Here is a 56,974-nt window from a genome sequence, read left to right on the forward strand (position 1 = left end):
CACTTGCAGCCGGGGCGGGCGAAGCCATCGGGGCCGGCGAGGGACTTGCCGATGCGGCCGGCGCCGGGCTCGCGGTCTGCGCCAGAGCGCCTGACAGCCCATGCGACAAGGCCGCAGCCGGGATCAGCGCGGCCAAAGCGAGGCGACGAAAAGTGTTCATTTTATTCTCCCCGAGGCCCGCTTCGTCGGGGCCTCAATTCATCAAGGCCTTACCCACCAAGGCCTTAACCCGTCCGCGCATCCCGGTTCGCGCGAACCGCGCCGTTCTAACACGCGAGCGCCGAATTCGTCCCATGACAGATGCGTCATGGCAGGCAACTTGCCCGATGTCCCGACCCGGGTGGCAAATCACTGGCCAAGCAGCCGAGGATCGCCATATAAGGCAGGCGAAATTCGGGAATTTTCATGAGCGCGCTGGCCAACCACGCATTTGCCAAGATGAACGGCATCGGCAACGAGATCGTCGTTGTCGACTTGCGCGATTCGGCGGCCAAGGTCACGCCGGACGATGCCCGCGCCGTCGCGTCCGCGAACGGCGGCGTGGCTTACGACCAGCTCATGGTGCTGCAGAGGCCGCGGCTCGACGGCACCGAGGCCTTCATCAGCATCTACAACAATGACGGCTCGGAGGCCGGTGCCTGCGGCAACGGCATGCGCTGCGTCGTGCGCCGCATCTTCGAGAAGACCGGGCAGACCAGTGCGACCTTCGAGACGGCCGCCGGCCTGCTCAATGCCTGGCAGGGTCCGGCGCCCGACCTCTACACAGTGGATATGGGCGCGCCGAAATTCGGCTGGCAGGACATTCCGCTGGCGGAAGAGTTTCGCGACACCCGCTACATCGAATTGCAGATCGGGCCGATCGACAATCCCATTCTGCATTCGCCCTCAGTGGTGAGCATGGGCAATCCGCACGCGGTGTTCTGGGTCGACGACGTCAACGCCTACGATCTCGGCCGCTTCGGTCCGCTCTTGGAAAACCATCCGATCTTCCCCGAGCGCGCCAACATCACGCTCGCCCATATCGTCGATCGCGAGCACATCACGATCCGCACCTGGGAGCGCGGCGCCGGCCTGACCAAGGCGTGCGGGTCGGCGGCCTGTGCCACGGCGGTCGCCGCCGCGCGGCTGAAGCGCGCCGAGCGCAAGGTCGAGATCACATTGCCCGGCGGCAAGCTCGGCATCGAATGGCGCGAGCGCGACGACCACGTGCTGATGACCGGCACCGCGACCTTCGAATATGAGGGCAGCTTCGATCCGGCGCTGTTCGCGCCGGTCGCCTGATGGCCGTCGACATCGTCACCTTCGGCTGCCGCCTCAACGCCTTCGAGGCCGAGGTGATCCGCAGCAAGGCGGAAGTCGCAGGGCTTTCCGACACCATCGTCATCAACAGCTGCGCCGTCACCAACGAGGCGGTGGCGCAGGCGCGCCAGTCGATCCGCAAGTTGAAGCGCGAGCGCCCCGAGGCGCGCATCGTCGTCACCGGCTGCGCGGCGCAGACGCAGGCTGCGATGTTTGCGGGCATGGCCGAGGTCGATCGCGTCGTCGGCAATGACGACAAGATGCGCGGCGAAGCGTGGCGGGAGACGCGCCACGCTTTCGATCTTGGCGCCAGCGAGAAGATCGCCGTCAGCGACATCATGGCGGTGAAGGAGATGGCGCCGCACCTCGTCGATGGCTATGCGAGCGGCCTGCCGCGCGTCTTCGTGCAGGTGCAGAACGGCTGCGATCATCGCTGCACCTTCTGCATCATCCCGTTCGGCCGCGGCAATTCGCGCTCGGTGCCGATGGGGGCGGCGGTCGAGCAGGTGCGCGCCCTGGTCGAACGCGGCCATGCCGAGATCGTGCTGACCGGCGTCGATCTCACCAGCTATGGTGCGGACCTGCCCGGCGCGCCCAAGCTCGGCATGCTGACCAAGCAGATCCTGCGCCATGTGCCCGAGCTCAAGCGCCTGCGCATCTCCTCGATCGATTCAATCGAGGCGGATGACGACCTGCTCGATGCCATCGCGGAGGATGCGCGCCTGATGCCGCACCTGCACCTGTCGCTGCAGTCGGGCGACGACATGATCCTGAAGCGCATGAAGCGGCGGCATTCGCGGCAGGATGCGATTGGCTTCTGCGAGCAGGTGCGCCGCCTGCGCCCCGATGTCGTCTTCGGCGCCGACATCATCGCGGGCTTCCCGACCGAGACCGAGGACATGTTCTCGCGCTCGCTCGACCTCGTCGAGCAATGCGGACTGACCTTCCTGCACGTCTTCCCTTATTCGCCGCGGCCCGGCACGCCCGCCGCGCGGATGCCGCAGGTGGCGGGGCCGGTCATTAAAGAGCGTGCGAAGCGGCTGCGCGCGGTAGGAGAGGCGGCGCTGCAGCAGCGGCTGCAAGCCGAGATCGGCGCAAGGCGCGATGTGCTGATCGAGAGCGAGGGGCAGGGCCGCACGGAGCATTATCTGCCGGTGGCGATTGCGGGCGAGCGGGTGGGAAGCATCGTGCGGCTGAAGATTGCTGGCATTGATGGCGAGCGGCTCACGACGTAAGCAGCTGCTCTCTTCCTTCTCCCCTTGTGGGAGAAGGTGGCGCGAAGCGCCGGATGAGGGGTTGTATCCGCGCAATCGCATTGAGAGGTCATGCGCGGAGAGAGGCCCCTCACCCGTCTCGCCGCTCTCGCGGCGAGCCACCCTCTCCCGCAAGGGGAGAGGGAAAACTACGACGCCCTGACCTGCCAGAATCGCAGCGTGCGCTTGGCGTTCTCCGCCGTCATTCTCGCAAAATGCCCCTGTGTCCTCGCGATGTCCGCGGGCGTCATCGCGCCTGTCGCGAAACGGCATTCGAGCACGGCCATGGTGGTCTCCCAGCTGAGCTGTGCGGCCTTGCACGGCACCAGCAGGCCGTCCTCGCGGAGACTCTGCATCAGCGGTCGGATCACCTCGACCGTCGATCCCGACAACGCCGCCAGCGCCGCCACCGTCTCCTCATAGCGCCGCTGTGTGGCGAAGCCGAGCAACGTCGCCTCGTCGAGCTGGCCGGTGGCCTTGAGGCCGGCGATGGCGCGCTTGGCACCTTCGAAATCGCGCACCGCCGACATTTCGCGTTCGGCGCCGATGGCGACGGCGGCGATCGCGCTCTGGATCTCCTCGAACAGATGCGGCGGGGCGCGCGACAACAGGCGGGTGCGCACGGCGTCCGTCGCCGAGCGCAGCAATTGGCGGCGCAGCTCCAAGGGCAAGTCGACGCGGACGCCGACACTGACTGCGAGCTCCGGATCGCTTTCGGCCTGGCCGACGATGATGGCGAACCCTTTTCCGGAGACGCGCGCGCCGGGATTGGCCGCAAGCCGCCGGCTGACGCTGGGGTAGCGGCGCGCCAGCAGCGCGTCGGTGACGATCTCCTTCAGCCACCAGCGGCCGGCGACCGCGAGCAGATGCGGCTCGCCCTTAGCTGATGCGATCTTCACCAGCTCGCCGTCGTCGAGGCGCGCGGATTCCTGCAGCACGGGGCCGGCGATGCGGATCTCGTCATTGTTGGCGAGGCGGCGGATCACCGACGGCGGCGCCTGCGCGATCGGCGCCAGCTGCGCGCTGATCTCGGCCAGCGCCACGCGCGCTGCCACATCGGCGATGGCGCGCAGCTCGATGGTGCCGATCAGGCGCTCGAGCACGTCGTCGAACAGCGCGATCTGCTCGTCGTCGAAATTGCCGGCGGAGGAGAGGAACAGCTCGGTGACGCGCCGGGCCGTCGCCAGGCCCTTTTCCGGCGAGCCGATCCGCAGTGCGGATTCGACCTCGTCGATGATCGATAGCCCGGAATTGGTCATCGCGCGCGGCTCGTCCTGAGCGGTTACGGAAGCTTGTTCTAAGCAACCGTTATCATTAGAGGCGAGCGCTGAAGGTTTCGTAAACCATGGCACGGTAGCCGAGCACAGCCGCTTCTCGACCGACCACCGCTCCTCATCCCGAGGAGCCCGCGAAGCGGGCGTCTCGAAGGATGGATGCGACCGCGATGCGCCTGCGGGGCCTCTATGGTTCGAGACGGCGCTGACGCGCCTCCTCACCATGAGGGTCTAAGAGGCTACTCCCCCTTCCACCCGCAGGCCCGGAGCTTCTCGTGCATATGCGGCGGGGCCGGCGCCACCACGCGGACCGGCTCCTTGTTCCGGGAGATCGGCACCACGATCTCGCGCGAATGCAGGTGCAGGCGCGGCTCGCCGAAGCGCGGACCGTTGCCGTAAATGTTATCGCCGAAGATCGGCCAGCCGCTCGCGGCCGCATGCACCCGCAATTGATGGGTCCGGCCGGTCACCGGTTCCATGGCAAGCCAGGTGAAACCGTCGCCCCGGCCCATCACCTTCCAGTTCGTGATCGCCTTCTGCCCTTCCGGATCCGGCTTCTGCCACCAGCCGCGTTCGGCATTGAGCCGGCCGAGCGGCATGTCGATGGTGCCTTCGTCCTCGGCAGGGCCGCCTTCGACCACGGTCCAGTAGGTTTTGCCGATCTTGCCGTGCTTGAACAAAAGGCCCAGCGATGCCGTCGCCTTGCGGTGGCGGCCGAGCACGAGGCAGCCCGAGGTGTCCTTGTCCAGCCGGTGGGCCAGCACCGGCGGTCGCGGCAGGCCGAAACGCAGCGCGTCGAAGGAATCCTCCAGATTGGGGCCACCCTTGGGGCCGCGATGCACCGGCAGGCCGGCCGGCTTGTCGATGACCAGCATCAGGCCGTCGCGATGGAGCACGCGGCCTAAGATCTCATCGGCGGTCAATTGGGGAACATCGAGCAATCGCAGGACTTTCGGTCAAGGCTTTCGTTTACGGGCCGGAACGGCTAACACGCCACCATGAACGATACCACCTCCGAGACCCCCAAGCTGAGCTGGTGGCGCCGCCTGTCCAACGGGCTGAAGCGCACCTCGTCCTCGCTCGGGACCGCGGTCGCCGACCTCGTCACCAAGCGCAAGCTCGACCGCGCCATGCTTGACGACATCGAGGACGTGCTGCTGCGCGCCGACCTCGGCACGTCAGTCGCGGTGCGCATTGCCGATGCCGTCGGCACCGGCCGCTACGACAAGGCGATCTCGGCGGACGAGGTCAAGGACGTCGTCGCCACCGAGGTCGAGAAGGTGCTGTCGCCGGTGGCAAAGCCGCTCGTGATCGATGCGGCAAAAAAGCCGTTCGTCATTCTCGTGGTCGGCGTCAACGGTTCCGGCAAGACCACCACGATCGGCAAGCTGTCGCAGAAATTCGCCTCCGAAGGCCGCAAGGTGATGCTGGCCGCCGGCGACACGTTTCGCGCCGCCGCCATCGAGCAGCTCAAGGTCTGGGGCGAGCGGACGAAGACGCCCGTCATCGCAGGCGCGCAGGGCTCGGATTCCGCAAGCCTTGCCTTCAACGCGCTCACCGCGGCGAAGGAGCAGAATGTCGACGTGCTGCTGATCGACACCGCCGGCCGCCTGCAGAACAAGGCCGAGCTGATGAACGAGCTCGAGAAGGTCGTGCGCGTGATCCGCAAGGTGGATGACACTGCGCCGCATGCCGTGCTGCTGGTGCTGGATGCGACCGTCGGCCAGAATGCGCTGTCGCAGGTCGAGGCCTTCCATCGCACCGCCGGGGTCACCGGCCTCGTGATGACCAAGCTCGACGGCACCGCGCGCGGCGGCATCCTGGTGGCGCTCGCGGAGAAGTTCAAGCTGCCGGTGCACTTCATCGGCGTCGGCGAAGGCGTCGACGATCTCGCGCCCTTCACCGCGCGCGACTTCGCCCGCGCCATCGCCGGAATCGAATAGCGTCATCCTTCGAGACGCCGCTTGCGCGGCTCCTCAGGATGAGGTCGTGCCACACATGAGGTCCTCATCCTGAGGAGACCGCGAAGCGGTCGTCTCGAAGGATGGGAGATACGGAAGAGAGAATGGACAAGACCCAGCCGCATCCGCTGTTCAAGCTCGCGACCGAGCTCGGTCCGCTGCTCGTGTTTTTCTTCGTCAACGCGAAGTTCAATCTGTTCGCGGCGACCGGCGCCTTCATGGTGGCCATCGCGGTCGCGATGGCCGCCTCTTACATCGTGACGCGCCACATCCCGATCATGGCGATCGTCACGGGGGTGATCGTGCTGGTGTTCGGCACGCTGACCCTGGTGCTGCACGACGAGACCTTCATCAAGGTCAAGCCGACCATCATCTACGGCCTGTTCGCCGCGATCCTCGGCGGCGGCCTGTTGTTCGGCCGTTCCTTCATCGCCGTGATGTTCGACCAGGTGTTCAACCTGACGCCGCAGGGCTGGCGCATCCTCACCTTGCGCTGGGCGCTGTTCTTCGCCGGAATGGCGGTGCTGAACGAGATCGTCTGGCGCACCCAGAGCACGGATTTCTGGGTGAACTTCAAGGTGTTCGGCGTCACTCCGATCACGATGATCTTCGCCATCGCCCAGATGCCGCTGACCAAGCGCTATCATCTCGCGCCGGTCTCGCTGGAGAGAAGCGAGGCCGAGGCGGGGGATGTGAGCAAGGGTTAGGCGAAGGACAGGCGAAGCGTCGCTCCACATACCGCTGTCATGCCCCGGCTTGACCGGGGCATCCAGTACGCCGCAGCTTCTCCGTATACGACTGGCGTCTCTGGAATACTGGATCGCCCGATCAAGTCGGGCGATGACAGTTGAGCGTGTGGTACGAGCGCGGCATCAGCTTCCTGCCTTCAGCGCCTTCTCCAGCTCCGGCATCAGCACGGCCTTGAGATTTTGCGGCGTGATCGGCCCGACCAGCTTGTAGACGATGGTGCCCTCGCGCCCGACGACGAAGGTCTCCGGCACGCCGTAAACGCCCCATTCGATCGAGGCGCGGCCGTTGGCGTCGACGCCGACATGGCCGAACGGGTTGCCGTAGCGGCCGAGGAAGCGCCGCGCATTGTCGGCGGCGTCCTTGTAGTTGATGCCGACCAGCTGGAAGCGCTTGTCTTTTGCCATTTCGGTCAAAAGCGGCGCTTCGTCATGGCAGGGCACGCACCAGGACGCCCAGACGTTGACGAGGCTGACCTTGCCCTTGAACGCAGCCGGATCGAGTCCCGGCACCTGCGTGCCATTCTCTTGCAATCCCTGGAGCGGCGGCAGCACGGTTTGCGGTGCGGGCCGGCCGATCAGCGCGGACGGAATCCGCGAGGGATCGCCACTCCCGAGCCGGAACCAGAACAAAAGCGCTAGGCCGATGAAGACGATCAGCGGCAGCATCACCAGGAAGGTGCGGCGCTGCGGCGAAGCGGAGGCAGGCTGATCGCTCATCGCGGCTCCGTCGCGCTGCGGCCCGACCGGCGGGTGATGCCGCGCTGCTCCAGCTCGCGCAGGCGCTGCGTCTGGCTGCGATAATCGAGCATGACCCAGCCGATCAGGATCGCGACCACGAGGGCGACAGCTGCGTAAGACGCCACGATGAAAGAGGCATAAGGACCGAGCGACATCGTCATGCAGCCCCAGCTTCGTTGGACGCGTTGTCTTCACGCGAACCGGCGGCCACTTCGCTCGAAAACGCGATCCGGCTGGCCTGCATCATCTGCAGCGAGCGGACACGGCGGCGCAAAATCTCGTTGCGCATCGCGGCCAGGTGCAGCGTGACGAACAGCAGCGTGAAGGCGACCGCCATCACCAGCAGCGGAATCAGGAACGACTTGTCCAGCGCCGAGCCGCCCATGCGCATCACCGAGGCGGGCTGGTGCAGCGTGTTCCACCAATCGACCGAGAACTTGATGATCGGCAGGTTGATGGCGCCGACCAGGGTCAGCACCGCGGCGGCGCGCGCCGCACGCGAGGGATCGTCGACCGCGCGCCACAGCGCCATCAGGCCGAGATACATCAGGAACAGGATCAGCACCGAGGTCAGCCGCGCGTCCCACTCCCAATAGGTGCCCCACATCGGCCGGCCCCAGAGCGAGCCCGTGAGCAGTGCGAGGAAGGTGAAGGCGGCGCCGATCGGAGCTGCGGCCTTGGCGGCGACGTCGGCGAGCGGATGCCGCCACACCAGCGTGCCCAACGATGCGATGCTCATCACGCCCCACACGAACATCGACAGCCAGGCATTGGGCACGTGGATGAACATGATCTTGACGGTCGCGCCCTGCTGATAGTCGTCGGGCGCGAGCGCAGCTTGATAGAGACCGATCGTGAGCAGGATGATTGTCGCGGCCGCCAGCCACGGCAACACCCGCGCTGTCAGCGCGAGGAACCGCGTGGGGTTGGCGAGGTCGATCAGCGTCATGGTATCCTGATAATCACCGGGGGCCGCTCAGGCAATCAGCACGAAAGCCCGTCGCGAAAGTTGATCGGGGTCAAGGTCGGCCCGGTCCATTTCAATCGAGACCATGCCGCAGGCTCGCTGCGGCCGCGAACGGGCCGATCACGAGGCTGACCAGCGACAGCGCGCACAGGATCGAGAACGGCGCGCCGAAAGTCATCGGGCCGACGATCACCGCCTGCGAGGCCGCAACGCCGAAAATCAGCACGGGAATCGACAGCGGCAGCACCAGCACCGCCATCAACAGCCCGCCGCGATGCAGCGTCACCGCCAGCGCCGCGCCGATCATGCCGGTGAAGGTCAGCGCCGGAGTGCCCGCCAGCAGCGTCAGCGCCACCGCGGCCGTGGCGATCATGTCGAGGTTGAGCAACAGGCCGAGCACGGGGGTTGCGACAATCAGCGGCAGGCCGGCGGCGAGCCAATGCGCCAGCGCCTTGGCGGCGCAGGCGAGTTCCAGCGGCGTCCGGCTCATCGTGATCAGGTCGAGCGAGCCGTCCTCATGGTCGGCCATGAACAGCCGGTCGAGGGTCAGCAGGCTGGCTAGGAGGGCGCCGAGCCAGAGGATCGCAGGTCCCAGCCGCGACAGCAGCGCCAGATCCGGCCCGACCGCGAACGGCATCAGCACCACCACGGTCAGGAAGAACAAGACCCCGATCAGCGCTCCGCCGCCGACGCGAAGCGCAATCCTGATGTCCCGGCGGATGAGGGCGGTGAGGGCGGTCATGAGAGGCTTCCAGCTTCTGGGAACGCATCCGACAGCCACAGGCACACTGCGCTCCCTTCCCCCTTGTGGGGGGAGGGAATGAAGAGAGCCGAGCCCGGCCGCTTGGAAAACTGAGGGTGCCTGAACTTCACGCCCCACCCCCGATCCGCAGCTCCCGCGATTCGATCCCGAGCGGGGCATGCGTCGCCGCGACGATCATGCCGCCGCCGGCCAGATGCTCGCGCATCAGGCCGGCGAACATGTCCTGACCGGCGACATCAAGCGCATTGGTCGGCTCGTCCAGGAGCCAGACCGGGCGGCGGACCGTCAGCAGCCGCGCCAGCGAGAGCCGGCGGCGCTGTCCCGCGGACAGGAATCCGGCGGGCAGATGGATGGCGTGGTCGAGCCCCACCTTGGCAAGGCTCTCGACGGCATCGAAAAGCTCGCCGCCGAGAAAATCAGCCCAAAACGTCAGGTTTTCGGCCACGCTCAGCGCCGGCTTCAGGGCATCGCGATGGCCGAGATAGTGGCACTGCTCCGCCAAAGTCAGCTCACTATGGCCCCCCTCCAGCGCGATCGTCCCGCCGGCCGGAACGAGCAGGCCCGCGATCAGCCGCAGCAGCGAGGTCTTGCCCGATCCATTGCGGCCGACCACAGCCACGGCCTCGCCCGACCCGGCCGCGAAATCGAGCCCGGCGAACACCTCGCGCCCGCCCCGCACGCATCTCAGCCCGTGACCTGACAGCCGCATGTCGCCTTGGTTCAGTCCGCTCACAGCCGGGCCTCAGGAAATCTTGGGGTAGCGCATGGGAATTTTTGGCTCGCGAATTGCTGCGGCACGATAGTGGCTGTGGCGGCGCGGTTAGAAAGCTTCTATAAGCCCGGAACTACTTGATGCAGCAACTCAACCTGCCCCTGCAAGCGGCCCAGCCTGATACGCTGACGGTGTTAAAATACCCTGCCGGGTATAACTAGCAATTGGGATCTCCTACATGACCTCGCTCGACAGCTTCAAATGCAAAAAGACTCTCAAGGTCGGCGCCAAGACCTATGTCTATTACAGCCTGCCCACCGCCGAGAAGAATGGTCTGAAGGGAATTTCGAAACTTCCCTACTCGATGAAGGTCCTGCTCGAGAATTTGCTGCGCAACGAGGATGGCCGCTCGGTCAAGAAGGAAGACATCGTCGCGGTGTCGAAATGGCTGCGCAAGAAGTCGCTGGAGCATGAGATCGCCTTCCGCCCGGCGCGGGTGCTGATGCAGGACTTCACCGGCGTGCCCGCGGTGGTCGACCTCGCCGCGATGCGCAACGCGATGCAGAAGCTCGGTGGCGAGCCTGAGAAGATCAACCCCTTGGTGCCCGTCGATCTCGTCATTGACCATTCCGTGATCGTGAACTTCTTCGGCGACAACAAGGCTTTCGGCAAGAACGTCACCGAGGAATACAAGCAGAACCAGGAGCGCTACGAGTTCCTGAAGTGGGGCCAGAAGGCCTTCTCGAACTTCTCCGTCGTGCCGCCCGGCACCGGCATCTGCCACCAGGTCAATCTCGAATATCTGGCCCAGACGGTCTGGACCAAGAAGGAGAAGATGACCGTCGGCAAGAAGACCGGCACCTTCGAGGTGGCCTATCCCGATTCGCTGGTCGGCACCGATTCGCACACCACCATGGTCAACGGCCTTGCCGTGCTCGGCTGGGGCGTCGGCGGCATCGAGGCGGAAGCCTGCATGCTCGGCCAGCCGCTGTCGATGCTGCTGCCCAACGTCGTCGGCTTCAAGCTGAAGGGCGCGCTGAAGGAAGGCGTCACCGCGACCGACCTCGTGCTCACCGTGACGCAGATGCTGCGCAAGCTTGGCGTGGTCGGCAAGTTCGTCGAGTTCTTTGGCCCCGGCCTCGACCACCTCTCGGTCGCCGACAAGGCGACGATCGCCAACATGGCGCCCGAATACGGCGCGACCTGCGGCTTCTTCCCGGTCGATGCCGCCGCGCTCGATTATCTCAAGACCTCCGGCCGTGCCTCGGCCCGCGTCGCGCTGGTGCAGGCCTATGCCAAGGCGCAGGGCCTGTTCCGCACGGCCAAGTCGCCCGACCCCGTGTTCACGGAAACGCTGACCCTCGACCTCGGCGACGTCGTGCCGTCGATGGCCGGCCCGAAGCGTCCCGAAGGCCGCATCGCGCTGCCGACCGTCGCGGACGGCTTCTCGCTCGCGCTTGCCAGCGAGTACAAGAAGGCCGAGGAGCCGGCCAAGCGTTTCCCCGTCGACGGCAAGAACTTCGACATCGGCCATGGCGACGTCGTGATCGCTGCGATCACCTCCTGCACCAACACCTCGAACCCGAGCGTGCTCATCGGTGCCGGCCTGCTCGCGCGCAATGCGGCTGCGAAGGGCCTCAAGGCCAAGCCGTGGGTGAAGACCTCGCTCGCCCCGGGCAGCCAGGTGGTCGCGGAATATCTCGCCAATTCCGGTCTGCAGCCCGATCTCGACAAGGTCGGATTCAACCTGGTCGGCTTCGGCTGCACCACCTGCATCGGCAATTCCGGTCCGCTGCCTGAGGAGATCTCGAAGTCGATCAACGACAACGGCGTCGTCGCGGCCGCCGTGCTCTCCGGCAACCGCAACTTCGAAGGCCGCGTTTCGCCGGATGTGCAGGCGAACTACCTGGCCTCGCCGCCGCTGGTGGTCGCCTACGCGCTCGCGGGCAGCGTCACCAAGAACCTCGCCACCGAGCCGCTCGGCGAGGGCAAGGACGGCAAGCCGGTGTACCTGAAGGACATCTGGCCGACGACCAAGGAGATCAACGCCTTCATGAAGAAGTTCGTGACCGCGTCGATCTTCAAGAAGAAGTATGCCGACGTGTTCAAGGGCGACACCAACTGGCGCAAGATCAAGACAGTCGAGAGTGAGACCTATCGCTGGAACATGTCTTCGACCTATGTGCAGAACCCGCCCTACTTCGAAGGCATGAAGAAGGAGCCGGAGCCGGTCACCGACATCGTCGAGGCGCGCATCCTCGCCATGTTCGGCGACAAGATCACCACCGACCACATCTCGCCGGCCGGCTCGATCAAGCTCACCTCGCCCGCCGGCAAATATCTCAGCGAGCACCAGGTGCGTCCGGCCGACTTCAACCAGTACGGCACGCGTCGCGGCAACCATGAAGTGATGATGCGCGGCACCTTCGCCAACATCCGCATCAAGAACTTCATGCTGAAGGGCGCGGACGGAAACATCCCCGAGGGCGGCCTGACCAAGCACTGGCCCGACGGCGAGCAGATGTCGATCTACGACGCCGCGATGAAGTACCAGGAAGAGAAGGTGCCGCTGGTGGTGTTCGCCGGTGCCGAGTATGGCAACGGCTCCTCGCGCGACTGGGCCGCCAAGGGCACGCGCCTGCTCGGCGTGCGCGCCGTGATCTGCCAGAGCTTCGAGCGCATCCACCGCTCCAACCTGGTCGGCATGGGCGTGCTGCCGCTGACCTTCGAGGAAGGCACCTCCTGGCAGTCGCTTGGGCTAAAGGGCGACGAGAAGGTGACCATCCGCGGCCTCGTCGGCGACCTCAAGCCGCGCCAGAAGCTGACCGCGGAGATCGTCTCCGGCGACGGTTCGCTGCAGCGCGTTTCGCTGCTCTGCCGCATCGATACGCTGGACGAGCTCGACTACTACCGCAACGGCGGCATCCTGCACTACGTGCTGCGCAAGCTCGCGGCGTAAACGCGGATTTGTGAATGATGGCTCACTGCGAAGTGAGTAGAAGCCTTAACGAAGGCGGCCTATCAAAGGCCGCCTTCGCGCGTTTGCGGTACGCTTCAGATGGGCCCGCCCGGCGGAAAACCTCCCTTTGGACGGTGGCCCGGATGGATGAATGTACCGCGCCCCGTAAGACTACGGTGACCATCCGGCGATAAGATTTCCCTCTGAGAGCAACGGTGTGCGGCGTTCGACATGACGACAATGACGGCTTCCCATCTGATTCCACGTTGGTCCGGCGCCCTCTGGTCGGGAGCTCTCGGCATATGTGCGATCATCGCCGTCATTCGTCCTGCCGAAGCTGAACCCCGCGCCGTCGTCGAATTGTTCACCTCGCAGGGCTGCTCCTCCTGCCCGCCCGCCGACCAGATCATCGGCGATCTCTCCAAGGACCCCTCCGTCATCGCGCTGAGCATGCCGATCGATTATTGGGACTATCTCGGCTGGAAGGACACACTGGCGGATTCGCGCTTCTCTGCACGGCAGCGTGCCTATTCGCGCATGCGCGGCGACCGCGAGGTCTACACGCCGCAGGTCGTGGTCAACGGCTCCACCCATGTCATCGGCAGCGATCGCACCGGCATCGAGAACGCGATCGGCAAGACCGACAAGGGCACTGGCGTGATGAGCGTGCCGGTGACGATGTCGCTCTCGGGCAAGCAGATCAACGTGTCGGTGGCCGCAAGCAAGGAGCCCACGGTCTCGCGCGGAGAGGTCTGGATCTGCTCGATCGCGAAGTCGGTGCCGATCGCGATCACCCGCGGCGAGAACAAGGGGCAGCAGGTCACCTATCACAACGTGGTGCGCAGCCTGCTCAAGGTCGGCGACTGGACCGGCCGTCCGGAGAGCTGGACGGTGCCGATCGAGAACCTCACGCGCGACGGCGTCGACGGCGCGGTGGTCTACGTCCAGGACGGCAGCCGCGAGCGACCGGGCCCGATGCTGGGTGCGGCCTACACGTCGCTGCATTGAAGCAGGCAGAACGTCTCAGCAATTGATGCTCGTCATTCCGGGGCGCGCCTCTTGGCGCGAACCCGGAATCCATTTCTCAGCTTGTGTGATGGTAAATGGATTCCGGGCTCGCGCTTCGCGCGCCCGGGAATGACGGCGGACCCGGAAACATCTCGGCACAAACAAAAAAGGACCAACTTGCGTTGGCCCTCCTTGTCGTGCGTACAGACCCGATCCTGTTCGACCCCGGGGGGCTGGGGGCTGAGGAATCCGGAACCGAAAGGACCGGGTCAACGCACGTCACCCTTTTCGCAGTGCAGGGCGGCAGGCGGTTGGCAGAAAAGCGGCGATACTATGATTCCTGCTAACGATCCCGTGACGGTTTGCCGCGACGGAGTTCCACCCTTGCGTGTGCCCTGATGCGACGCCGATTCGATGGGTCGAGCCCCTTGCGATGCGGAACGGTTGGCGCAATCATGCAATTGTCACGAACGCGGTTCCGGGACGATCTTGGCGGACGCGGGTAGCCGTGCGATGAGGAGGCGCTTCCCATGAGTCTGACGTCGGAGGATGCCGATCCGAGCGAGCAGCGCGCGGCGGCGCGTCCTGCCGCGGCGCATGCGCAGCCGAACCGGGTGACGTTCAACCGGCTCGAGCTGCACCGGATTCTCAATCTCTACGGCCGCATGGTCGCCGACGGCGAATGGCGCGACTATGCCATCGACTTCCTGAAGGACCGCGCCGTGTTCTCGGTCTATCGCCGCGCCTCGGAAGTGCCGATCTATCGCATCGAGAAGGACCCGCGCCTGGCGCGCAAGCAGGGCATGTACAGCGTGATCTCGGCGACCGGCCTGATCCTGCGTCGCGGCCACGAGCTCGAGCGGGTGCTGCTGGTGATCGATCGCAAACTGGCGGTGGTTTAGCCGAACCATCGATCGTCATTCCGGGGCGCGACGAAGTCGCTAGCCCGGAATCCATCCCTCCCTCCACCGCCCCTGCCGTTCAATGGATTCCGGGTTCGATGCTGTGCATCGCCCCGGAATGACGGATGAACTACTTCCCCGGCACCGTGCTTGCGCCCTCGCCGAGGTCGCGCTGCATCATCACGGTGTCCAGCCAGCGGCCGAATTTCAGCCCGACACTGGGATGCGTGCCGATCATCTTGAAGCCGCACCTTGTGTGCACGCCGATCGACCCGGCATTGGCGGAATCGCCGATGACAGCGATCATCTGGCGAAAGCCGCGCGCTTCGCATTCGACGATCAGCCGTTCCAGCAGCATTGAGCCGACGCCGCGGCGGTGGAAGGACGGATCGAGATAGATCGAGTTCTCCACCGTGAAGCGATAGGCGGGCCGCGGCCGGTAGGCGCCGGCATAGGCATAGCCGGCCACGCGGCCGTCCAGCATGGCGACGAAATAGGGATAGCCGCCGTCGATCAGCGCGCGATAGCGGCGCGTCATTTCCGAGAGGTCGGGCGGCTCCAGCTCGAACGTCGCCGTGCCCTCGCGGACGGCCTGCTGGTAGATGGCGGTGACGGCGGGGAGGTCGGCCTCGGTGGTGGGCCTGATATCGGGTGCGGACATGGGGGAAGGATAGAGCGTTCCCTGAGGGGCCGGAAGAGGCTGCGCTGCCTCCACACCCGTCATTGCGAGCGCAGCGAAGCAATCCAGAAATGCATCTGCGGAGGGGCTCTGGATTGCGTCGTCGCATCGGCGCAAAATTGCTGCGCAATTTTGTCGCGAGCTCCTCGCAATGACGGGGAGAGGCCGTACCCTCAAAACAAAAACCCCGGCCTTTCGGCCGGGGTTCGTGTCCGTTCTCTCGTCTCAGAGCTTACTCGCGCTGGCCGAGGAGCTGCAGCAGCAGCGTGAACAGGTTGATGAAGTTCAGGTACAGCGACAGTGCGCCGGTGATGGCCGAACGCTCTGCGACGTCACCGCCGGCCGAGGCATAGCCGTAGATGTAGTCGTTCTTCAGCCGCTGGGTATCCCAGGCGGTCAGGCCCGAGAACACCAGCACGCCGACCACCGACACGATGAACTGCAGCATCGAGCTGGCCAGGAACAGGTTCACCAGGCTGGCGAGAACGATGCCGATCAGGCCCATGAACAGGAACGAGCCCATGCCGGTCAGGTCACGCTTGGTGGTGTAGCCGTAGAGGCTCAGCGCACCGAAGGTCGCCGCGGTGATGAAGAACACCCGCACGATCGAGGTGTGCGTGAACACCAGGAAGATCGACGACAGCGAGATGCCCATCAGCGCCGCGAACACCCAGAACAGGATCTGGGCGGTCGAGGGTGCCAGACGGTTGATGCCCGCCGAGATCACGAACACCATCGCGAGCGGCGCCAGGATGAACAGCCACTTCAGGGGGCTGACGAACATGGCGTAGCCGAACGGTGTCAGGAACACCTTGCCGACGCGGACGGCGTCCGCCGTCGGAACGTCGGTCACGGCGGCCATGTAGACGCCGAGCGCGGCAAGGCCGGTGATGGCCAGGCCAATGCTCATGTAGTTGTAGATGCGCAGCATATAGGCGCGCAGGCCGGCATCGACCGTCGCGGCGTCAACACGCCCGGCGGCCCTGCCGAAAGGAGAAGCGTAGTTACGGTCTAGGTCCGACATGGTCGAATTCCCGTTGGTTGGTCCGGTCCGGCACGAGGGTCGCCATGCCGCCGGTTCGTCAAATTCTATCTCGGAGACCGCTGCCAGCCGACTGAATTTTGGCTCACAATCGGGACTCCGAACCCATCCGATATGTGGGAAACTAACACATTCGCCGCAACCTTCCACGCGCGGCTGAATGTCGCCCTCGGCGTCAATCCTGACGCGAAGCTGACCGGTAGCGTGGTTAATCGCCGAAACCGGGCCGATTCCGCCCGGCACGATCTGCCGCTACATTTTGTCACAAATTTCGCAACACCGTCGCCGGCTTTTTGTTCAATGCCAGCAGCGTGCCGGCAAGCCCGAGCCCGACGGTCACGACCAGCGCGGCGGCGACCACGCCGGCGGCGCTGCCGGCCTGCCAGACGAAGCTCAGCGTCATCAGCCGCGTCACGATCAGCCAGGCCGCGATGCTGCCCGCGATCACCCCGAACACCGCGGTGGCAAGGCCGATCAGCAGGTATTCGAGGGCATAGGCGCCGAGCAGCCGCAGCCGCGTCGCGCCGAGGGTCTTGAGGATTACCGCATCATAGACGCGGTGGCGGTGGCCGGCGGCGAGCGCCCCGCCCAGCACCAGGATCGCGGAGATCAGCGTCACGGCGCTGGCGCCGCGGATCGCCAGGGCCAGATTGGTCACCACGGAGCCGACCGTCTCCATCACCTCGCGCACGCGCACGCTCGTCACCATCGGATAGGCGTCGGCGACCTCCTTGATGATCTTGCCGTCGCCCGCCGCCTTTCCGCCCGCTTCCGTCAGCGTCGCGATATGGGTGTGCGGCGCGCCCTTGAAGGCGTTGGGCGAGAACACCAGGACGAAATTGATGCCGAGACCCTGCCAGTCGATCGTGCGCAAATTGCTGATCTTGGCCGGAATGTCGCGGCCGAGCACGTTGACCACCACCTCGTCGCCGAGCTTGAGGCCGAGCCCGTCGGCGATCTTCTTCTCCATCGAGACCAGCGGCGGGCCGGAATAATCGGCGCGCCACCATTCGCCCTCGACCACCTTGGAGCCCTTCGGCAGCTCGGCGGTGTAGGTCAGGCCGCGATCGCTCTGCAGCACCCATTCGGAATCCGTGGTCGGCTTGAGCTCCTCGGCGCGCACCCCGCGCGCGGCGACGATGCGTCCGCGCAGCATCGGCACGTCCTCGATCCTGGCGCCGGGGGCGATCTGGCGCAGATACCCATCGAACTGCTCGGCCTGCGCGCTCGGAATGTCGATGAAGAAGAACGATGGCGCCTGGTCGGGGAGCGCCGCCAGGAACTGCCGGCGCAGATTGCCGTCGATCTGGGTGATGGTGACGAGCACGGCGAGCCCGAGCCCCAGCGACAGCACGACGGACGGCGTCAGCGCGCCCGGCCGGTGGATGTTGGCGATCGCAAGCCGCAGCATCGGCAGCCGCGTCCGTGGCAGCCGTCGTGCGATCGTCATCAGCAGGGCGGCGATGCCGCGCAGCAAGGCGAACACGACCACTGAGGAGGCCACGAACACCGCGGCGATGCGCCTGTCGAACGACAGGCCGATCACGACCGTGATGAGGAGTGCGATCACGACGGCCATGAACACGAGATAGCTCGCGCGTGGCCGGTGCCATTCGGAGCTGATGGTGTCGCGGAACAGCGCGGCTACCGGCACGTCGTGCACGCGCGCGAGCGGCCACAGGCCGAAGGCGAGCGCGGTGAGGAGGCCGTAGAGGAAGGACAGCGCGAGCTCGTCGGTGTGCACGGCCGGCACCACCGGCAGCGGCAACAGCTTGCCGAACAGGCCAACGATCGCAAAGGGCATCGCGGCGCCGAGCGCCAGGCCGATCACGGACCCGATCGCGGCCAGCAGGACCACTTGCGCCAGGTAGATGCCGAACACGTCCCGGCCGGTGGCCCCGACGGCCTTGAAGGCGGCGATCACCTCGAGCTTGCGGTCGATGTGACTCTTGACGGCATTGGCGACGCCGACGCCGCCGACCAGCAGCGCGGCAAGGCCGACCAGCGTCAGGAACTGCGTGAAGCGGTTGATGTTGCGCTCGAGCTGCGGCGAGGCGTTGGAGCGGCTGCGGATCTCCCAGCCGGCCTGCGGCGCGGCGCTGCGCGCATCCGCGATGAAGGCTTCGGTGGCGCGCTCGTTGTTCGCGGCCTCCGGCAGCTTGACCCGGTAGACCCAGCGCACCAGGCTGCCGGGCTGGATCAGGCCGGTGGCGCGCAAGGCCGCCTCGCTGATCAGAAAGCGCGGCCCGAAGCCGATGCCGCCGGCGAGCTTGTCCGGCTCGGCCTCGACGGTGGAGCGGATCTGGAACGTTGCGGACCCGATCGTGACGCGGTCGCCGGTCTTGAGCGAAAGCCGCGCCAGCAGCGTCGGATCGGCGGCGGCACCGAACGCGCCGTCACGCTCGGCGAGCAGATCGGCCATCGGCAGCTTTGGTGCCAGCGTCAGCTGTCCCAGCATCGGATAGGTGTTATCGACCGCCTTCATCTCGACCAGCGCCAGCTTGCCGTCAGCCGAACGCGCCATGCCGCGCAAGGTCGCAGCCGCCGACAGCGTGCCGCGCGAACGCAGGAACGCGACCTCTTCCGGCTTGGCCTCGCGCTGGAACAGCACGAAGGAGACGTCGCCGCCGAGCAGCGTGCGGCCCTCGCGTGCGAGACCGTCGCTCAGGCTCGCCGACACCGAGCCGACGCCGGCAATCGCCATCACGCCGAGCGCGATGCAGGCGATGAAGACGTAGAAGCCGCGCAGGCCGCCGCGCAATTCGCGCAAGGCGTAGCGCAGCGACAGCGCGACGGCGTTCGGCTTCGCGAACGATTCGGCCACGGCGCTCATGCGGGCGCAGACTGCGTGTCGATGCGCCCGGAGCGCAGGCGGATGACGCGATCGCAGCGATGCGCGAGCGAGGAATCGTGCGTCACCAGCACCAAGGTCATGCCGCGCTCGGCGTGCTTGCTGAACAGCAGATCGACGATCTGCTTACCGGTGGTCTCGTCGAGATTGCCGGTCGGCTCGTCAGCGACCAGGATCGCGGGATCGGGTGCCAGCGCGCGGGCGAGCGCGACGCGCTGCTGCTCGCCGCCGGAGAGCTGGGTCGGATAATGATGCAGGCGGTCACCGAGCCCGACCGATTGCAGCTCCTCTGCCGCGCGCTTGGCGGCATCGGGGTTGCCGGCGAGTTCGAGCGGCACAGCAACGTTCTCCAGCGCCGTCATGGTCGGGATCAGGTGGAAGGACTGGAAGACGATGCCGACCTGGCGGCCGCGGAAGCGCGCCAGCGCGTCCTCGTCGAGGGCATTGAAAGGCGTGCCATTCACCACCACCTCTCCGCTATCAGGACGTTCCAGCCCCGCCATCACCATCAGCAGCGTGGATTTGCCCGAGCCTGACGGGCCGATCAGGCCGATCGTCTCGCTCCGGCCGACCCGCAGGCTGATATCCTTGAGGATGTGAACGCGTGCCGCGCCCGTGCCCAATGAGAGGTTGACGTTGGAGATGGCGATGGTGTCCGCGGTAGCGGCGAGCGAAGAGGGGTCGATGCGAGTGTCCATGGTCCGGTCATATGGCAAGTCCGCACGCGGGGTCGAGAGGCGTTACGGATTGTTCATGCACATAGCCGTGTTGATGCTCGCCGTCATGACGATGGCGAATCCCGCTTGGGCGGGTGCGACAAAACCGGTCAAGCTGGTCGTCCTCGGCGATTCCTTGAGCGCGGGCCTTGGCCTTCCGGCCCAGGAGGCGTTCCCCCAACAGCTTCAAAAAGCCTTGCGGGCCAAAGGCATAGAGGTCGACATGACCAATGCCGGGGTGTCCGGCGACACCACCTCGGGCGGCCGCGACCGGCTCGATTGGTCGGTGCCCGATGGAACTGACGGTGTCATCGTCGAGCTCGGCGCCAATGACGCGTTGCGCGGCATCGATCCCGACGTGGCGCGCGCCGCGCTGACCGACATCGTCCAGCGGCTCAAGGCGCGCAAGATTGCGGTCTTGCTCTGCGGCATGCTGGCGCCGCCGAATTACGGCGCCGAATACGCCGCGCGCTTCAATTCGATTTATCCGGATCTGGCGAAGACATTCGACGTGCCGCTCTATCCGTTCTTCCTCGAAGGCGTCGCGGCGGAGGCCAAGCTCAACCAGGCCGACGGCATTCATCCGACCGCTGATGGCGTCGACATCATCGTCGGCAGGATCATGCCCATGGTGGAGGCATTCATTGGCACGATCGCTGAGCAACGGCGTTGAAAACCAGGCAGCGCTAAACCTAATTCCCAGGGTTTTACCGGGGTGAGGCGCGGTGTGCTTCGCAGAGTCACACAACTGCGATAGGAATCAGGGTACCGGTGATTCGTCGCCGGCTCTAATTTGGATATGGTTCTCGCTGTTCGAGCACCGTACCCAAGCATCGGGAGTGCGAAACGATGCCGCGTTTGTTCACGGGTCTGGAAATTCCGGCCGAAATCGGCCAGTCGCTTTCCAACTTGAGAGGTGGCCTCCCCGGCGCCCGCTGGATCGATCCCGAAAATTATCACGTCACCCTGCGCTTCATCGGCGACATTGACGGGGCTTCCGCCAACGAGATCGCTTCGATGCTGTTTCGCGTCGACCGCAAGCCGTTCGAGGTGAAGGTGCAGGGGCTCACCAGCTTCGGCGGCCGCAAGCCCCGCGCGGTGGTCGCCACGATTGCGCCGAGCAAGCCGCTGATGGAATTGCAGGCCGAGCTCGAGCGCATGATGCAGCGGATCGGCCTCGACCCGGAGGGACGCAAGTTCATCCCGCACGTCACGCTTGCGAGGCTGCACGATGCCTCCGACCGCGACGTCGCCGATTATCTCTCGCTGCGCGGCTATTTCCCGAGCAAGGCGTTCATGGCCGAACGCTTCGTGCTGTTCTCCTCGCGCGCGTCCACCGGCGGCGGCCCGTATGTGGTCGAGGATGCCTACGAGCTGTGTGAGTAATTTCTTTCTTAACCTCTCCCCGCTTGCGGGGAGAGGTCGGATCGCTCTCGCGATCCGGGTGAGGGGGGACAGGTCTTTCGATGGATCTCATACGCGGATAGAGCCCCTCACCCCGACCCTCCCAGCGCGAGCGAAGCTCGTCGCGCCCCGTAAGAACGGGGCGAGGGAGAAGAAACGCGCATACCTCTGACCCCATTTCACGGCTTGCAATTTCCGTCCGTCTCTGGCGGTAAAGAGCCATGCTCTCCACCCCAAATCCCTCATTCCGCGAGGCCTATCAGGCCGAGATCGCGTCCGGCGCGATCGAGCCGGATCCCGCGCAGGCCGAGGTCGCCGAGGCCTATGCGGCGCTGGACCTGCGGCTTTCGACCTACAAGCCCACCCGCAAGCAGGGCCTGCTCAGCCGCCTGTTCAGCTCTGGTGACAAGGACGAGGCGCCGCGCGGGCTTTACATCCACGGCGAGGTCGGCCGCGGCAAGACCATGCTGATGGACCTGTTCTTCCAGCACTCATCGGTCGAGCATAAGCGCCGCGCGCATTTCCACGAGTTCATGGCGGACGTGCACGAGCGCATCTACGATTATCGCCAGAGCATCGCGCGCGGCGAGATCGCCGACAGCGACGTCATCGCTCTGACGGCCAATGCGATCTTCGAGGAGAGCTGGCTGCTCTGCTTCGACGAATTCCACGTCACCGACATCGCGGACGCGATGATCCTGGGCCGCCTGTTCGCCAAATTGTTCGAGCTCGGCACCGTCGTGGTCGCGACCTCCAACGTCGCGCCCGACGATCTCTACAAGGGTGGCCTGAACCGCTCGCTGTTCCTGCCCTTCATCAAGCAGATCACCGACCACATGGACGTCGCGCGGCTCGATGCGCGCACCGACTTCCGCCTGGAGAAGCTGCAGGGCGTGCCGATGTGGCTGACACCGGCCGATGGCGATGCGGACGCCGCGCTCGATCGGGCCTGGAAGCGGATGACGGGCGGCGCCAAATGCCGCTCGCGTGACATTTCGATCAAGGGCCGCATTCTGCACGTGCCGTGCTCGGCCCATGGCGTGGCGCGATTCTCCTTCGCCGACCTCTGCGAGCAGCCGCTCGGTGCATCCGACTACCTCAGGCTGGCGCACGACTATCACACCCTCCTGGTCGACCATATTCCAGTGATGGACCTCTCCCAGCGCAACGCGGCCAAGCGCTTCATCACCCTGATCGATACGCTCTATGACAACGCCGTGAAGCTGATGGCCTCGGCCGACGCCAATCCGATCTCGCTCTACCTCGCGACCGATGGCGCCGAGGCCATGGAGTTCAACCGGACCGCCTCGCGCCTGATCGAAATGAGCTCGGAATCCTATCTGGCGCTGCCTCACGGCCGCAAGGATTCCACCGCCAGCGGCTCGACCAAGGGCTTGGTCGAGACTTAAGTCCTATCCCCGCCGTCATTCCGGGGCGTCGCAAAGCGACGAGCCCGGAATCCATACTCCGGATGGTGGTTATGGATTCCGGGCTCGCGCTTCGCGCGCCCCGGAATGACGGCCGGGGTATGCTGGCTGCTATCTCGGCAAGCCCGACAATTGGGCATTGGGCGACTTGAACGGGGGAGACGAAAGGGATAACCACCCGTCTCAGTTTCCCCTCCTTACGTGTCTAAAGGACAGGTTCACATGGCGCGCGACAAGATTGCTTTGATTGGCTCCGGCCAGATCGGCGGAACGCTGGCTCACCTCATCGGCCTGAAAGAACTGGGCGACGTCGTGATGTTCGACATCGCCGAGGGCGTGCCGCAGGGCAAGGCGCTCGACATCGCGCAGTCCTCGCCGGTCGACGGCTTCGACGCCCACTACACCGGCGCGAACTCCTATGAGGCGCTCGACAACGCCAAGGTCTGCATCGTCACCGCCGGCGTGCCGCGCAAGCCCGGCATGAGCCGCGACGACCTCCTCTCCATCAACCTCAAGGTCATGGAGCAGGTCGGCGCCGGCATCAAGAAGTACGCCCCCGACGCCTTCGTCATCTGCATCACCAACCCGCTCGACGCCATGGTCTGGGCGCTGCAGAAGGCTTCGGGCCTGCCGCACAAGAAGGTCGTCGGCATGGCCGGCGTGCTGGATTCGGCCCGCTTCCGCTACTTCCTCGCCGACGAGTTCAACGTCTCGGTCGAGGACGTCACCGCCTTCGTGCTCGGCGGCCACGGCGACACCATGGTGCCGCTGGTGAAGTACTCCACCGTCGCCGGCATCCCGCTGCCCGACCTCGTCAAGATGGGCTGGACCTCACAGGCGCGCCTCGACGAGATCGTCGACCGCACCCGCAATGGCGGCGCCGAGATCGTCAACCTGCTCAAGACCGGCTCGGCCTTCTACGCCCCTGCCGCCTCCGCGATCGCGATGGCCGAGAGCTATCTGAAGGACAAGAAGCGCGTGCTGCCCTGCGCCGCCTATCTCAACGGCGAGTACAGCGTGAAGGACATGTATGTCGGCGTGCCCGTCGTGATCGGCGCCAAGGGCGTCGAGCGCGTGGTCGAGATCGAACTCGCCGGCAAGGACCGCGAGGCGTTTGACAAGTCGGTCGGTGCCGTGCAGGGCTTGGTCGATGCCTGCAAGAAGATCGCACCCGATCTTCTCGGCCGCTAAGGCAAAGCAATACCCGCCGAAGATCGAAACCCGGTCTTCGGCGGTTTCACTTCCGGACCCCGGCTGACCGGGGTGGGGTTCCGGTCTCGGTAGATCTCGATTGTCAAAGAATCCGGGTTGCAGTTCCTGTGGTATATGGTATGCCAGCCACAAGACTGAGGTGGGCCCATGAGGTCACCGCCCGCGGGTTCAGGGAGCGACCATATGAATATCCATGAATATCAGGCCAAAGCGCTGCTGCATGAATTCGGCGTTCCGATTTCGCGCGGCGTAGCGGTTCTCAAGGCCTCGGACTCCGACGCCGCCGCAAGACAGCTTCCCGGCCCGGTTTGGGTGGTGAAGAGCCAGATCCATGCCGGCGGGCGCGGCAAGGGCAAGTTCAAGGAAGCATCCGCCGGCGACAAAGGCGGCGTCCGCATCGCCAAGTCGGTGGAAGAGGTCAACGAATTCGCCAAGCAGATGCTGGGCGCGACGCTGGTCACCGTGCAGACGGGACCTGCCGGCAAGCAGGTCAACCGCCTCTACATCGAGGACGGCTCCGACATCGACAAGGAATTCTACCTCTCGATCCTGGTCGACCGCGAGACCTCGCGCGTCTCCTTCGTGGTGTCGACCGAAGGCGGCGTCAACATCGAGGACGTCGCGCACAACACGCCGGAGAAGATCGTGACCTTCTCGGTCGATCCGGCGACCGGCATCATGGGCCATCACGGCCGCACGGTCGCGAAGGCGCTGAATCTGTCCGGCGACCTCGCCAAGCAGGCCGAGAAGCTCACCGCGCAGCTCTACGCGGCCTTCGTCGCCAAGGACATGTCGATGCTGGAGATCAATCCGCTGGTCGTGACCAAGCAGGGCGAGCTCCGCGTGCTCGATGCCAAGGTGTCCTTCGACGACAACGCCCTGTTCCGCCATCCCGAGATCGCGGTGTCGTTGCGCGATCTGACCGAGGAAGACGCCAAGGAAATCGAGGCGTCGAAATACGATCTCAACTACGTCACGCTCGACGGCAATATCGGCTGCATGGTCAACGGCGCCGGTCTCGCCATGGCGACGATGGACATCATCAAGCTCTACGGCATGGCGCCGGCCAACTTCCTCGACGTCGGCGGCAGCGCCAGCAAGGAGAAGGTCGCGGCCGCGTTCAAGATCATCACCGCCGATCCCAACGTGAAGGGCATCCTGGTCAACATCTTCGGCGGCATCATGAAGTGCGACGTGATCGCCGAGGGCGTCACTGCTGCGGTTCGCGAGGTCGGCCTGAGCGTGCCGCTGGTGGTCCGCCTCGAAGGCACCAATGTCGAGCTCGGCAAGAAGATCATCCGTGAATCCGGACTGAACGTGGTGCCCGCCGACAATCTCGACGACGCCGCGCAGAAGATCGTGAAGGCCGTCAAGGGAGGCTAGCGCCATGGCCCAGGACCATCTCGCCGCATCATCTCCGCTCCCCGAGCATGCGCGCCTCGCCGCGTTCGCCGGCGAATGGGATGGTGAGGAGATGGTCTTCCCGTCGCGCTGGACGGCGGGCGGGCCGGCGACCTCGCGCACCGTCGCGCGCATGGATCTCAACGGCTTTTATCTGATCCAGGACTCCGTCCAGATGCGCGACGGCAAGCAGGTCTTCGCCACCCACGGCATCTTCACCTTCGACCGCGACGACCGGACCTACAAATTGTTCTGGTACGATTCGCTCGGCTATACGCCGCCATCGCCCGCCTCGGGCGGCTGGGCCGGCAAGACCCTGACGCTGGTGCGCGGTTCGCTCCGCGGCAATGCGCGCCACGTCTACGAGATCATCAATGAGGATTCCTACTCGTTGAAGATTCAATTCTCGCCGGACGCGGAAGGCTGGTCCGACGTCCTCACCGGCGTCTACCGCCGCATCCACTGACCCACTCACTCTGTTAGTTTCGCGAAAGCAGACCTCATGTCCATCCTGATCGACAAGAACACCAAGGTCATCTGCCAGGGCTTCACCGGCAAGAACGGCACCTTCCACTCGGAGGCCGCGATTGCCTACGGCACCAAGATGGTCGGCGGCACCTCGCCGGGCAAAGGCGGCTCAACGCATCTGGGCCTGCCGGTGTTCGACACCGTGCGCGAGGCGCGTGAGAAGACCGGCGCCGACGCGTCGGTGATCTACGTGCCGCCGCCGGGCGCGGCGGACGCGATCTGCGAGGCCATCGACGCCGAGGTCCCGCTGATCGTCTGCATCACCGAGGGCATTCCTGTGATCGACATGGTTCGCGTCAAGCGCTCGCTGCTCGGCTCCAAGTCGCGCCTGATCGGGCCGAACTGCCCGGGCGTCATGACCGCCGGCGAGTGCAAGATCGGCATCATGCCCGCCAACATCTTCAAGACCGGCTCGGTCGGCATCGTCTCCCGCTCGGGCACGCTGACCTATGAAGCCGTGTTCCAGACCTCCCAGGAAGGCCTCGGCCAGACCACCGCGGTCGGCATCGGCGGCGACCCGGTCAAGGGCACCGAGTTCATCGACGTGCTGGAGATGCTGCTCGCCGACCCCAAGACCGAATCGATCATCATGATCGGCGAGATCGGCGGTTCCGCCGAGGAGGACGCCGCCCAGTTCCTCAAGGACGAGGCCAAGCGCGGCCGCAAGAAGCCGATGGTCGGCTTCATCGCCGGCGTCACCGCCCCTCCCGGCCGCCGCATGGGTCATGCCGGCGCCATCATCTCCGGCGGCAAGGGCGATGCCGGTTCCAAGACCGAGGCGATGAAATCCGCAGGAATTACAGTGTCCCCGTCGCCCGCCCGCCTCGGCCACACGCTTGCCGAAAAGTTGAAAGGCTAATTCAGTTCTTCGTGCTTTTCCGGGCGAAGTTTCGCAGCAAATAGGGTAAAGGGTGCCTGTCGCGTCGAGCCCTGTCGGGGGAGCTCGGCGCCAGCGCCGTTTGTTATGCGCGAATCGAAATCGCCAGGAACTCAAGTATGTCTCGCCAAGACGCGAACGCAGCCTTTGCCCTGTCATCCTTTTTGCAGGGCACCAACGCCACCTACATCGACGAAATCTACGCCCGCTACCAGAAGGACCCGTCCTCGGTCGATGCCGAGTGGCAGGAGTTCTTCAAGAGCCTGAACGACGCGCCGGCTGACATCAGCAAGAACGCGGAAGGCCCGTCCTGGGAGCGCGACAACTGGCCGCTGACCCCGAAGGACGATCTGACCTCCGCCCTCGACGGCAACTGGGCCGAGGTCGAGAAGACGGTCAGTGGCAAGATCGCCGCCAAGGCGCAGGCCAAGGGGGCCGACATCTCCTCCGCCGACCTGCTTCAGGCGACGCGCGATTCCGTCCGCGCCCTGATGCTGATCCGCTCCTACCGCATGCGCGGCCACTTCCACGCCAAGCTCGATCCGCTCGGCATCGAAGCCCAGCGTAACCGCGAAGAGCTCGATCCGCGCACCTACGGCTTCAGCGAAGCCGATTTCGACCGCAAGATCTTCCTCGATCACGTGCTCGGCCTCGAATACGGCACGTTGCGCGAGATCACCGCGATCTGCGAGCGCACCTACTGCCAGACGCTCGGCGTCGAGTTCATGCACATCAGCAACGCGGCGCAGAAGGCCTGGATCCAGGAGCGCATCGAGGGACCCGACAAGGAGATCTCGTTCACGCGTGAAGGCCGCAGGGCCATCCTGCAGAAGCTGATCGAAGCCGAGGGTTTCGAAAAGTTCTGCGACACCAAGTTCACCGGCACCAAGCGCTTCGGCCTCGACGGCGGTGAAGCCCTGATCCCCGCGCTCGAGCAGATCATCAAGCGCGGCGGCAATCTCGGCGTGAAGGAAATCGTGCTCGGCATGCCGCATCGCGGCCGCCTCAACGTGCTGACCCAGGTGTTGGGCAAGGCCCATCGCGCACTATTCCACGAGTTCAAGGGCGGCTCGGCCAATCCCGACGCGGTCGAAGGCTCCGGCGACGTCAAGTATCACCTCGGCGCCTCCTCGGACCGCGAGTTCGACGGCAACCGCATCCACCTGTCGCTGACCGCCAACCCCTCGCATCTCGAGATCGTCGATCCCGTCGTGCTCGGCAAGGTCCGCGCCAAGCAGGACCAGCACGGCGATCCCCCTGACATGCGCATCTCCGTGATGCCGCTCCTGATGCACGGCGACGCCGCGTTCGCCGGCCAGGGCGTGGTTGCTGAATGCTTCGGCCTGTCCGACCTGAAGGGCTACCGCACCGGCGGCTCCGTGCACTTCATCGTCAACAACCAGATCGGCTTCACCACCTATCCGCGCTACTCGCGCTCCTCGCCCTATCCGTCGGATGTGGCGAAGATGATCGATGCGCCGATCTTCCACGTCAACGGCGACGATCCGGAAGCCGTCGTGTTCGCGGCCAAGGTCGCGACCGAATTCCGGCAGAAGTTCCACAAGCCCGTCGTCATCGACATGTGGTGCTACCGCCGCTACGGCCACAATGAGGGCGATGAGCCGGCCTTCACCCAGCCGGTGATGTACAAGCGGATCGCCGCCCATCCCTCGACGCTGACGCTCTACTCCAAGCGCCTGATCGCGGAAGGCGTCGTCACCGAGGGCGAGGTCGACAAGCTGAAGGCGGATTGGCGCACCCGGCTCGATGCCGAGTTCGAGGCCGGCACCTCCTACAAGCCGAACAAGGCCGACTGGCTCGACGGCAAGTGGGCGGGCTTCAAGATCGCCGACCAGGAAGAGGATGCGCGGCGCGGCGTCACCGGCGTCGACATCGCCACGCTGAAGGACATCGGCCGCAAGATCACCAAGGTGCCGGACGGTTTCCGCGTTCACCGCACCATTCAGCGCTTCCTCGATAACCGCGCCAAGGCGATCGAGAGCGGCAACGGCATCGACTGGGCGACCGGCGAGGCGCTGGCGTTCTGCTCGCTGCTCAACGAAAACCACCACGTCCGCCTGTCCGGACAGGATTCGGAACGCGGCACCTTCTCGCAGCGCCATTCGGTCCTGATCGATCAGGAGGACGAGAGCCGCTACACGCCGTTCAACCATCTCGGCCACGAGCAGGGCCATTACGAGGTCATCAACTCGCTGCTGTCGGAAGAAGCCGTGCTCGGTTTCGAATACGGCTATTCGCTCGCCGAGCCGAACACGCTGACGCTGTGGGAAGCCCAGTTCGGCGACTTCGCCAACGGCGCGCAGGTCGTGTTCGACCAGTTCATCTCCTCGGGCGAGCGCAAATGGCTGCGCATGTCCGGTCTGGTCTGCCTGTTGCCGCACGGCTATGAGGGCCAGGGGCCGGAGCACTCCTCGGCGCGCCTCGAGCGCTACTTGCAGATGTGCGCGGAAGACAACATGCAGGTGGTCTACCCGACCACGCCGGCGAACTATTTCCACGTGCTGCGCCGGCAGCTGCATCGCGAGATCCGCAAGCCGCTGATCATGATGACGCCGAAGTCGCTGCTGCGTCACAAGCGGGCGGTGTCGCGTCTCGACGAGCTCGCGAAGGGCACCACCTTCCACCGCATCCTCTATGATGACGCCCAGATGCTGCCGAACGAGGCGATCAAGCTCGTCCCCGACGAGAAGATCCGCCGCATCGTGCTGTGCTCCGGCAAGGTCTATTACGACCTCTACGAGGAGCGCGAGAAGCGCGGCATCGACGACATCTACCTGATGCGCGTCGAGCAGCTCTATCCGGTGCCGCTGAAGGCGCTGGTGGCCGAGCTGTCGCGCTTCAAGAAGGCCGAGATGGTGTGGTGCCAGGAAGAGCCCCGCAACATGGGGGCCTGGCACTTCATCGAGCCCTATCTGGAATGGGTGCTGAATCAGGTGAACGGCGCGAGCCGGCGTCCGCGTTATGTCGGCCGCGCCGCTTCCGCCGCGACCGCCACGGGTCTGATGTCCAAGCATCAGGCTCAGCTGAAGGCGTTCCTGGACGAAGCACTGAGCTGAACTTTTGACTGCGTCATGCCCGGCCTCTTGCGCAACCAGCGCACCGGGGCGGGGCATCCAGTAGCCGCGGCGTGACTGCAAGCGCCCCGGCTCGCTGGATGGCCTGCTTTTGGCCGGCCGATGACGCCTGAATTCATGACCGCTACCTGCGATCCCTTAAGGATGAGACCATGACTGAAATTCGTGTGCCGACGCTCGGCGAATCCGTCACCGAGGCCACCATCGGCCGCTGGTTCAAGAAGGCCGGCGACCCCGTCGCCGTCGACGAGCCCCTGGTGGAGCTCGAGACCGACAAGGTCACCATCGAAGTCCCCGCGCCGACCGCCGGCACGTTGAGCGAGATCATCGCCGCCGATGGTGCGACCGTTGCCGTGGGCGCGCTGCTCGGTCAGATCACCGATGGTGCCGGCGCAGCCAAGCCCGCCGCCGCGCCGGTCAAGGCTGCGGCGCCTGCCGCTGCCGCCGCTGCTCCCGCGCCGGCTCCTGCTGCCGCGAAGGCGCCGCCGGCCGATGCGCCGCTCGCGCCGTCGGTGCGCAAGCTCTCCGCCGAGACCGGCATCGACGCCTCGACCGTTCCGGGCTCGGGCAAGGACGGCCGCGTCACCAAGGGCGACATGCTGGCCGCGATCGAGCGCGCCGCCTCCGCGCCGACGCCGGTCAACCAGCCCGCCGCCGCGGTTCAGGTCCGCGCGCCGTCGCCGGCCGATGACGCCGCCCGCGAAGAGCGCGTCAAGATGACCCGGCTGCGCCAGACCATCGCGCGCCGCCTCAAGGACGTGCAGAACACCGCGGCCATGCTCACGACCTTCAACGAGGTCGACATGACCAACGTCATGGCGCTGCGCGCGCACTACAAGGACGCGTTCGAGAAGAAGCACGGCGCCAAGCTCGGCTTCATGGGCTTCTTCACCAAGGCCGTCGTGCAGGCGCTGAAGGACATCCCGGCCGTCAACGCCGAGATCGACGGCAGCGACCTCATCTACAAGAACTACTACCACATCGGCGTCGCCGTCGGCACCGACAAGGGCCTGGTCGTGCCCGTGGTGCGCGACTGCGACCACAAGTCGATCTCCGACATCGAGAAGAGCATCGCCGATTTCGGCCGCCGCGCCCGTGACGGCCAGCTCAAGATCGACGAGATGCAGGGCGGCACCTTCACCATCACCAATGGCGGCATCTACGGCTCGCTGATGTCGACCCCGATCCTGAATGCGCCGCAGTCCGGCATTTTGGGCATGCACAAGATCCAGGAGCGGCCGATGGTCGTCGGCGGCAAGATCGAGGTCCGCCCGATGATGTATCTGGCGCTGTCCTACGATCACCGCGTCATCGACGGCAAGGAAGCCGTCACCTTCCTGGTCCGCGTCAAGGAGAGCCTGGAAGATCCGGCGCGCCTGGTGCTGGACCTCTAAGGGAGGCGACGATGGGGGAGCCGTCGCTCGCGCATGCGCTCATCTCCATGGTGCCGCTCCTGCTGACCACCCTTATCTTTTTCTTCTTTGCGATTCCGATTAGTCGCAGGAAAGGTAAGGGGGTCGGCTTCGCGGCCTTGTGCCTGATCCCGTTTCTCACGCCCTTCATTCTGTTCCATTTGATCAGCTTGACGGACAAGTCCGTGCTTGATCGCTTGGCGGCTCTTGAGGGCAGGACGTCGTAGTGCGCTCGAACTCGTGGGGATTGATGTGACGGATAAAGTCGTTGTCATCACCGGCGGCAGCCGCGGCATCGGGCGGGCGACCGCGCTTGCGGCGGCCGCGCGCGGTTTTCGCGTCGTGGTTGGCTACGCCAGCAACAAGCAGGCGGCCGACGAGGTGGTAGCTACGATCGCGGCCAGCAACGGCAAGGCCATCGCGGTGAAATGCGATGTCGCCGAGGAAAGTGACATCCTCAATCTGTTCAAGGAGGCCGACAAGTTCGGCACGCTCGGCGCGCTCGTCAACAATGGCGGCATCGTCGGCAAGAGCGGCGTGCGCGTCGACGAGATGTCGGCCGAGCGCATCCAGCGCGTGATGGCGGTGAACGTCACCGGCTCGATCCTCTGCGCGCGCGAGGCGGTGAAGCGGATGTCGACCAAGCACGGCGGCGCGGGCGGCGTCATCGTCAACCTGTCCTCGGTCGCAGCGCGGCTCGGCGCACCCAACACCTATGTCGACTATGCCGCGTCCAAGGGCGCGGTCGATTCCTTCACCGTCGGCCTCGGTTATGAGGTCGCGGGCGAGGGCATCCGCGTCGCCGCGATCCGTCCCGGCCTGATCGACACCGACATCCACGCTGCCGGCGGCGAGCCCGACCGCGCCCATCGCCTGGCCCATCTGGTGCCGATGAAGCGCGTCGGCACCGCCGATGAAATCGCCAATGCCATCGTCTGGCTGATCTCGGACGAGGCCTCCTACGTCACCTCAGCCATTCTCGATGTGTCCGGCGGACGCTGACGCGCCGCGCGGACGCTGACACATCCTCACCACGCCTAACCTTACGGGACTTTCTCTCATGGCTACCTACGATCTCGTCGTCATCGGCACCGGACCGGGCGGTTATGTCTGCGCGGTACGCGCGAGCCAGCTCGGCATGAAGGTCGCCGTGGTCGAAAAGAACGCGACCCTCGGCGGCACCTGCCTCAATGTCGGCTGCATGCCGTCGAAGGCGCTGCTGCACGCCTCCGAAATGTTCGAGGAAGCCGGCCATTCCTTCGCCAAGATGGGCGTCAGCGTTTCCGCGCCGAAGCTCGATCTGCCCGCGATGATGAACTTCAAGCAGCAGGGCATCGACGGCAACGTCAAGGGCGTCGAGTTCCTGATGAAGAAGAACAAGATCGACGTGCTCAAGGGCACCGGCAAGATCCTCGGCACCGGCAAGGTCGAGGTCTCCGCCGACGGCAAGTCGCAGGTGGTCGAGACCAAGAACATCGTGATCGCCACCGGCTCGGACATCGCGCGCCTCAAGGGCATCGAGATCGATGAGAAGCGCATCGTGTCCTCGACCGGCGCGCTGGCGCTGGACAAGGTGCCAGGCCGATTGCTGGTCATTGGCGCCGGCGTGATCGGGCTCGAACTCGGCTCGGTGTGGCGCCGGCTCGGAGCCGAAGTCATGGTGGTCGAATTCCTCGATCGCATCCTGCCCGGCATGGATGGCGAGATCGCCAAGCAATTCCAGCGCATCCTTGAAAAGCAGGGATTTGCATTCAAGCTGGGCTCGAAGGTGACCGGCGTCGAGATGAACAGCAAGGCATTGCTTGCGAAAATCGAACCGGCTTCCGGCGGTGCCGCCGAGACCATCGAAGCCGACGTCGTGCTCGTCTGCATCGGCCGCGTGCCCTACACCGACGGTCTCGGCCTCAAGGAAGCCGGTGTCGCGCTGGACGCGCGCGGCCGGGTGCAGATCGATTCGCATTTCGCCACCAGCCTGAAGGGCGTCTATGCCATCGGCGATGTCGTCGCAGGCCCCATGCTCGCGCACAAGGCCGAGGACGAGGGCGTCGCGGTCGCCGAGATCATCGCAGGCCAAGCCGGCCACGTGAATTACGATGTGATCCCCGGCGTCGTGTATACCACGCCGGAAGTGTCCTCCGTCGGCAAGACCGAGGAGGAACTCAAGCAGGCGGGCGTGGCTTACACGGTCGGAAAGTTTCCGTTCACCGCCAACGGCCGCTCCAAGGTCAACCAGACCACCGACGGCTTTGTGAAGATTCTCGCGGATGCGAAGACCGATCGCGTGCTCGGCGTGCACATTATCGGCCGCGAAGCCGGCGAAATGATCCATGAAGCGTGTGTTCTCATGGAATTCGGCGGCAGTGCGGAAGATCTCGCGCGCACCTGCCACGCCCATCCGACGCGCTCGGAGGCCGTCAAGGAAGCCGCGCTTGCGGTCGGCAAGCGAGCCATCCATATGTAACGACGCGCCCAGCGCCGAACCGGGCGGGGAACACATGCTGCGCCGCCTTCTTCAACCGGTCTGGGTCCTGCTTGCGATCGTCTTCCTGATCGAAGCCTGGCTGTGGGATCATCTCGAGCCGATCGTCGCCAGGATCGTCGCAGCCATCCCGCTGGCGCGCTTCAAGCATTGGCTGACGGAGCGCGTCGATGCGCTCTCGCCGGCCATGACGCTGCTCGTGTTTGCGGTGCCCGTCGTCCCGCTGTTTCCGCTCAAGCTGGTCGGGCTGTGGCTGCTCGCGCATGAATACTGGACCGGCGCGTTCTTCACGATCGTGTTCGGAAAGCTTGTCGGCGTCGGCGTCACCGCCTTCGTGTTCGACGTCACGCGCGCCAAGCTTCTGGAGATGCGCTGGTTCGAGCGGATCTACGCCCTGGTGCTGAGGGTGCGCGCCAAGGCCGCCGAGCTGGTCGACCCGATCAAGCGCCGCATCCGCGAGCTGATCGCCGGCAACGGCGAGGGCTGGTCCTACCGCACGCTGCGTATGATCCAGCGCTTCAGGAAGAGCGTGCATCAGGCGCGGTGATCTTCGCCACCACAAGGACCGTCCGTAGCCCGGATGGAGCGCAGCGCAATCCGGGACAGGCGTCCCCGCTCTATCCTCCGTCATTGCGAGCGCAGCGAAGCAATCCAGTATCTTTCCCCGGAGGCAGTCTGGATTGCTTCGTCGCAAGGGCTCCTCGCAATGACGCGGTGAGAACCCGGCCTCAACACCTCAATGCAAATGCAGCAGATGTGGCCACCACAGGCCGAGCGCGGTCATGAACAGGCCGGCGATCGTCAGCGCGCCGCCGACATAGGCGAGCGCGATCATGCCGGTGATGATGGTGGCGGACGCCAGCACGATGCCGATCTGGAAGGCGGCCGAGGCCAGCTCGAAATGGTGGTACTTCGCGGTCGCCTCGTCGCGGGCGTGCTCGGCGTGCTTGGCCTTGTCCGCAAGCTGCTCGGTGCCTTCGCCGGTCTCGGGCTCGGAGCGGTAGCGCTGCGCGGTCTTGGTCCAGTCGTCGATCTGCTTCTGCACGGCGGGCTTCTGCGCCTCGGCCGCGGCGGCCAGTGTCAGCTTGCCCTGTTCCGCCGCGGTCACCACCACGGTGCGGCGGATGCTCTTGGCCTGGAAGAATGCCCAGAGATTGGCGGCCTCGACGTTCTTGCTGATCGATTCGGTCTGGGCACCCTTGCCGAGCGTCTCCGAGATCGCCAGGAACAGCGCCAGCACGGCGATCAGAAGAGCGATCTTCTTGTTCGAGCCGGACGCGTGTTCGGCGTGCTCGGCATGCTCCATGCTTTCATGTGCGCCCATATAATGTCCCTCCTGTGCCGGTTCCCACGATTTGACCGAACCGTGGGCGCTGTGCAAGAGGCACGCGAGCTATGACGAGAGTGTGTCAGCGCCGCGGATGGGCGCTGGCATACACCTCGAGCAGCCGCTCGGAATCGATGCCGGTATAGACCTGCGTGGTCGACAGCGAGGAATGGCCGAGCAATTCCTGGATGGCGCGCAGATCGCCGCCGCGCGAGAGCAGATGCGTGGCGAAGGAATGCCGCAGCGCGTGCGGCGTGGCGCTGTCGGGCAGCCCGAGCGCGCCGCGCAGCCGCTCCATCGCGAGCTGGATGATGCGCGGGCTCAAGGGGCCGCCGCGCGCGCCGACGAAGATCGGTCCTTCCGCCGGCAGCGGATAGGGGCACATCGCGACATATTCCTGCACCAGCGCGAGCACGTTCTGCAGCACCGGCACCATGCGGGTCTTGTTGCCTTTGCCTGTCACGACCAGCACGTCGCCTTCGCCGGGCTTCGGCACCTCGCGGCGCTTGAGACCCAGCGCCTCGGAGATGCGCAGGCCCGAGCCATAGAGCAGCGCCATCACCGCGGCATCGCGCGCCAGGATCCAGGTCTCGCGCTCCTCGCCGGCGCGCTCGTCGGCGTCGGCAAGACGTTTGGCCGATGCCATCGGCAGCGGCTTCGGCAGGCTCTTGGCGACCTTCGGCGCGCGGATCGCCGACAATGCACCGACCTTGCCCTTGCCCTCACGCTCCAGAAAACGTCCGAACGAGCGCAGGCCCGCCAGGGCGCGCATCAGGCTGCGGCCGGCGATGTCGTCGGCGCGGCGCATCGCCATGAAGGCGCGCACGTCGGTGGCTTCCAGCGCTGCAAACCGCTCGAGCGTGACGCGCTCGCCCCAATGGCCACAGAGGAAATCCAGGCATTGCCGCAGATCGCGGCCATAGGCCTCCAGCGTCTTCGGCGACAGCCGCCGCTCGGCGCCGAGATGCGCCAGCCAGCGCGCCATCTCCTGCGCGATCGAGGGATCGGCGCTGGCGAGCTCGATGTGTGGGGCGGCCGCTTTGCTCATGCGCTCTGGACGTGGTGATTCCGCACAGTATATCGCATCACACCAGTTTACTGTTCGCTAAGGCCGCCGCGCGGCGCTAGCCTCAAGGCCTCAAGGTTCCGATTCCCCGCTCATGGACCAATCGCCGCGCAACGACACCGCCCCCGCCACCCGCATGGTCGACGTGCTGGTGCCGGTCGCGCTCGACCAGACCTATTCCTACAAGGTGCCGCGCGGCATGGAGCTGAAGGCGGGCGACCTCGTCGGCGTGCCGCTCGGTCCGCGCGAGGTGCTGGCCGTGGTCTGGGGCGAGAACGCCAATCCCGATCCGCGCCTGCATAACCGCCTCAAGGAGGTCAGCGAGAAGCTCGACATTCCGCCGCTCAAGCCGGAGCTGCGCTCGGTGGTGGACTGGGTCGCAAACTACACGCTGAGCCCGCGCGGCATGGTGCTGCGCATGTGCCTGCGCATGGGCGAAAATCTCGGCCCGGAGCGGGTGCGCGCCGGCGTGCGCCTGACCGGCGATCCGCCGAAGCGCCTGACACCGGCGCGCCAGCGCGTTATCACGCTGCTGTCGGACCGGCTGCTGCACGGCAAGTCCGAGGCGGCCAAGGAGGCCGGCGTCTCCTCGGGCGTGATCGACGGTCTCGTCGATGAAGGCACGCTCACAGTGGAGCCGATGCCGCCGCCGCCTCCGCCGCCGGCGCCCGATCCGGAATTCGGCCGGCCGGATTTTTCGCTGCTACAGCGTGCCGGTGTCGATGCGATGCGCGCGCTCGCGGCCAATGGCACCTTCCATGTCGCGCTGCTCGACGGCGTCACCGGCTCGGGCAAGACCGAGGTCTATTTCGAAGCGGTCGCCGAGGTGGTCCGCCGCGGCAAGCAGGCGCTGATCCTGATGCCGGAGATCGCGCTGACCGGCCAGTTCCTCGATCGCTTCGCGCAGCGTTTTGGCGTGCGGCCGATCGAATGGCATTCCGAGCTCACCCCGCGCTCCCGCGCGCGCAATTGGGCCGCGATCTCCGAAGGTTCGGCGCCGGTCGTGGTCGGCGCGCGTTCGGCGCTGTTTCTCCCTTACGCCAATCTTGGCCTCATCGTCGTCGATGAGGAGCACGACCAGGCCTACAAGCAGGACGACGGCGTGCACTACCACGCCCGTGACATGGCGGTGGTGCGCGGACATATCGCAAAAATTCCGGTCGTGCTGGCCTCCGCGACGCCGTCGGTGGAATCCGAGGTCAATGCGCGCAAGAACCGCTATCAGCGCATCGCGCTGCCCTCGCGCTTCGGCGGCCAGCACATGCCGCATATCGAGGCCATCGATTTGCGCCGCGAGCCGCCCGCGCGCGGCCGCTTCATCTCGCCGCGGCTCGCCGGCGAGATCAGGACCGCGATCGAGCGGCGCGAGCAGGCGCTGCTCTTCCTCAATCGCCGCGGCTATGCGCCGCTGACGCTGTGCCGTGCCTGCGGCCATCGCTTCGCCTGCACCATCTGCGATGCCTGGCTGGTCGATCATCGCTTTCGCCAGCGCCTCGTCTGTCACCATTGCGGCTTCTCGATGCCGCGCCCGCACATCTGCCCGAACTGTTCGGCCGAGGAATCGCTGGTCGCGGTCGGACCCGGCGTCGAGCGCCTGCAGGAGGAGGCGGCCGCGTTGTTCCCGCAAGCGCGCACCATGGTGCTGTCGAGCGATCTCATCACCTCGATTGAGACGATGCGAAGCGAGCTCGCCGAGATCGCGGAGGGCCGCGTCGACATCATCATCGGCACGCAGCTCGTGGCCAAGGGCCACAACTTCCCGCGGCTCAATCTGGTCGGCGTGGTCGATGCCGATCTCGGCCTTTCCAACGGCGATCCGCGCGCGGCGGAGCGCACCTGGCAATTGCTCAATCAGGTAATCGGCCGCGCCGGCCGCGAGCAGGGCCGCGGCGTCGGCTATCTCCAGACCCATCAGCCCGACCATCCCGTGATGCGGGCGCTGATCGCCTGCGACCGCGAGGCCTTCTACGACAGCGAGATCGAGCTGCGCGAAAAGACGCTCTATCCGCCGTTCGGCCGGCTCGCCAGCCTCATCATCTCTGCCGGCGATCGCCCGGGCGCCGAAGGCTTCGGCCGCAAGCTCGTCGCGCTCGCGCCGCGCGACGAGCGCGTCGTCGTGCTCGGCCCCGCCGAAGCGCCGCTCGCCGTCATCAAGGGCCGCTACCGCTTCCGCATCCTGGTGAAATCGGCGCGCGGTTTCGACCTGTCGGACTATTTGCGCAACTGGCTCGCGGTCTGCCCGAAGCCGACAGGCAATCTGAAGCTGGAAGTCGACGTCGATCCGCAGAGCTTTTTGTAGGGCCACCGCAGCCATACCCTCTACTGTCATTCCGGGGCGCGCGTAGCGCGAGCCCGGAATCCATCGGGCGGCAGAGTTTGTGGATGAATGGATTCCGGGTTCGCGCTCCGCGCGCCCGGAATGACAAAACAAAAAAAGCCCGCGGTCCCCCAAGACCGCGGGCTTGTTTCACGTGCGCAGCAAACTGATGAAAACTGCGCGTTCGATCAGGCGCGGATCGCGCCTTTAGGAGACGACTTCCGCGGTGACGCGGCCGACGCCGCGGCTGGTGAGGCCGATGGCGCGGGCGGCACCCGTGGAGAGGTCGAGCACACGCCCGCGAATGAACGGGCCGCGGTCGTTGATGGTGACGATGACGCTCTGGCTGCCATGGGTGACGCGCAGCTTGGTGCCGAAGGGCAGCGAACGGTGCGCCGCGGTCATGGCGTTCTGGTTGAAGCGCTGGCCCGAGGCGGTCTTGCTACCGGACTCATTGCCGTAGAAGGACGCGATGCCGGAGAAGCTGCGGCCCGTGCCGGAGGTCGGTGTCATCGACGCATTGGCATTGCGCCAATCGGAGGTCGCGTTGGCCTCGGTCTGGGCGTGGTGGCGGTGGTGATGCCGATGCTTGGATTTGGCGGAAGCTTCGGTGGCAGTTCCACCGACGAGGAGAGTTGCGGCGACGAAAGCAATCGCCGTACGCGGCCGGGTCACAAAGCCCAGCGTCTTCAAAGACAGCATTTAATGGTCCCTAAGCTAGTATTGCCACATTTGTGGCAAGTGGAGCCCCCATCAGTTTGTGAGCGATTTGGCGTTTCGATTCCCAATGAGGCGTGAATTGGGCAGTAAATCCAGTATGTGTCGTCGTGAAATATCTTGTTACCGTCGCGAGATATTCATCCGATATCCCGTAATCTTCGCCTTTAACGATTTATTAACCTCTAATTTACTTGCGAATATTGTAAAGCGAAGTCATCGCCTCTAGCGTTTAGAATTCGATAAGTATTCGGGGGGTGGAACTGGCGGGAACGGATTCACGCTTCAGCGATCCGTGTTCATGGCCGCTATGCGCTGTGGGCAGGAACCAATGGGAGGTGTCGCGGCAGGGCTGGCGCTGAATTCCGTGACGTGGCAGGTCGCCGCCTCTGTCGGCCCCTCCCGCGCGCAATGTGTTGCGAGGCTGCGACGAACTGGCGACAGAACCTCATGCCTTTAGTTTGGCGTCATGTTGCACCTGCGCACCTGCTATGTTAGCAAAGCCGCGATTTTAACGAGCCCGGCACCTCCCGTGCTGGTCGGAAATCGAAGTCCCGCTTGAATTCCAAGGGCTTGGATCGCTAGGCGCCGCTTCGTGGCGACGGTTTTTCCCTTGCGAGTTTGACAGCAAAAAGAGCGCGTCTGTGGCTGCAGAAGATACGTCCGTTTCAGGTGTGTCCGGCCGTTATGCAACGGCCTTGTTCGAGCTGGCCCGCGACCAGAACGTGGTCGACGAGGTCAAAGCCGATCTTGATAAATTCGATGCCTTGCTGAACGAAAGCGCTGATCTCAAGCGCCTCGTCCGCAGCCCGGTGTTCGCCGCCGATGCCCAGTCCAAGGCCCTTTCGGCCGTGCTGGACAAGGCGGGCATCGCCGGCATCACCGCCAACTTTCTGAAAGTGCTGACCGCCAATCGCCGCCTGTTCGCGGTGGCCGACGTCAGCCGCGCCTACCGCGCCCTCGTGGCCCGGTTCAAGGGCGAGACGACGGCCGACGTCACGGTGGCGGAGGCGCTCTCAGACAAGAATCTCGATGCCCTCAAGGTTGCCCTGAAGTCGGTGACCGGCAAGGACGTCGCGCTGAACGTGAAAGTCGATCCCTCGATCATCGGTGGCCTCGTCGTCAAGCTGGGCAGCCGCATGGTGGATGGTTCGCTTCGCACCAAACTCAATTCGATCAAGCACGCGATGAAAGAGGCAGGCTGATGGACATCCGCGCCGCGGAAATTTCCGCGATCCTCAAGGACCAGATCAAGAATTTCGGCCAGGAAGCTGAAGTCTCCGAAGTCGGACAGGTGCTGTCCGTCGGCGACGGTATCGCCCGCGTCTACGGTCTGGACAACGTCCAGGCCGGTGAAATGGTCGAGTTCGAGAACGGCACCCGCGGCATGGCGCTGAACCTCGAAACCGACAACGTCGGTGTCGTTATTTTCGGTGCCGACCGCGAGATCAAGGAAGGCCAGACCGTCAAGCGCACCCGCGCCATCGTGGACGCGCCGGTCGGCAAGGGCCTGCTTGGCCGCGTCGTCGACGCGCTCGGCAATCCCATCGACGGCAAGGGCCCGATCCAGGCTGAGAAGCGCATGCGCGTCGACGTCAAGGCGCCCGGCATCATTCCGCGCAAGTCGGTGAACGAGCCGATGGCAACCGGCCTCAAGGCCATCGACGCCCTGATCCCGATCGGCCGCGGCCAGCGCGAGCTGATCATCGGCGACCGCCAGACCGGTAAGACCGCGATCGCGCTCGACACCATCCTGAACCAGAAGCCGCTCAACGCGCAGCCGGACGAGAACATCAAGCTGTACTGCGTCTACGTCGCGGTCGGCCAGAAGCGTTCGACCGTCGCCCAGTTCGTGAAGGTGCTGGAAGAGCAGGGCGCGCTCGAATACTCGATCGTCGTCGCCGCCACCGCCTCCGATCCGGCGCCGATGCAGTACATCGCGCCCTTTACCGGCTGCACCATGGGCGAGTACTTCCGCGACAACGGCATGCACGCGGTCATCATCTATGACGATCTGTCCAAGCAGGCCGTCGCCTACCGTCAGATGTCGCTGCTGCTGCGCCGCCCGCCGGGCCGCGAAGCCTATCCCGGCGACGTGTTCTATCTGCACTCCCGCCTGCTCGAGCGCGCGGCGAAGCTGAACAAGGACATGGGCTCGGGCTCGCTGACGGCGCTGCCTGTCATCGAAACCCAGGCCAACGACGTGTCGGCTTACATCCCGACCAACGTCATCTCGATCACCGACGGCCAGATCTTCCTGGAAACCGACCTGTTCTTCCAGGGCATCCGTCCTGCCGTGAACGTCGGTCTGTCGGTGTCGCGCGTCGGTTCGTCGGCGCAGACCAAGGCCACCAAGAAGGTCGCCGGCAAGATCAAGGGCGAGCTCGCGCAGTACCGCGAAATGGCGGCGTTCGCGCAGTTCGGCTCCGACCTCGACGCCTCGACCCAGCGCCTGCTCAACCGCGGCTCGCGCCTCACCGAGCTGCTCAAGCAGCCGCAGTTCTCGCCGCTGAAGATGGAAGAGCAGGTCTGCGTGATCTGGGCCGGCACCAACGGCTATCTCGATCCGCTCCCGCTCAACAAGGTGCGCGCGTTCGAGGACGGCCTGCTCTCGCTGCTGCGCGGCAAGCACGCCGACATCCTCAACGCGATTCGCGACAGCCGCGATCTCTCCGACGATACCGCTGCCAAGCTGAAGTCGGTGGTCGAGGGCTTCGCGAAGTCTTTCTCATAAGAAGGCTGTCATGGCCGGGCCAAAGCGCGAAGCGCGTCTTCGCAACTGAAGTCCCGGCCATCCACGTCTTGTGCGTGGAAGACGGAGAACGTGGATGCCCGGGACACGCCCGGGCATGACGAAAGGATAGGGTCGCGGTCGAGCCGCAGGCTGATCGCTGGGGACGAAGAATGGCGTCACTTAAAGACATGCGCGTCCGCATCGCCTCCACCAAGGCGACGCAAAAGATCACCAAGGCCATGCAGATGGTCGCGGCCTCCAAGCTGCGCCGCGCGCAGACCGCCGCGGAAGCGGCGCGTCCCTATGCCGACAAGATGAGCGCGGTGATCTCCAACATCGCCAGCGCCGCGGTCGGCTCGCCCGGCGCACCGGTGCTGCTGGCCGGCACCGGCCGGGACCAGGTTCATCTGCTGCTGGTCTGCACCGGCGAGCGCGGCCTGTCCGGCGCCTTCAACTCCTCGATCGTGCGTCTCGCCCGCGAGCGCGCTCTGGCGCTCGCTGCGCAGGGCAAGGAGGTGAAATTCTTCTGCGTCGGCCGCAAGGGTTACGAGCAGCTCCGCCGCCAGTTCGACAAGCAGATCGTCGAGCACATGGACCTGCGCAGCGTCCGCCAGCTCGGCTTCGTCAACGCCGAGGAGATCGCCAAGAAGGTTCTGGCGCGCTTCGACAACGGCGAATTCGACGTCTGCACGCTGTTCTATTCGCAATTCAAGTCGGTGATTGCACAGGTCCCCACCGCACAACAGATCATTCCGCTGGTTGTCGAGGAAGGCGCTGCGAATGGCAGCGCGACCTCTTACGAATATGAGCCGGAGGAGGACGAGATCCTCACGCGCCTGTTGCCGCGCAACCTCGCGGTGCAGATCTTCCGCGCCCTGCTCGAGAACAACGCATCGTTCTACGGTGCGCAGATGTCGGCGATGGACAACGCCACCCGCAACGCCGGGGAAATGATCCGCAAGCAGACGCTGGTCTACAACCGCACGCGTCAGGCTCAGATCACCAAGGAACTCATCGAAATCATCTCCGGCGCAGAAGCAGTCTGACCGGACACGAAATTCGGATCGAAGGAGACAGTAAATGGCTACAGCAGCCACACAGATCGGTCGCGTTACCCAGGTCATGGGCGCCGTCGTCGACGTGCAGTTCGAAGGCCACCTGCCGGCCATTCTCAACTCGCTCGAAACCAAGAACGGCAACAACCGCCTGGTGCTGGAAGTCGCGCAGCATCTCGGCGAGTCGACCGTCCGCACCATCGCGATGGACGCCACCGAAGGTCTGGTGCGCGGCCAGGAAGTGACCGACACCGGTCAGCCGATCTCGGTTCCCGTGGGGGACGGTACGCTGGGCCGCATCATGAACGTCATCGGCGAGCCGATCGACGAGGCCGGCCCGATCAAGTCGGAAGGCACCCGCGCCATCCACCAGGAAGCGCCGACCTACACCGACCAGTCGACTGAAGCCGAAATTCTCGTCACCGGCATCAAGGTCGTCGATCTGCTCGCTCCGTATGCGAAGGGCGGCAAGATCGGCCTGTTCGGCGGCGCCGGCGTCGGCAAGACCGTGCTGATTCAGGAGCTGATCAACAACGTCGCGAAGGCGCACGGCGGTTACTCCGTGTTCGCCGGCGTCGGCGAACGCACCCGCGAGGGCAACGACCTCTATCACGAGTTCATTGAGTCCAAGGTCAACGCCGATCCGCACAATCCGGATCCGAGCGTGAAGTCGAAGTGCGCGCTGGTGTTCGGTCAGATGAACGAGCCGCCGGGCGCCCGCGCCCGCGTCGGCCTGACCGGTCTGACCGTCGCCGAGCACTTCCGCGACCAGGGCCAGGACGTGCTGTTCTTCGTCGACAACATCTTCCGCTTCACGCAAGCGGGTTCGGAAGTGTCGGCGCTGCTCGGCCGCATTCCTTCGGCGGTGGGTTATCAGCCGACGCTCGCGACCGACATGGGCGCGCTGCAGGAGCGCATCACCACCACGCAAAAGGGCTCGATCACCTCGGTGCAGGCCATCTACGTGCCGGCCGACGACTTGACCGACCCGGCGCCCGCGACCTCGTTCGCGCACTTGGACGCCACCACGGTGCTGTCGCGCGCGATCTCGGAAAAGGGCATCTATCCGGCGGTGGACCCGCTCGACTCGACCTCGCGCATGCTCTCGCCGCTGGTCGTCGGCGAGGAGCACTACACCGTCGCCCGTCAGGTCCAGCAGGTGCTGCAGCGCTACAAGTCGCTCCAGGACATCATCGCCATTCTCGGCATGGACGAGCTTTCGGAAGAGGACAAGCTGACGGTGGCCCGCGCCCGCAAGATCGAGCGCTTCCTGTCGCAGCCGTTCCACGTCGCCGAAATCTTCACGGGTTCGCCGGGCAAGTTCGTGGACCTCGCCGACACCATCAAGGGCTTCAAGGGCCTGGTGGAAGGCAAGTACGATCACCTGCCGGAAGCTGCCTTCTACATGGTCGGCACCATCGAAGAAGCCGTCGAGAAAGGCAAGAAGCTGGCGGCGGAAGCCGCCTAAGAGGCGAATGGCGAATGGGAAGTGGCGAATAGAAGCTGCTCCCGTCCGCCACTCGCTATTCGCCACTCGCTACTCGCAGGTTTCCTATGGCCACCTTCCATTTCGATCTCGTCTCTCCGGAAAAGCTCGCCTTCTCGGGTGAGGTCGATCAGGTCGACATCCCCGGCGCCGAGGGTGATTTCGGCGTGCTGGCGGGGCATGCGCCGGTCGTGGCTGCGATCCGGCCCGGCATTCTCACCGTCACCACCGGCGGCCGCCACGAGAAGATCATCGTGCTCGGCGGCCTTGCCGAAGTCTCCGAAAAGGGTCTCACCGTGCTCGCCGACGTCGCGACCTCGCTGGACGAGCTCGACCGTGTCCAGTTCGCCGAGACGATCGCGGAGATGGAAGAGAACTTGAAGGAGCACGAAGGCACCGAGCTCGATCAGGCCATCGAGCGGCTCGACCACTTCAAGAGCATCCAGCATCAGCTCAACGCCACGGCTATGCACTAAGCCCCGGGGCACCGCTCCGGGGCTCGATCTCCAAATTCCTGAACAGTTTCAGCGCTCGTCACGGTCGTGGCGGGCGCTGAAACTTTATTGCGCTATCGCTGGCGCTGTCGCCTATTTTATCGCGGCGCGTCAGTCACTTCGCTACTGTGCATGGGGTTGTTTTCGAGAGTTCAGTCGGCGAGGTGCGCAAACTCCTGTGCCACCGCGCGGTAGACCTCGCGGCGGAACGGCACCACGAGGTCGGCGACACGGCCGAGGCGCTCCCAGCGCCAGGCGTCGAACTCGGCGGGCTGGCCGTTGCGCGGCGTCAGCGGATCGATCTCGTCGTCCGTGCCGGTGAAGCGCAGCGCGAACCATTTCTGGCGCTGGCCGCGAAATTTCGCCAGCCGGTGCGTCTGCGGTCCGTCGTAAGGCGGGAATTCATAGGTGAACCAGTCGGTCTCGCCGAGATAGTCGGCACTGACGACGTTGGTCTCCTCCCACAGCTCGCGCATCGCCGCATCACGCAGGTTCTCGCCCTCGTCGACGCCGCCCTGCGGCATCTGCCAGTCGAGCCCCGGCAGGATGATCTCGGGTCCGTCACCCTTGAAGCGATGGCCGATCAGCACGCGGCCGTCGGCGTTGAACAGCGCGATGCCGACGTTCGGGCGGTAGGGTTTGTGGGTCGTCACGCGTAACCTTCTCTCGTCATTCCGGGGCGCGCGAAGCGCGAGCTCTGGTGCGCAATTGCGCACCTGAGAATCCATAACCACAGGCCACAATGGGTTGAAAGGCCGTGGCTGCTATCCTTCGCACAGCTTCTGCCTGGGAGTATGGATCCCCGCCTTCGCGGGGATGACGACCGAGCGAGCCGCGACAGGTGATCTGATCACCCCTCCGCCAGCGCAGAAAATTCCTGCACCACGCGCTCATAGACTGGGCGCTTGAACGGGATGATCAACTCAGGGAGATTCTTCATCGACTCCCAGCGCCAGCTCACGAATTCCGCCTTGTGGCCGCCGCCGCCGGGATGCTCGACGTTGATCTCGCTGTCCTTGCCGGTGAAGCGCACCGCGTACCATTTCTGGCGCTGGCCGCGGTAGCGGCCCTTCCAGGCGCGCCCGGCAACGGTGCGCGGAATGTCGTAAGTGAGCCAGTCCGGGACCTCGCCGAGCCGCTCGACCGAGCGGACGCTGGTCTCCTCGTAGAGCTCGCGCTTGGCCGCTTCCCAGGTGTCCTCGCCGGGATCGACCCCGCCCTGCGGCATCTGCCAGACGTGGGTGTCGTCGACATGCTCGATGCCGCCGGCGCGGCGGCCGATGAACACCAGTCCCTTTGGATTGATCAGCATCACACCGACACAGGTCCGGTAGGGCAGATCCTCGTAACGCGCCATTCCGCCAGACCTCTTGCCTGCTTCTTGGGAAGGCATGCCGGCCCCGCGAGACCCGCGCCGAACCAATTCGTTGATTTAGCTGGATTTTGATTTCAGCATCGCGGTTGTCAATGGCACCAAAAGGATACCTCGGTCGCCCAGTGTCTTGGTCCAGGCGCTGATGCGCTCGATCGAGACGGGCAGGGCGGAGGCCGTGCCGACGGCGATGCCGCGCTCGCGCGCCGCCGATTCCAGCTTGTTGAGGGCGCGGTCGATCTCGGTCGCCGTCGGCACCGCGTCGATGGCGATATCGCCCTTGCCGAACGGCACGGCCTGGTTCGCCGCGGCCTGGGGCGCGATGCTGCGGGGCGAGGAGCCGTCGTCGAAGAAGCCGAGCCCGCGCTTGGCCGCCTCGCGGATGATCGGCTGCATCGCCGGCTCCGTGGCGATGAAGCGGGCGCCCATGAAATTGGTGAGGCCGGCATAGCCCTGCATCCGGCTGAGGTGCCAGTACAGGCGGTCCATGTTCTGGTCGGGGCTGAGCGAGGTCAGCAGCGTCTGCGGCCCCGGATCGTTGTCGGGGAAGTCGTAGGGCTCCATCGGGATCTGGAGGAAGATCTCGTGGCGCTGCGCCCGCGCCCGCTCGGCGAGCTTGCCGGGGTCGGAGCCGTAGGGCGTGAAGGCCAGCGTCACCGCCGGCGGCAGCTTCATGATGGCGTCCAGGGTCTTGGCGGCGCCGACGCCGAGGCCGCCGATCACGATCGCGACCACCGGCATCTTGGCGGCCTTGGCGCGGTCGGCGTCCGCCGCATAGACGTTGAACGGCCTCAGCCCGTCGGCGACCACCGGGATCATGCCGTAGCGCGATTTCTCCAGCAGCTTCGGATTGATCCCGGTCATGACGGGCGGCGGGGCGGATGCAGCCTCGCCCTTGTCGGCGGCATCGCCCCCGCCGATCACCACGTCGCGGCGGGCGCCGGTGGAGCCATCGATCATGGTGATGGTCCTCTGCTCGCCGGGCGCGGCCTGCTTCGGCGTTTCCTTGGTCTCGTGCTTGGTTTCCTGGCCTTGGCCGATGGCAGACTTGTCGTCCGTGGCCTTCTCGGCCGGCCTGAGCTGGTTGATCGCGATCCGGCTCATCGGCTCACCGCCGAGCGGGTCCTTGTTGAAGATGGCGAAGCCGGCAAAGGTAACCAGGAACAGGCCGAGCAGAACAGCGAGCAGCTGCATAGACGTGAACGGCAGCCGCAGCCGCCGTTTGCGGCGCGGCTTATCCTGTCCGAGCGGGGCGCTCAGATCATCGGCCGTTTCAGTCATGCGCGATCCCGAATCACTCCAGCCGACGATACCACGCCGAGGTCAAGCGGCGGCAGGCCGGGATAGGCCGGAGGCAGCAGCAGTTCCCAAGCAAAAAGGGCGGCTTCGGGAAGCCGCCCTTTCGCTGGATCGCGTGATACGCCGACCTAGTTCGCCGCTTTGGCCTTGTCGGTCGCCGCCTTGTTGTCGTTGCCGGGCGTCGGCGCCGCGGAGGCGCTGTTCTTGATGCCGTGGAGCAGGTCGCCGGCGAGCTTGAGCGCCTTGTCGTCCTTGGCGTCCGGCGGGACGTAGGACTGCGAGCCCGTCTTCTCGTCGCCGTCGTTCTTCAGGTGGCCGCGCAGCGAAGCCTCGCCCTTGGTGTCGGTGCGCGACTTCAGCTCGTCCGGCACGTCCTGCAGCACTTCGATATCGGGCACGATGCCCTTGGCCTGGATCGACTTGCCCGACGGCGTGTAATAGCGCGCGGTGGTCAGCCGCAGCGCGCCGTTGCCGCTGCCGAGCGGAATGATGGTCTGCACCGAGCCCTTGCCGAACGAGCGCGTGCCGACGATGGTCGCGCGCTTGTGGTCCTGCAGCGCGCCGGCGACGATTTCCGACGCCGAGGCCGAGCCGCCATTGACCAGCACGATGACCGGCCTGCCCTTGGTCAGGTCGCCCGTATGCGCGGCGCGGCGCTGGGTCTCCTCGGCATTGCGGCCGCGGGTCGAGACGATCTCGCCCTTCTCGAGGAACGAGTCGGAGACGGTGACCGCTTCCTCGAGCAGGCCGCCCGGATTGTTGCGGAGGTCGATGATGAAGCCCTTGAGCTTGTCGCCGCCGATCTGGTTCGTGAGGTTGCCGATCTCGCGCTTCAGGCCTTCGGTGGTCTGCTCGTTGAAGGTGGTGATGCGGATATAGCCGATGTCATCCTGCTCGACGCGCGCGCGCACCGAGCGGACGCGGATGTTGTCGCGCACCAACGTGACGTCGAGCGGATTGTCCTGGCCCTTGCGGATGATCTTGAGCTTGATCTTGGTGTTGACTGGACCGCGCATCTTCTCGACCGCCTGGTTCAGGGTCAGGCCCTGCACCGCCTCGTCGTCGAGATTGGTGATGATGTCGTTGGCCATGACGCCGGCGCGCGAGGCGGGCGTGTCGTCGATCGGCGAGACCACCTTGATCAGGCCGTCCTCCATCGTGACCTCGATGCCGAGGCCGCCGAACTCGCCGCGGGTCTGCACCTGCATGTCGCGGAAGCTCTTCGCGTCCATGTAGCTCGAGTGCGGATCGAGGCCGGTAAGCATGCCGCTGATGGCGGATTCGATCAGCTTGGTGTCATCGGGCTTCTCTACATAATCGGAGCGCACGCGCTCGAACACGTCGCCGAACAGGTTGAGCTGGCGATAGGTGTCCGCGGTGGCGGCTCGCGCGCTGGAGCCCATGAACACCGCGCGCGGCTGGGTCACGAACAGCGTCAGCGCTGCACCGGTGGCGGCGCTGAGGAGGATTACTGAAGTCTTGCGCATCATCCGCGAACCTTCTCGCCTTCATTTGCGGCCCACCATGGGCCTGGATCGATTGGAGTGCCGTCTTTACGGAACTCGACATACAGCACAGGTTGACTCGCATTGGTGGCGAGAATGGAAGCGACCTGAGAGGTCGACCCCATGGTCGCGACCGGCTCCCCCGTGAGCACAAACTGGCCGATGTTGACCGAAATGCGCTCCATCCCGGCGATCAGGACATGATACCCGCCCCCGGCGTTTAGGATCAAGAGTTGTCCATAGCTGCGGAATGGGCCGGCATACACAACCCAGCCATCACACGGCGTCGTGACCTGGGCGCCGGGCTTGGTCGCCAGCGAAATGCCCTTCTGGACGCCGCCGACCCCGTCGGAACCGCCAAAGTCCCTGATCTTGTTACCGTTAACCGGAAACGGCAGGAGGCCCTTGGCCGAAGCGAAGGCGATCGCCGGGGTGGTGCGGGACTTGTCCTTGAACGCGCCCGGGCCCTGTTTGGCGCTGGCGGCCGCGTTTGCCGCCGCCAGTTTGGCCTCCTTGGCCTCGGCCTGCCTTGCGGCCTCGGCAGCCTTCTCGGCCGCCCTGGCGGCGGTTTGCAGATCCTGCTCCATCTTGGCGATCAGCCCCTGAAGATCGCCGACCTGCCTTGACAGCGCGATCGCGCGCGCGCTTTCGGCGTCGAGGTCTTTTTCCCGCGCGGACTGCTGACGCTGCCGTTCCTCGATCAGGGCGGTGAGCCGGGTCTGGTCGCTCCTGACCTTGTCGCGGTCGGAGGCGAGCTGATCGCGCTCGGTGGCTATGGTCTTGCGCAAGGCCACGAGCTCGCCGAGCTCGCTTGCGATCTTCTCGGCGCGGCCGCGCAATTCCGGCACGACGGCGCCAAGCAGCATCGCGGTGCGCAAGGATTGCAGCGCATCTTCGGGCCGCACCAGCAGCGCCGGCGGCGTGCGCCGGCCGGCGCGCTGCAAGGCCGCCAGCACCTCGACGATGTCGGCCCGGCGCGAATCCAGCGAAGCGCGCATCTGCTGCTCGCGGCCGTTCAGAGTTCGCAGCCGCGCTTCGGCCTCGTCGATCTTGGCTTCCACGGCGCGCACATTGGCGGCGGTGTCGATCAGCTGCTGATTGAGCTGGGTGCGGTCCTGGCCGAGCGCGGTGATCTCGGCCTTCAGCTTGGCCTGCGCTTCTTCCGCGCTTCGTTGCCTCGCGCGCGCGGCCTCCAGCTCCTGCTCGCGCTGCTTGATCGCATCGGGCGAGACCGCGGCAGTCTGCGGCGACGGCGCAACTGTCTGACCTTGCGTCTGAGCTTGCGCGAGGCTTTCTTCGGCGAAGAGGCTTGCGCCGGCAAGGCCGGTGATCAGCAGCAGGTTGAGGAGCGGCGCTCGCATCGTGTCGGCAAAGGTGCTCGTTGTGGCGCGCATCACGCGCGGTGATAGGGATGGCCGGCCAGGATGGTGGCGGCCCGATACAGCTGTTCCAGAAGCATGACGCGGACCATTTGGTGCGGCCAGGTCGCAGAGCCGAACGCGATCGCGAGCTTGGCCTTACGGCGCAATTCGGGCGAAAGTCCGTCCGCCCCTCCGATCACGAAAATAGTATGTCCGGCGCCCTCGTCGCGCCAGCGCGCCAGATGCCGTGCGAATACGGTGGACTCGAGATTCTGGCCGCGCTCGTCCAGCGCCACCAGGATCGCCTTATCAGGAATATGCGCCGAGATCGCCGCGGCCTCTTCGGCCATCCGTGTCGCGGCGTCGCGCGCGCGGCTTTCGGGAATTTCGTGGATGCCGAGCTCGCGGAATCCAAGCTTGCGGCCAGCCTCCTCGAACCGCTCGAAATAGCGGTCTGCAAGCTCCCGTTCGGGGCCCTGCTTCAGCCGGCCCACCGCAATGACAGCAACACGCATGATTCTTGAGTCGCGTTGACGAGACCGCGCGCAACAAGCGCGCGCACGACGCTAGCATGCGCGTCAGCCGATTCGAAATCGGCCTTCGAGCCTAGATCGCCTTCGCCGCCCCTGGGCCCTGCGTGTACAACCGCTCGAGGTTGTAGAACTCGCGGACCTCGGGTCTGAACACGTGCACGATCACGTCGCCGGAATCGATCAGCACCCAGTCGCAATTGGGCAAGCCCTCGACATGGATGTTTTTGATGCCGTTTTCCTTGAGGCTCTTGGTGACGTTTTCCGCGATCGCGCCGACGTGCCGGTTCACCCGGCCGGTGGTGACGATCATGTAGTCGGAGTACGCCGATTTGCCGCGAAGGTCGATGGTGACCGTCTCTTCCGCCTTCATGTCCTCGAGGCGGGAGAGGATCAGGCTCAGCGTCTTGTCGGCGTCGGGTTGCGCCTTCAAGGCCGCAGCTTTGGTCGATGTTTTACGCGTAGGCTTGGCAACCTTGGGTAAAACAGACTTGGACAATACAGATGCGGTCAGGGACCATTCCTTTCACTGTATCGCGAACGCCGAATCCGGGCGCCCACTGGTTACACTACATCATGTGGGGTTAAGGGTTTCAATATGCCAGAGAGACCGAAATCCCCACCAGGTCGGCACACTTCGTCTCACTTCGTACCTTTCCAGCTCCCGTCCGGGTTCCGTAGGCCGGTCGAGGACAGATTCAGCTTCAATCCGGTCAGGAACACCCAGGCCGGTGCCGGCCGATCCGCAAGCTGGACGGCCTTGTTCTCGGGCAGACGGTAGCGCGATAACGCCTGGGCCGCGGGCGAGCCGAGCGCGCGAAAACTCTGCGGGGGGCGATCGATCACGGCCATCGGCACCTGGGCGGCGATGCGCCGCCAGTCCTGCCAACGATGGAATTGAGCGAGATTGTCGGCGCCCATGATCCAGACGAAGCGCAAGCCAGGGAAGCGGCGGCGCAAGGTGTTGATCGTGTCGATAGTATAGCGGGTGCGAATGACGGATTCGAGACAGCTCACCTCGATGCGCGGATCATCGGCGACCTCGCGCGCGGCCTGCATGCGCTCGCCGAGCTCGTGCAGCGTGCCGTTCTCCTTGAGCGGATTGCCCGGCGTAACCAGCCACCAGACGCGATCGAGCTGCAATCGCTTCAGCGCGAAGCGGCTGATCGCGCGGTGCGCCTGATGCGGCGGGTTGAACGAGCCGCCGAGCAGGCCGATGCGCATGCCCGGCGTCGAGGCCGGAACCGCTTGCGCCACGAAGCGCGGCACGACGAGATTGTTGCTCAATGCCCGCGCCCCGCGACGTCTACGGCCGAGTCTGTCCGGTGCCGCGGACGCGATATTTGAAGCTCGTCAATTGCTCGGCGCCGACCGGGCCGCGGGCGTGGAAGCGGCCGGTGGCAATCCCGATCTCGGCGCCGAACCCGAACTCGCCGCCATCGGCAAACTGCGTCGAGGCGTTGTGGAGCACGATCGCGGAATCGACCTCGCTCAGGAACTTGCTCGCCGCAGCCTCATCCGCGCTCACGATGGCATCGGTATGATGCGAGCCGTGGTCCTGGATGTGCGCGATCGCGCCGTCGACGCCGTCCACCACCTTCGCCGCGATGATCGCGTCGAGATATTCGGTGTCCCAATCCTCCTCGCTCGCCGGCTTGACGCGCGCATCGGCCTTCTGCACGGCCTCGTCACCGCGCACCTCGCAGCCGGCATCGAGCAGCATCTCCACCAGCGGCTTCAGGTTCTTGCCAGCGGCGGCACGATCGACCAGCAGCGTCTCGGCCGCGCCGCAGACGCCGGTGCGTCGCATCTTGGCATTGAGCACGATCGACTTCGCCATGGCGAGGTCGGCGCTGCCATCGATATAGACGTGGTTGACGCCTTCGAGATGCGCGAAGACAGGCACGCGCGCCTCCTGCTCGACCCGCGCGACGAGGCTCTTGCCCCCGCGCGGCACGATCACGTCGATGGCGCCGTTGAGGCCCGACAGCATCATGCCGACCGCTGCGCGGTCGCGCGTCGGCACCAGCGTGATCGCAGCTTCCGGCAGGCCGGCTTCGCGCAGGCCCTGCACCAGGCACTCTTGGATGGCGCGGCACGAGCGGAAACTGTCGGAGCCGCCGCGCAGGATCACGGCATTGCCCGACTTCAGGCACAGCACGCCGGCATCGGCCGCGACATTGGGCCGGCTCTCAAAAATCACGCCGACGACGCCGAGCGGCACGCGCACGCGCTCGATGGACATGCCGTTCGGCCGCTGCCAGCGCTCGGTGACGACGCCGATGGGATCGGCGATGCCGCGCACAATGCCGATGCCTTCGGCCATTCCTTCGACCCGTGCCGGCGTCAGCGTCAGGCGATCGATGAAGGAGGAGGTGGCATTGCCGGCGGCACGGGCCTCCGCGACGTCCTCCGCATTGGCGGCGAGGATCGCGGCCGAGTCGGCGCGGATTGCCCGCTCCATGGCTTCCAGCGCACGGTTCTTCTGCTCCGGCGGCGCCAGTGCCAGCACGCGCGCGGCAGCGCGGGCACGGGTTCCGAGATCGGACATCAGCGCCTGAAGATCGGCATTGCCGTCTACGGCTTTGAGGGGGGCGGCCATGGGGTCAAAAACCTTCTGCTAAGGCGGTGTCCTAGCACGGAAATCCTGCTTCTGCGAAGGGCGGGGAGGGTATGGCTGGGGTTCGGTTTGCGTCGGCGGGTCGGCCAATGGCCGGTTTGGGGGTGCGCCTTGCGGGACGCCAAAATATCTCGGAATATCAATGGCCAATCATGGAGCCTGCGATGCCGACCATCGAAGAGCGGCGAAAGGCCAAGCTTGAGGCGCTGAGGGCCGAAATCCAGAAGGGTTTTGACAGCGGGCCGATGGAGGAGATCGGAGACCTCCATCAATGGTTCGAAGGTGTCAAGGCGCGGGGACGAGAACGGTTAGCCGCGCAGAAGCTCAGCAAGAAGGCTTGACCTTCTATATTCCGCTGCGCGCCTGTCGGCCTATCCGCCCACCACCAGATCGTCCCGGTGGATCATCTCGGCGCGGCCGCTGATGCCGAGGATGGTCATCACATCTGGGGAGGAGCGGCCCTTGATCCGCTCGGCATCATCGGCGTCATAGGCGATCAGGCCGCGGCCGACCTCGCTGCCGTCGGGGCCGCGCACGATCACGGCATCGCCACGGGCGAACTGGCCCTCGACCTTGTTCACGCCGGCCGGCAGCAGGCTGGCCCCGGCCCGTAGGGCGGTCACCGCGCCGGCATCGATGGTCAGCGTGCCCTTCGGCTCCAGCGTGCCCGCGATCCAGCGCTTTCGCGAGGTGATGGGATTGGCCGGCGTCAGGAACCAGGTGCAGCGGCCGCCATCGGCGATCGCCTGCAAGGGATGCTCGATCTTGCCGGAGGCGATCAGCATATGCGTGCCGCCGGTCGTCGCGATCTTGGCGGCCTCGACCTTGGTGCGCATGCCGCCACGCGACAGCTCGGACTCGGCATCGCCGGCCACCGCCTCGATCTCCGATGAGATGCTGTCGACCACGGGAATAAGCTTAGCGTTCGGATTGTTCTTCGGCGGGGCGTCGTAGAGCCCGTCGATGTCGGACAGCAGCACCAGCAAGTCGGCGCTCGCCATGGTCGCGACGCGCGCGGCGAGGCGATCGTTGTCGCCGTAGCGGATCTCGGTGGTCGCCACCGTGTCGTTCTCGTTGATCACGGGGATCGCGCGCCATTCCAGCAGCTTGCCGATGGTGGAGCGCGCGTTGAGATAGCGGCGGCGCTCCTCGGTGTCCTGCAGCGTCACCAGGATCTGGCCGGCGCCGATACCGTGGGCGCCAAGCACCTCCGACCAGATTCGCGCCAGCGCGATCTGACCGACGGCGGCCGCGGCCTGGCTCTCTTCCAGCTTCAGCGGGCCGCGCGGCAATTTCAGCCGGCTGCGGCCGAGTGCGATCGAGCCGGAGGAGACGACCAGCACGTCGCGCCCTTCCTTGTGCAGCTTGGCCATGTCGTCGGCCAGTGCAGCCAGCCAGGACGCACGCACCTCGCCCCTGTCGGAATCCACCAGCAGCGCTGAGCCGACCTTGACGACGATGCGGCGGAATTGGCTGAGTTCGGGGCTGGCCATGTCTCTTGTGTGCTGGCGCTGGATGCGAATGACGGCGGAGCGACAGGCGGCGCCGATGAGCCCTGCTTTTGCAGCAGGACGGTGACCGGCGCAAGTCAGCCGGGATGGTAAACGACGCATGTCGGCCTTGTGTCAGCCGTCCGTCTGGCTCTAATGGCGATCAACGATAAACGGGCCGAAAGAGGAAACGAATGGATCGCCGCAAATTCATGGCCGGATGCCTCGGCCTGCCGCTGTTCGCGCAGGCGGGTGGTGCGCGGGCGCAGGCCGGGCTGACGAAGATCATCTTCCCGTTTGCGGCCGGAGCCGGCGGCGACACGCTGTGCCGGCTGCTCGCGCAGGACATGGCTCCGCTGCTGCAGCGGACCGTCGTGGTCGAGAACCGCACCGGCGGCGACGGCCTGATCGGCATCAAGGCGGTGAAAGGCGCGAGCCCCGACGGCAGCATGGTGCTGGTGACGACAGGGCCGACCATGTATCTGCTGCCAATGGTGGAGGCGACGCCGAGCTTCGACACGGCCAGGGATTTCATGCCGGTCTCCTTGCTGGCACGGTTTGAATTCGCGCTGGTGATCGGCCCGGGCATCGATGCTGTCGATTTCAAAGCGTTCGTAGCGTGGCTGAAATCGCATCCGGACAAGACCTCGTTCGGAGTGCCGAGCAACGGCACCATTCCGCATTTCACCGGCTCCAAGCTCGAGAAGGATCTCGGTATTCCCCTGACCCGCGTGCCCTATCGCGGCAGCGCGCCGATCCTCAACGATCTCGTCGGCGCTCATATCTCGTTCGGGATCACCACGCTGGCGGACGCGCTGCCGCAGCACCGCGCCAAGGGCGTGAAGATCATCGCGGTCGCGAGCGCGGAACGTTCACCCTTCGCGCCTGACGTGCCCACGCTGAAGGAGAGCGGCATCGATCTCGTTGCCGACGCCTGGTACGGCATGTGGCTTCCCGCCGGCAGCCCGCCGGAGTTCGCGAGCAAGCTCGGGGCGGCGGCGAGCGCGGCGCTTGCCAAGCCGGAGGTGAAGGAGAAGTTGACGGCGATCGGGCTGATTCCGATCGGCAGCAATGCGGACGCGCTATCCAAGGAGCTCGCCGCGAACACCGCGCTGTGGCAGCCGATCGTGAAGGCGACGGGCTACAAGATCACGAATTGAAGGCTGCCTCTTCTCCCTCCCCCCGTTCTTACGGGGAGAGGGTTGGGGTGAGGGGCTGTCTCCGCGAAAGCGCTGGCAATTGGACTCGCGGAGAGTCCCCCCGGAATTTGCTCTCGCAAATTCCGGCCTCTCCCCGCAAGCGGGGAGAGGCCGCTTCACATCTTCGCGCGCTGGGCGATGCCGTCCTTGATCGCCGCGAGCTCTTGCTCGTCCCAGATGCCGATCAAGATCCCACCCTTCACCTGGAGCTGACTATCCGCATAGGCGGCGATCTTCTCGCGTGGTGTGGTGATGTGGCCGTTCGGATGCAGCGCCCAGTCGAACAGCTCGGCCTGGAGCCGCGCGATGATGCCGGCGCATTCCGGATCGTCGCCGCGATCCAGATATTCGTCCGGATCGGTTTCGAGGTCGTACAGCATCGGGCGGAAGCCGGAGGCGTGGATGTATTTCCAGCGCCCGTCGAACACCATGAACAGGCGGCAGCGCTCGATCGGCTGGTTCAGCTTCAGCCGCACGTCCTGCATGGAATAGTCGTATTCGGAGAATGCGACCTTGCGCCAGTCGCCCGGCTTCTCGCCGCGCAGCAGCGGCAGCAGCGAACGTCCTTCGAGGATATGGCCCGCCACCTTGCCCCCGAAATAGTCCACGAAAGTCGGCGCGAGATCGATCGCCTCAACCAGCGCATCGCTGCGCGTGCCGCGCGTCGCATCGGCCTCTTTCGAAGGATCGATGA

53 protein-coding genes (1 of these 53 cut by a window edge) are annotated in these 56,974 nt (G+C 65.4%); 28 read left to right on the plus strand and 25 right to left on the minus strand.

The genetic code is table 11. The features are described from left to right. Positions 1-405 precede the first annotated feature (405 nt). A complete protein-coding gene (dapF, locus tag I6F12_RS34980) occupies positions 406-1,281 on the plus strand; it encodes a diaminopimelate epimerase (protein WP_036024567.1) in 876 nt (291 codons plus the stop codon). Next, positions 1,281-2,534, plus strand: a complete 1,254-nt coding sequence (gene mtaB / locus I6F12_RS34985) for a tRNA (N(6)-L-threonylcarbamoyladenosine(37)-C(2))-methylthiotransferase MtaB (protein ID WP_225114543.1) — start codon at positions 1,281-1,283, stop codon at positions 2,532-2,534. The genes dapF and mtaB overlap by 1 nt, the downstream gene beginning before the upstream one ends. Before the next feature lie 167 nt (positions 2,535-2,701). On the opposite strand, the gene I6F12_RS34990 is transcribed toward mtaB, so the two are convergent. Beyond that, entirely contained in the window at positions 2,702-3,811 is a 1,110-nt protein-coding gene (locus I6F12_RS34990) for a DUF2336 domain-containing protein (RefSeq protein ID WP_225158369.1), read from the minus strand. Positions 3,812-4,065: 254 nt separating this feature from the next. Continuing rightward, complete coding sequence (locus tag I6F12_RS34995) at positions 4,066-4,767, minus strand: RNA pseudouridine synthase (protein ID WP_192893016.1); 702 nt, start codon at positions 4,765-4,767, stop codon at positions 4,066-4,068. Between the two features lie 57 nt (positions 4,768-4,824). Between I6F12_RS34995 and ftsY the strand changes: the two genes are divergently transcribed. After that, the gene (ftsY, locus tag I6F12_RS35000) at positions 4,825-5,769 is read left to right on the plus strand and encodes a signal recognition particle-docking protein FtsY (protein WP_036008849.1); all 945 of its coding nucleotides are present in this window, start codon (positions 4,825-4,827) and stop codon (positions 5,767-5,769) included. Between the two features lie 122 nt (positions 5,770-5,891). Further along, entirely contained in the window at positions 5,892-6,494 is a 603-nt protein-coding gene (locus I6F12_RS35005; protein ID WP_036008846.1) for a septation protein A, read from the plus strand. Between the two features lie 165 nt (positions 6,495-6,659). Here I6F12_RS35005 and I6F12_RS35010 read toward each other — a convergent pair whose 3' ends face one another. The 5 genes from I6F12_RS35010 to ccmA all read right to left on the minus strand — a co-directional run bounded on the left by I6F12_RS35010 (position 6,660) and on the right by ccmA (position 9,713). Beyond that, the gene (locus I6F12_RS35010) at positions 6,660-7,253 is read right to left on the minus strand and encodes a DsbE family thiol:disulfide interchange protein (protein WP_036008843.1); all 594 of its coding nucleotides are present in this window, start codon (positions 7,251-7,253) and stop codon (positions 6,660-6,662) included. After that, positions 7,250-7,435: a heme exporter protein CcmD gene (ccmD, locus tag I6F12_RS35015; protein ID WP_036040763.1), complete on the minus strand. Its 186-nt coding sequence runs from the start codon at positions 7,433-7,435 to the stop codon at positions 7,250-7,252. Before ccmD ends, I6F12_RS35010 begins: the two co-directional genes overlap by 4 nt. After that, on the minus strand, positions 7,432-8,223 hold the full coding sequence (locus tag I6F12_RS35020) for a heme ABC transporter permease (RefSeq protein ID WP_225152571.1): 792 nt from the start codon (positions 8,221-8,223) through the stop codon (positions 7,432-7,434). The genes ccmD and I6F12_RS35020 overlap by 4 nt, the downstream gene beginning before the upstream one ends. Before the next feature lie 91 nt (positions 8,224-8,314). Then, positions 8,315-8,983, minus strand: coding sequence for a heme exporter protein CcmB (gene ccmB, locus I6F12_RS35025; protein ID WP_225130742.1), 669 nt, complete (start codon positions 8,981-8,983; stop codon positions 8,315-8,317). A gap of 127 nt (positions 8,984-9,110) precedes the next feature. After that, positions 9,111-9,713: a heme ABC exporter ATP-binding protein CcmA gene (gene ccmA / locus I6F12_RS35030; RefSeq protein WP_225145417.1), complete on the minus strand. Its 603-nt coding sequence runs from the start codon at positions 9,711-9,713 to the stop codon at positions 9,111-9,113. 241 nt (positions 9,714-9,954) lie between these two features. On the opposite strand from ccmA, the gene acnA reads away from it, so the two are divergent. The 3 genes from acnA to I6F12_RS35045 all read left to right on the plus strand — a co-directional run bounded on the left by acnA (position 9,955) and on the right by I6F12_RS35045 (position 14,585). Beyond that, complete coding sequence (acnA, locus tag I6F12_RS35035; RefSeq protein WP_036040732.1) at positions 9,955-12,675, plus strand: aconitate hydratase AcnA; 2,721 nt, start codon at positions 9,955-9,957, stop codon at positions 12,673-12,675. Positions 12,676-12,906: 231 nt separating this feature from the next. Beyond that, positions 12,907-13,683, plus strand: a complete 777-nt coding sequence (locus I6F12_RS35040; protein WP_057026569.1) for a DUF1223 domain-containing protein — start codon at positions 12,907-12,909, stop codon at positions 13,681-13,683. Positions 13,684-14,213: 530 nt separating this feature from the next. Further along, positions 14,214-14,585 (plus strand): DUF2794 domain-containing protein, encoded by a 372-nt coding sequence (locus tag I6F12_RS35045; protein WP_036008814.1) that lies wholly within the window; start codon positions 14,214-14,216, stop codon positions 14,583-14,585. A gap of 130 nt (positions 14,586-14,715) precedes the next feature. Here I6F12_RS35045 and I6F12_RS35050 read toward each other — a convergent pair whose 3' ends face one another. The 4 genes from I6F12_RS35050 to I6F12_RS35065 all read right to left on the minus strand — a co-directional run bounded on the left by I6F12_RS35050 (position 14,716) and on the right by I6F12_RS35065 (position 19,855). Continuing rightward, positions 14,716-15,246: a GNAT family N-acetyltransferase gene (locus I6F12_RS35050; RefSeq protein ID WP_036008811.1), complete on the minus strand. Its 531-nt coding sequence runs from the start codon at positions 15,244-15,246 to the stop codon at positions 14,716-14,718. 250 nt (positions 15,247-15,496) lie between these two features. Further along, a complete protein-coding gene (locus I6F12_RS35055) occupies positions 15,497-16,288 on the minus strand; it encodes a Bax inhibitor-1/YccA family protein (protein WP_036008808.1) in 792 nt (263 codons plus the stop codon). 280 nt (positions 16,289-16,568) lie between these two features. Then, positions 16,569-19,139, minus strand: coding sequence for an FtsX-like permease family protein (locus tag I6F12_RS35060; protein ID WP_225158370.1), 2,571 nt, complete (start codon positions 19,137-19,139; stop codon positions 16,569-16,571). Then, complete coding sequence (locus I6F12_RS35065) at positions 19,136-19,855, minus strand: ABC transporter ATP-binding protein (protein ID WP_036024603.1); 720 nt, start codon at positions 19,853-19,855, stop codon at positions 19,136-19,138. The genes I6F12_RS35060 and I6F12_RS35065 overlap by 4 nt, the downstream gene beginning before the upstream one ends. A gap of 55 nt (positions 19,856-19,910) precedes the next feature. On the opposite strand from I6F12_RS35065, the gene I6F12_RS35070 reads away from it, so the two are divergent. The 13 genes from I6F12_RS35070 (at position 19,911) to I6F12_RS35130 (ending at position 34,255) form a co-directional block, all read left to right on the plus strand. Next, positions 19,911-20,546 carry an arylesterase gene (locus I6F12_RS35070; RefSeq protein ID WP_225158371.1) on the plus strand — a complete coding sequence of 212 codons (636 nt, stop codon included), beginning with the start codon at positions 19,911-19,913 and terminating at the stop codon, positions 20,544-20,546. Positions 20,547-20,722: 176 nt separating this feature from the next. Then, positions 20,723-21,259, plus strand: a complete 537-nt coding sequence (thpR, locus tag I6F12_RS35075; protein ID WP_027572985.1) for an RNA 2',3'-cyclic phosphodiesterase — start codon at positions 20,723-20,725, stop codon at positions 21,257-21,259. A 239-nt stretch (positions 21,260-21,498) separates the two neighbouring features. Then, a complete protein-coding gene (zapE, locus tag I6F12_RS35080) occupies positions 21,499-22,686 on the plus strand; it encodes a cell division protein ZapE (protein WP_225148678.1) in 1,188 nt (395 codons plus the stop codon). Positions 22,687-22,926: 240 nt separating this feature from the next. Next, positions 22,927-23,895, plus strand: coding sequence for a malate dehydrogenase (gene mdh / locus I6F12_RS35085; protein WP_025032846.1), 969 nt, complete (start codon positions 22,927-22,929; stop codon positions 23,893-23,895). A gap of 204 nt (positions 23,896-24,099) precedes the next feature. Continuing rightward, a complete protein-coding gene (gene sucC / locus I6F12_RS35090) occupies positions 24,100-25,299 on the plus strand; it encodes an ADP-forming succinate--CoA ligase subunit beta (RefSeq protein ID WP_036008785.1) in 1,200 nt (399 codons plus the stop codon). A 4-nt stretch (positions 25,300-25,303) separates the two neighbouring features. Continuing rightward, a complete protein-coding gene (locus I6F12_RS35095; RefSeq protein WP_036024613.1) occupies positions 25,304-25,783 on the plus strand; it encodes a DUF1579 family protein in 480 nt (159 codons plus the stop codon). 36 nt (positions 25,784-25,819) lie between these two features. Then, positions 25,820-26,704 (plus strand): succinate--CoA ligase subunit alpha, encoded by an 885-nt coding sequence (sucD, locus tag I6F12_RS35100; RefSeq protein ID WP_036008780.1) that lies wholly within the window; start codon positions 25,820-25,822, stop codon positions 26,702-26,704. Between the two features lie 137 nt (positions 26,705-26,841). Next, positions 26,842-29,799 (plus strand): 2-oxoglutarate dehydrogenase E1 component, encoded by a 2,958-nt coding sequence (locus I6F12_RS35105; RefSeq protein ID WP_225158372.1) that lies wholly within the window; start codon positions 26,842-26,844, stop codon positions 29,797-29,799. A gap of 170 nt (positions 29,800-29,969) precedes the next feature. Continuing rightward, the gene (odhB, locus tag I6F12_RS35110) at positions 29,970-31,211 is read left to right on the plus strand and encodes a 2-oxoglutarate dehydrogenase complex dihydrolipoyllysine-residue succinyltransferase (RefSeq protein WP_225158373.1); all 1,242 of its coding nucleotides are present in this window, start codon (positions 29,970-29,972) and stop codon (positions 31,209-31,211) included. 11 nt (positions 31,212-31,222) lie between these two features. Continuing rightward, positions 31,223-31,456 (plus strand): hypothetical protein, encoded by a 234-nt coding sequence (locus I6F12_RS35115; RefSeq protein ID WP_036024626.1) that lies wholly within the window; start codon positions 31,223-31,225, stop codon positions 31,454-31,456. Positions 31,457-31,481: 25 nt separating this feature from the next. After that, entirely contained in the window at positions 31,482-32,231 is a 750-nt protein-coding gene (locus I6F12_RS35120; RefSeq protein ID WP_225158374.1) for an SDR family oxidoreductase, read from the plus strand. Between the two features lie 58 nt (positions 32,232-32,289). Beyond that, on the plus strand, positions 32,290-33,690 hold the full coding sequence (lpdA, locus tag I6F12_RS35125) for a dihydrolipoyl dehydrogenase (protein ID WP_225148674.1): 1,401 nt from the start codon (positions 32,290-32,292) through the stop codon (positions 33,688-33,690). A gap of 34 nt (positions 33,691-33,724) precedes the next feature. Beyond that, on the plus strand, positions 33,725-34,255 hold the full coding sequence (locus I6F12_RS35130; protein WP_109141820.1) for a hypothetical protein: 531 nt from the start codon (positions 33,725-33,727) through the stop codon (positions 34,253-34,255). A 189-nt stretch (positions 34,256-34,444) separates the two neighbouring features. Here the strand turns inward: I6F12_RS35130 and I6F12_RS35135 are convergent, their stop codons facing one another. Together I6F12_RS35135 and I6F12_RS35140 are read right to left on the minus strand one after the other, a co-directional pair. Beyond that, positions 34,445-35,032 carry a DUF4337 domain-containing protein gene (locus I6F12_RS35135; RefSeq protein WP_036008765.1) on the minus strand — a complete coding sequence of 196 codons (588 nt, stop codon included), beginning with the start codon at positions 35,030-35,032 and terminating at the stop codon, positions 34,445-34,447. 85 nt (positions 35,033-35,117) lie between these two features. Next, a complete protein-coding gene (locus I6F12_RS35140; protein WP_225158375.1) occupies positions 35,118-36,083 on the minus strand; it encodes a tyrosine recombinase XerC in 966 nt (321 codons plus the stop codon). A 112-nt stretch (positions 36,084-36,195) separates the two neighbouring features. On the opposite strand from I6F12_RS35140, the gene I6F12_RS35145 reads away from it, so the two are divergent. After that, positions 36,196-38,400: a primosomal protein N' gene (locus I6F12_RS35145; protein WP_225158376.1), complete on the plus strand. Its 2,205-nt coding sequence runs from the start codon at positions 36,196-36,198 to the stop codon at positions 38,398-38,400. Between the two features lie 225 nt (positions 38,401-38,625). Here the strand turns inward: I6F12_RS35145 and I6F12_RS35150 are convergent, their stop codons facing one another. Further along, entirely contained in the window at positions 38,626-39,120 is a 495-nt protein-coding gene (locus I6F12_RS35150) for a septal ring lytic transglycosylase RlpA family protein (RefSeq protein ID WP_036008760.1), read from the minus strand. 659 nt (positions 39,121-39,779) lie between these two features. Here I6F12_RS35150 and I6F12_RS35155 point away from each other — a divergent pair. From I6F12_RS35155 to I6F12_RS35175, 5 genes are all read left to right on the plus strand, one after another. Next, positions 39,780-40,340 (plus strand): F0F1 ATP synthase subunit delta, encoded by a 561-nt coding sequence (locus tag I6F12_RS35155; protein ID WP_109141817.1) that lies wholly within the window; start codon positions 39,780-39,782, stop codon positions 40,338-40,340. Continuing rightward, positions 40,340-41,869, plus strand: a complete 1,530-nt coding sequence (gene atpA / locus I6F12_RS35160; RefSeq protein WP_036008755.1) for a F0F1 ATP synthase subunit alpha — start codon at positions 40,340-40,342, stop codon at positions 41,867-41,869. The genes I6F12_RS35155 and atpA overlap by 1 nt, the downstream gene beginning before the upstream one ends. A gap of 170 nt (positions 41,870-42,039) precedes the next feature. Beyond that, on the plus strand, positions 42,040-42,915 hold the full coding sequence (locus I6F12_RS35165) for a F0F1 ATP synthase subunit gamma (protein WP_225158377.1): 876 nt from the start codon (positions 42,040-42,042) through the stop codon (positions 42,913-42,915). A gap of 34 nt (positions 42,916-42,949) precedes the next feature. Then, positions 42,950-44,392 carry a F0F1 ATP synthase subunit beta gene (gene atpD, locus I6F12_RS35170; protein ID WP_036008750.1) on the plus strand — a complete coding sequence of 481 codons (1,443 nt, stop codon included), beginning with the start codon at positions 42,950-42,952 and terminating at the stop codon, positions 44,390-44,392. Positions 44,393-44,478: 86 nt separating this feature from the next. Then, positions 44,479-44,886 (plus strand): F0F1 ATP synthase subunit epsilon, encoded by a 408-nt coding sequence (locus I6F12_RS35175; RefSeq protein ID WP_036008748.1) that lies wholly within the window; start codon positions 44,479-44,481, stop codon positions 44,884-44,886. Positions 44,887-45,056: 170 nt separating this feature from the next. On the opposite strand, the gene I6F12_RS35180 is transcribed toward I6F12_RS35175, so the two are convergent. From I6F12_RS35180 to I6F12_RS35220, 9 genes are all read right to left on the minus strand, one after another. Beyond that, positions 45,057-45,557, minus strand: a complete 501-nt coding sequence (locus I6F12_RS35180; RefSeq protein WP_036024643.1) for an RNA pyrophosphohydrolase — start codon at positions 45,555-45,557, stop codon at positions 45,057-45,059. 197 nt (positions 45,558-45,754) lie between these two features. Then, positions 45,755-46,261 (minus strand): RNA pyrophosphohydrolase, encoded by a 507-nt coding sequence (locus I6F12_RS35185; protein WP_036024645.1) that lies wholly within the window; start codon positions 46,259-46,261, stop codon positions 45,755-45,757. Positions 46,262-46,336: 75 nt separating this feature from the next. Further along, positions 46,337-47,557, minus strand: coding sequence for a divergent polysaccharide deacetylase family protein (locus I6F12_RS35190; RefSeq protein WP_109141814.1), 1,221 nt, complete (start codon positions 47,555-47,557; stop codon positions 46,337-46,339). Between the two features lie 146 nt (positions 47,558-47,703). Beyond that, positions 47,704-49,065 carry a S41 family peptidase gene (locus tag I6F12_RS35195; RefSeq protein WP_036008736.1) on the minus strand — a complete coding sequence of 454 codons (1,362 nt, stop codon included), beginning with the start codon at positions 49,063-49,065 and terminating at the stop codon, positions 47,704-47,706. After that, positions 49,062-50,441, minus strand: a complete 1,380-nt coding sequence (locus I6F12_RS35200) for a peptidoglycan DD-metalloendopeptidase family protein (RefSeq protein ID WP_036008738.1) — start codon at positions 50,439-50,441, stop codon at positions 49,062-49,064. The genes I6F12_RS35195 and I6F12_RS35200 overlap by 4 nt, the downstream gene beginning before the upstream one ends. Before the next feature lie 32 nt (positions 50,442-50,473). After that, positions 50,474-50,956, minus strand: a complete 483-nt coding sequence (rlmH, locus tag I6F12_RS35205) for a 23S rRNA (pseudouridine(1915)-N(3))-methyltransferase RlmH (protein ID WP_036008734.1) — start codon at positions 50,954-50,956, stop codon at positions 50,474-50,476. Positions 50,957-51,047: 91 nt separating this feature from the next. Beyond that, positions 51,048-51,404 (minus strand): ribosome silencing factor, encoded by a 357-nt coding sequence (gene rsfS, locus I6F12_RS35210; RefSeq protein WP_024338888.1) that lies wholly within the window; start codon positions 51,402-51,404, stop codon positions 51,048-51,050. Positions 51,405-51,613: 209 nt separating this feature from the next. Further along, positions 51,614-52,258, minus strand: a complete 645-nt coding sequence (locus tag I6F12_RS35215; protein ID WP_225158378.1) for a nicotinate-nucleotide adenylyltransferase — start codon at positions 52,256-52,258, stop codon at positions 51,614-51,616. Between the two features lie 19 nt (positions 52,259-52,277). Next, a complete protein-coding gene (locus tag I6F12_RS35220) occupies positions 52,278-53,573 on the minus strand; it encodes a glutamate-5-semialdehyde dehydrogenase (RefSeq protein WP_225158379.1) in 1,296 nt (431 codons plus the stop codon). A 182-nt stretch (positions 53,574-53,755) separates the two neighbouring features. On the opposite strand from I6F12_RS35220, the gene I6F12_RS35225 reads away from it, so the two are divergent. Beyond that, positions 53,756-53,932, plus strand: coding sequence for a hypothetical protein (locus I6F12_RS35225; protein WP_225158380.1), 177 nt, complete (start codon positions 53,756-53,758; stop codon positions 53,930-53,932). Between the two features lie 30 nt (positions 53,933-53,962). Here the strand turns inward: I6F12_RS35225 and proB are convergent, their stop codons facing one another. After that, positions 53,963-55,084, minus strand: a complete 1,122-nt coding sequence (proB, locus tag I6F12_RS35230; protein WP_036008728.1) for a glutamate 5-kinase — start codon at positions 55,082-55,084, stop codon at positions 53,963-53,965. 191 nt (positions 55,085-55,275) lie between these two features. Here proB and I6F12_RS35235 point away from each other — a divergent pair, with 191 nt between their 5' ends. Next, positions 55,276-56,241, plus strand: coding sequence for a Bug family tripartite tricarboxylate transporter substrate binding protein (locus tag I6F12_RS35235; protein WP_225158381.1), 966 nt, complete (start codon positions 55,276-55,278; stop codon positions 56,239-56,241). Between the two features lie 155 nt (positions 56,242-56,396). On the opposite strand, the gene I6F12_RS35240 is transcribed toward I6F12_RS35235, so the two are convergent. Further along, positions 56,397-56,974: the final stretch of an alkaline phosphatase family protein gene (locus I6F12_RS35240; protein ID WP_225158382.1), read on the minus strand. The gene runs 1,057 nt beyond the window's last position; only the last 578 of its 1,635 coding nucleotides appear in the window; its start codon lies off the right edge, out of view; it ends in the stop codon at positions 56,397-56,399.

The organism is Bradyrhizobium sp. IC4059 (assembly GCF_020193615.1).
Taxonomy (GTDB): Bacteria; Pseudomonadota; Alphaproteobacteria; order Rhizobiales; family Xanthobacteraceae; genus Bradyrhizobium; species Bradyrhizobium yuanmingense.

Bases quoted from the DNA above. Each gene is read 5' to 3' on its own strand.
- dapF (WP_036024567.1), top strand. From the start codon at position 406: ATGAGCGCGCTGGCCAACCACGCATTTGCCAAGATGAACGGCATCGGC.
- mtaB (WP_225114543.1), top strand. From the start codon at position 1,281: ATGGCCGTCGACATCGTCACCTTCGGCTGCCGCCTCAACGCCTTCGAG.
- I6F12_RS34990 (WP_225158369.1), bottom strand. From the start codon at position 3,811: ATGACCAATTCCGGGCTATCGATCATCGACGAGGTCGAATCCGCACTG.
- ftsY (WP_036008849.1), top strand. From the start codon at position 4,825: ATGAACGATACCACCTCCGAGACCCCCAAGCTGAGCTGGTGGCGCCGC.
- I6F12_RS35005 (WP_036008846.1), top strand. From the start codon at position 5,892: ATGGACAAGACCCAGCCGCATCCGCTGTTCAAGCTCGCGACCGAGCTC.
- I6F12_RS35010 (WP_036008843.1), bottom strand. From the start codon at position 7,253: ATGAGCGATCAGCCTGCCTCCGCTTCGCCGCAGCGCCGCACCTTCCTG.
- ccmD (WP_036040763.1), bottom strand. From the start codon at position 7,435: ATGACGATGTCGCTCGGTCCTTATGCCTCTTTCATCGTGGCGTCTTAC.
- I6F12_RS35020 (WP_225152571.1), bottom strand. From the start codon at position 8,223: ATGACGCTGATCGACCTCGCCAACCCCACGCGGTTCCTCGCGCTGACA.
- ccmB (WP_225130742.1), bottom strand. From the start codon at position 8,983: ATGACCGCCCTCACCGCCCTCATCCGCCGGGACATCAGGATTGCGCTT.
- ccmA (WP_225145417.1), bottom strand. From the start codon at position 9,713: ATGCGGCTGTCAGGTCACGGGCTGAGATGCGTGCGGGGCGGGCGCGAG.
- acnA (WP_036040732.1), top strand. From the start codon at position 9,955: ATGACCTCGCTCGACAGCTTCAAATGCAAAAAGACTCTCAAGGTCGGC.
- I6F12_RS35040 (WP_057026569.1), top strand. From the start codon at position 12,907: ATGACGACAATGACGGCTTCCCATCTGATTCCACGTTGGTCCGGCGCC.
- I6F12_RS35045 (WP_036008814.1), top strand. From the start codon at position 14,214: ATGAGTCTGACGTCGGAGGATGCCGATCCGAGCGAGCAGCGCGCGGCG.
- I6F12_RS35050 (WP_036008811.1), bottom strand. From the start codon at position 15,246: ATGTCCGCACCCGATATCAGGCCCACCACCGAGGCCGACCTCCCCGCC.
- I6F12_RS35055 (WP_036008808.1), bottom strand. From the start codon at position 16,288: ATGTCGGACCTAGACCGTAACTACGCTTCTCCTTTCGGCAGGGCCGCC.
- I6F12_RS35060 (WP_225158370.1), bottom strand. From the start codon at position 19,139: ATGAGCGCCGTGGCCGAATCGTTCGCGAAGCCGAACGCCGTCGCGCTG.
- I6F12_RS35065 (WP_036024603.1), bottom strand. From the start codon at position 19,855: ATGGACACTCGCATCGACCCCTCTTCGCTCGCCGCTACCGCGGACACC.
- I6F12_RS35070 (WP_225158371.1), top strand. From the start codon at position 19,911: ATGCACATAGCCGTGTTGATGCTCGCCGTCATGACGATGGCGAATCCC.
- thpR (WP_027572985.1), top strand. From the start codon at position 20,723: ATGCCGCGTTTGTTCACGGGTCTGGAAATTCCGGCCGAAATCGGCCAG.
- zapE (WP_225148678.1), top strand. From the start codon at position 21,499: ATGCTCTCCACCCCAAATCCCTCATTCCGCGAGGCCTATCAGGCCGAG.
- mdh (WP_025032846.1), top strand. From the start codon at position 22,927: ATGGCGCGCGACAAGATTGCTTTGATTGGCTCCGGCCAGATCGGCGGA.
- sucC (WP_036008785.1), top strand. From the start codon at position 24,100: ATGAATATCCATGAATATCAGGCCAAAGCGCTGCTGCATGAATTCGGC.
- I6F12_RS35095 (WP_036024613.1), top strand. From the start codon at position 25,304: ATGGCCCAGGACCATCTCGCCGCATCATCTCCGCTCCCCGAGCATGCG.
- sucD (WP_036008780.1), top strand. From the start codon at position 25,820: ATGTCCATCCTGATCGACAAGAACACCAAGGTCATCTGCCAGGGCTTC.
- I6F12_RS35105 (WP_225158372.1), top strand. From the start codon at position 26,842: ATGTCTCGCCAAGACGCGAACGCAGCCTTTGCCCTGTCATCCTTTTTG.
- odhB (WP_225158373.1), top strand. From the start codon at position 29,970: ATGACTGAAATTCGTGTGCCGACGCTCGGCGAATCCGTCACCGAGGCC.
- I6F12_RS35115 (WP_036024626.1), top strand. From the start codon at position 31,223: ATGGGGGAGCCGTCGCTCGCGCATGCGCTCATCTCCATGGTGCCGCTC.
- lpdA (WP_225148674.1), top strand. From the start codon at position 32,290: ATGGCTACCTACGATCTCGTCGTCATCGGCACCGGACCGGGCGGTTAT.
- I6F12_RS35130 (WP_109141820.1), top strand. From the start codon at position 33,725: ATGCTGCGCCGCCTTCTTCAACCGGTCTGGGTCCTGCTTGCGATCGTC.
- I6F12_RS35135 (WP_036008765.1), bottom strand. From the start codon at position 35,032: ATGGGCGCACATGAAAGCATGGAGCATGCCGAGCACGCCGAACACGCG.
- I6F12_RS35140 (WP_225158375.1), bottom strand. From the start codon at position 36,083: ATGAGCAAAGCGGCCGCCCCACACATCGAGCTCGCCAGCGCCGATCCC.
- I6F12_RS35145 (WP_225158376.1), top strand. From the start codon at position 36,196: ATGGACCAATCGCCGCGCAACGACACCGCCCCCGCCACCCGCATGGTC.
- I6F12_RS35150 (WP_036008760.1), bottom strand. From the start codon at position 39,120: ATGCTGTCTTTGAAGACGCTGGGCTTTGTGACCCGGCCGCGTACGGCG.
- atpA (WP_036008755.1), top strand. From the start codon at position 40,340: ATGGACATCCGCGCCGCGGAAATTTCCGCGATCCTCAAGGACCAGATC.
- I6F12_RS35165 (WP_225158377.1), top strand. From the start codon at position 42,040: ATGGCGTCACTTAAAGACATGCGCGTCCGCATCGCCTCCACCAAGGCG.
- atpD (WP_036008750.1), top strand. From the start codon at position 42,950: ATGGCTACAGCAGCCACACAGATCGGTCGCGTTACCCAGGTCATGGGC.
- I6F12_RS35175 (WP_036008748.1), top strand. From the start codon at position 44,479: ATGGCCACCTTCCATTTCGATCTCGTCTCTCCGGAAAAGCTCGCCTTC.
- I6F12_RS35185 (WP_036024645.1), bottom strand. From the start codon at position 46,261: ATGGCGCGTTACGAGGATCTGCCCTACCGGACCTGTGTCGGTGTGATG.
- I6F12_RS35190 (WP_109141814.1), bottom strand. From the start codon at position 47,557: ATGACTGAAACGGCCGATGATCTGAGCGCCCCGCTCGGACAGGATAAG.
- I6F12_RS35195 (WP_036008736.1), bottom strand. From the start codon at position 49,065: ATGATGCGCAAGACTTCAGTAATCCTCCTCAGCGCCGCCACCGGTGCA.
- I6F12_RS35200 (WP_036008738.1), bottom strand. From the start codon at position 50,441: ATGCGAGCGCCGCTCCTCAACCTGCTGCTGATCACCGGCCTTGCCGGC.
- rlmH (WP_036008734.1), bottom strand. From the start codon at position 50,956: ATGCGTGTTGCTGTCATTGCGGTGGGCCGGCTGAAGCAGGGCCCCGAA.
- I6F12_RS35220 (WP_225158379.1), bottom strand. From the start codon at position 53,573: ATGGCCGCCCCCCTCAAAGCCGTAGACGGCAATGCCGATCTTCAGGCG.
- I6F12_RS35225 (WP_225158380.1), top strand. From the start codon at position 53,756: ATGCCGACCATCGAAGAGCGGCGAAAGGCCAAGCTTGAGGCGCTGAGG.
- proB (WP_036008728.1), bottom strand. From the start codon at position 55,084: ATGGCCAGCCCCGAACTCAGCCAATTCCGCCGCATCGTCGTCAAGGTC.
- I6F12_RS35235 (WP_225158381.1), top strand. From the start codon at position 55,276: ATGGATCGCCGCAAATTCATGGCCGGATGCCTCGGCCTGCCGCTGTTC.